A 57,671-nucleotide genomic window follows, 5' to 3' on the forward strand; every position below is an offset into this window, starting at 1 on the left:
TCGTAACAGTCGGCGAATTCGTTGACGTCATGATCAAAAATATTGATATGCGGAAAAAAAGAATTTCTCTAAGCATAAAGGACGCCGAGGGAGACCCCTGGATCGGTGTGGCGGAAAAGTATGCCGTGGGCCGGTCCGTGGAAGGCACTGTGGAGAAAAAGGAGAAGTTTGGCTATTTTGTCACCCTGGAGCCCGGGATTACAGGACTTTTTCCGAAATCAAAAATAAGGAAATCCGCTGATGCCTCACGGATCGAAAAGCTGAGGGAGGGGGATGCCATAACGGTCATTATTGAAGAGATACACCCGAGAGATCGGAAGATAACCCTCGGTGCCGGTGATGCGAAAGATGAGGGGAACTGGCAGGGGTACGCGAAGGACTCGGGTGCAACAACATCTATGGGGTCTCTGGGGGAGAAATTACAGCAGGCACTTAACGCTAAAAAAAAGGACGGGGGGCGTTAGTTATCGGCCGTTCACGTTTCCGTTTTTCTCTGTTGCCAGATCAATAGGGCCTGTTGTCAGAAACGGAGACGCGTCGATCTTCTTTGCATCTGTCATGGAAACAAGGCGCTGTAATGAACTGAGTATCATCATCTGCTCCCAATCCTGAAGATTGCTGAACTGCCTGATAAAAGACTCCTGCATCGGAGGCGGGGCATTTTTCAGTAATTCCTTGCATGCAGGAGTTGCCTGCACAAGCACGCGGCGTCTGTCAATATCGCTCCGGCGGCGGGTAATCAGATTTCGTTTGGCCAGACGTTCCAGGATGCCGGTGACGGTGGCCTGGCTGAGACTGATTGCTTTGGACAACTCACCGACCGATATTTCTCCGAGCCTGGACAACTCCTGTAAGATAATCAGTTGCGGGCCGGTCAGCCCGAACTGGCGTACAAGGTATCGCGAATGCAGATCTATTGATTGGATAATTCTTCGGAGAGCAATGAGTACCTCATCACAGACAGAGTGTTGAATATGATTCTTTTCGTTCACGAAATTTTTCCTTTATGTTTTATCAGATTGTCAGATTTTTATAGTTATCCGGACAAAAGTTTTTGTTTTTTATTCCTTTTCAGCATATCCAAAGTTCTGTATATCTCCTTATGATCCCCGTTCCTTGTTCCCATGCTTCGCGTGGGAATGACGGAGGGACGTCTGACATAGTGAAATCCTCCGTGGCCGGACGTGAACTATCCGATGTTGCGTTCTCACGCAAACCATGAAAATGAGAGCTGTGAGATTTTGGGAACGCGAGCTGTAAAGTTTTTGCGCTCTGCTGATTTTAATAAACTCAGAGTGCCCGGGCAAAAGTTTTCCGGTCTTTTATCGGCCCCGAACCCTGATATTTCTGAATTTAATTCTGAAAAATATATGGTATGGCGGGGTACTTAAAATATACAACATCTTTTGTCCATGTATTGAATATAACGTCACGATAATTTGCGGATAAATTAAATCCTGTTTTATGGCAAAGCATTATCAGAAACACACGGATATTTAAAAGCTATATAAATAAAATATTTGCTTTCAAAATAATGTCAAGCGGGAAACAATCCTATACAATCATATCTGTATATGTTACACAGGTTTTCAGAAAAATAAAATCAGTAAATCAAAATTTAATTTCTTTTACCGCGAAAATACATTTTGAAAACCCGGGTTTTTTATCTGAGAATAGTTTCATAACCGGGGGTTATTTTGAAACTGTCAGAGAAAGAATTACCGTGAAAATACATTTTGAAAACCCGGGTTTTTTATCTGAGAATAGCTTCATAACCGGAGGGAGGCGAAAAACCCGGGTTTTTATGAGCGGTTATTTTGAAACTGTCAGAGAAAGAATTTTGTGAAATCAGCAGGTATCGGACATTTATTGGAAATATTTTTTTAAAAAAACATCTGACATCCGACAGCCTCGTGAAAAATCAGATTTTTTCGGGGTCTCGTTCCCAGGCTTCGGATTGGGAACATATCTGTGTACAATGCTCTGCTTTTGTATCTTTTGTGAATTTCGCAACCTCCGGATTTTTCGTCATTCTTCGAAACCGGTAAAAAAAGTTGCACCTGGCCTTAATTATTCACAAACTTCTTTCTTTTTAATGCCATAAAAAAAGGAGTGCGCTTATGATTTTAAAAGGCAAACTTTATGTGGAATCACCGATTTACAGGGGAAATGCCCGTAAGACGCTTTTTACCAGAGACGGAGACGGATCCCATCGTCTGGTTTCTCTGGCCGGAGAGGTGTCAGGCACTGCCCAGGCGCTTATGGACGCGTTTATCGGTGAATCCAAAAATCGGAAAAATATCGGTCTGATCAATCAGCTCTGGGCGCGGTTATACGGGGTTCCCTTACCAAATAATCTGATCACCGGTGTGGACTGCAAGCTTCAAAAACAAAGCTATCCCCGAAACAATTTTTTTGATTTGCGCATGGGGATAAAACTGAATGAGGATCGCTGGGCAGCCGAAGCCAATGCCAATTATAAGATGGAAACCGTGCTGCGCAATTCTGTGTTTGACTTTACCTTGTCTCTGAAAGAGGCTGTGTTGCAAAAAAACGAGAACAAAACCCGCCTGTATTATGTGCTTGAGGAAATGAAAGCAGGGAGATTCTGGTTTGGCGCGGGGAAAAGCAAAGGCATGGGAAGGGTCCGCCTTGAAATGGAACTTCCGTTCTCAGTGTCTGATCAGCAGGCAGAATCATCATCCGGGGCCAATCATTTAAACATAGACATAACGTTTAATGCGGAAAATCCGCTTTTGGTGGGGTGGAACTGGGGAAAGATTGATCCTCACACGCCTTCCTTCTCATCCATCGAAGGCGCACTGATGATCAGTGCCATGAAGAATATACCGGAATCCATCCGCAAACGTCTGGAAATGGCCCTGGGAGGCCCGATTTTAAGCCCGGATGACTGGAAACAAAAATTTGCAGAACATCTTCCGAGAATTATTGCGATTTGTTTAAAGGAACAATCTTCCGCCGAAGTTGAGTTCTGGGTATTGCCGGCCTCGGGTGTCGCCAAACTGAGCAAGGGAAAGCACGCGCTCACAAAAAAACTGGTGAACAAAATAAAACCCCTGGCAGACAAACCGTTTCCCAGTCCGGAAGCTGCGGAAGAGGCGTTTAAGGAAGCTTTTGGGAAAAAGGCGAATATGGCAAAACGGGTGATGAAAGAGATTGAGCAGCAGCGTCAGATCAGTCAGAAACTGGATGATGCAACATGGCTCGGCATTGCCGCCAGTCTGGGACTGGATGAAAGCCTTAAAGAAAGTCTCTCTGAAAACACGCAGGATGAAGCCGCGCTGACAGAGATTCTGAAACCGGCCTGCCAGAAAATACTTCCCCGGCTTTATGACCAGGTGGATCAGCAAATCAAATTGCTCCAAAGCGATGCCTGGGTGGATGCCGAAATCATTACCCGTGAAGAACATCTGCTGATCAAGACCATGCTGGCCGGCGGCAAAATTAAAGAATACCAATGGAATGATCCGGGAATGCCCCCGGAAGGTATCCGGTCCGCGACCTGGCGGGAGTTTCTTAATTCACATGCGCGGATTCAGTTCCGTCATATGCTGAATACCCAGAATTTGAAGAAAAGCATCACCAATGATAAAAATCAGATTGAATTCCTGAAAACCTATCGGGATCAGACCCGTCAGGAGCTTTCCCAGCCCTGGCATATTGATTTTCGGCGGGGCGGCGCGTCCAACCGGGAAGTATCCCGTAAATACGGAAAGCCGTTTGATACGATTTTCATGCGGATGCTGTCATGGTCACCATCTTCCCGGGAACAGGGAACATGGGAAACTTATATTCCGGGCAGCACCATCAAAGGCGCTTTCAGAAAACGGGCGTCCATGGTACTCAGAACCTTGTGGGGGGAATCAAGAAAAACTGCTTATGTACTGGACCGGCTGTTTGGGGCACAGCGAAAGCGGGGGATGGTTTTCTTTTCGGACGCGTATCTTGCTGACCCTTATGAACCGGGACGTTCCTGGTGTTCCATGGACGGAATCAGGATGGACCCCAAAACAGGCCAGCCTGTTGAAACTTCCAAGCGGGATTATCTTTATGCTTACGGGGACCAGCTTACCTTCCAAATTCGGATGGATATCCAGGATATTGAAGAGAGTGATATCGAAATGATCTCTGTCCTGTTTCATCTGCTCCGGGATTTCCAAAACGGTGATATTCCCCTGGGGGGTGAAAAGACAAACGGTTTTGGCTGGACCGAAGTTGAAATATCCAAACTCACCTGGCTCACGGCCAAAGATTCAGCAGGTATCACGCAAAAACTGTTCGGCAAACACGCGTTGAATCAGAAAGGACTATGGCAGGCATTGGAGCTTGAGGGAGAATCCGCGGCAGATGCGTTGCAGCCGCTTCAGGCGCTTGTGCCGGAAGCAAAGACCGGCGCACCTCCGAAAGCCAAAGGCGGATTTATTTCCCATCGGGCTTTTGGCGGCTATTGCGGAACCTTGGTGGTGGAAGCGGAAACACTGACGCCTGTTAATATTCAGGAGAGCGGGGAGCCTTCGTTTACCACCATGCTTGAAGACGGCCCTGTGAACGGATGGGACTTTTTTTCCATGTCTCCTCCTGAGGCGGACCAGCGGAGTTCTGACAGGCTTTACGCGCTTCCCAGCCGAAGTATCCGGGGGATGCTGCGTCATATTTATACCATTGCCACGGATTCCCGGGGCGAAAGTGCGGATATCAGCCGCCTGAATCCCGCGGAAAGTCTGTTCGGCTGGGTGGGAAATGCTCCGAATCAGGCACTCATGGGACGTGTGTCGTTTGGTTTTGGCAAGTTCAGGGAACTGAAGCAGGAACCCGCGTGGTTTAAAGTGCCATATCCTTACGGTAACTGGCAATGTAGCGGGGGATCATGGAAAAAAATAGCTGGCAAACTTGCTTCAAAACAGCTCGTTGCCAATCACTGGCGGCTTTTTCCCCACGCGCCCCTTGCGCCTGTGGTCACGCGGGTTGACGGATTTAAACCCGATACCTTTCAGGCTCGCTATTTCAAAGCCATATTACCGGGTGAACGCGCGTGTTTTACCATTCGCTTTTGGAATCTTCTTGAAGAGGAATTGCAAAAGCTGCTGTGGTGCGTGGCTTTGGAGCCGAAACTTGCTCATAAAATGGGGAATAACCGATATCTTGGTTTTGGCAGTGTTCGGCTGAAAATCCTTGATGACAGTTTCCTCATTGACTGGAACAAACGGTATTCAGGCAAAAATAACTGGCAAATACCCATAAAGGTTGATAAACTGATTGATCCCAAAAAGATCATGCATTATAAAGAATTGCAAAATGCGCTAAACGCTTCAACTTTATAGTTTTTAAAAAAATGTCTGCGGCTCCGGAGTGCTAAACTTACAGTTTGGCAATCCTTTCAATTCCCGAAGAAATATCTGCGGCTCCGGAGTGGCAATGGGTGTAATTAAAAGTGTTAGGTTTCAAAATTATTGGATAGCCACCGTATGTAATTTCAGATAGTTATATCTCTGAATGGGCTTCACCTAACACTTTTAATTACACCCGGTGGCAATTTTTTTTAACCTCTATATAAGCACCCTGACATAAATTTTACAATAACTTTTTTTCGGATAAGAAACTAAGTTTTTTTTAGAAAACTTAGTTTCTTTGTTTCCATATCCGAATTTATATTTCTCAACTATTTCTATTTGTTGAAACACTGAACGCTGTGTGCAGGACAAAAAGTTGTGACGCGTGAAGAAACCCGGCTTTTCCCAGCGGAAAAACCCGGGTTTCTCTGCTGTCCGTCTTTTTTGTCCGGGACACAGAACTGAAATACAAACACACTCAATGCTAACTATATTTGACTGGCTGCGCCGGAGCCATTCCGGCTCGGAATTGCTGACTGTCCTGGAATATGCTGTATCAAAACCGGAGATTTTCCCTTGTGACGAAGAGATCAGCCCTCCGATTTCCGCTTGTAACAGGCCCTGTAAGCGATGCTGGATATATCCGAGGATGAAACTCGGAACTCAGAACGCTGAAAGCGAATATTGCAAAACATGCCATACCATTGTCACCAAGGCGAAAAAAGTAGGCAAAATCGCCCGCCAGGTCGTTGTTATCTGGGGCTTTGTCAGCCATATTCCGAATCAGATGCAAACAAAAGAGGGGTTCTATGCAAAAAATGCCATTGGTTCATATGTTCATGACTCCAACCATTTTCTGTTGCTGATCGCCCGTCGTGAACTGAAAACCTGGATTCAGGAACTCCTTATTTATCATGGGACTGATATAAGAGGACTCATCCAGATATTTCCCACAAGCGGCGGTGCAAACAACAGCGGCATGGGAGAAGTTCTGTGCAGAGCTGCTCATCAGGAAACCCGCTTTCCCATGGATATGCTGCGTGTCCGCTTCTTTTCCAATCCGTTTCAAATCTTTTCTCCTCAGACCCGTGACGAAGGCGGTCTGCTGACGTTTGAAGTGACCGAGTTTCTGAGACTGTTGGAGATGACGGAAATTTTTCGTTCACTTTTAAAGCCTGATGAACAGAAAGCCCTTCGTGAGTTGGTCAGTCTGAAAGACAGAAGAGAAGAACAGTTCTACTGGGGGCGATTCATGGGGTATCTGAGCCAGGAAGCCAAAGACATGCTGAATGCCTGGAAAATCAGGCAGTGGCCCAAAAATCGAATCAAACTGCTGTATGAACTTGCGGATTATGTTCTTTATCGTTAATGGGGCGAGGGGCGAGGGGCAAGAGGCGAGGGGCGAGGGGCAAGAGGCGAGGGGCGTGGAACAAGAGGCGAGGGGCGAGGGGCGAGGGGCAAGAGGCGAGGGGCGAGGGGCGAGGGGCAAGAGGCGAGGGGCGTGGAACTTGGGGTTATGTATGAGTTTGTGATTTATCTCACCCCTTGCCTCTTGCCCCTCACCTCTCGCCCCCCAAAGGATATAAAATGTTAGGATACAATCTTTCTTTAAATCGTTATCTGATGGTTTGCCGGGTGAACAGGTCCCTGGTCTGGTTTCCGAATTTTCCGTCTGTGGAGATGTCTCTGGTTCTGGGAACTGCTATTGCCAATCGTCTTCCCACGACTCAGGCGCGGCCGTGGATGAAATCTCTGGCATCATGGGAACCGTATCTGGAATCTTTTGGCGGTGATATTTCTTCTTTGGGTAAAAAAAAAGGCAGAAAGCGGAAATCCCGGAGGAAAAAAAATAATAAGCAGGCGCAACGCGCCCTTTCCGCTAAGATACCGGAGAAGTCATGGCCCATTGAAACGGTATTGTTTTTTTATCCGGGCAAGCGGAATTACGGGGAGGACGAACTGATCTTCTGGGAACTAAAACTCATGGGAGAAAGCGCGGATCATGGTTTGTTTCTGGAGGTGATTCTGCCTGCTCTGGAAGAACTGGGAAACAGGCGGGATTCCCGGTGGGAGTATCCCAACTGTCTGTGGGGCAAGTTCGACATTGATTCTGTTTATATGGCCCGGGGATATCTTTGGGAACCGTTGGTGAGACACGGGCGACTGGACCTGAGGTATAAGGCAACGCCCCGCCAATGGAGCGAGGGTCTGAATTTGGACATGAAACATCAGCAAAGTTCCGGAACACAGGTCTTTGATTCTCTGGACTGGGTCATGCCTTTTGATTTTGGAGGATCAGGCGAGGAAAACTGGCTGCCCACATTAAAACGGATATTAGAAGCTTTTATCGCCCGGGCAGCATTGCTGACCATGGGCACCAATTACGATCTCAGTGCGTTTTGGAAATCTCTGAGCGAAGAAGATCGGACATCTCTGGAGAACGCTGTCATCTGTGCTTCAGACAATCCTGTTCTGAAAAACAACTTCAGTTCTGTGCCGGAGCATTGGCCGGGACGCCGGACAGGAGAACAGATTTTTTCCGCTTCCATAGCGGATTTGATCATTCCGTATCTCGGACTGGCCTCAATATTTCATATTGGAAAGTATGCTCATTTCGGGTGCGGTACATTTTTCATTCATTAATTCACCGGAGTGTGGAAAGCATCTCAGAACGCATCCGGATCCGGCCTTACTTGTTTTCAGGGATGTCATTTCCCCCCGACCAGTGATATCATCTCTCTGGCAAACACCTTCATCTGTTCAGCTTGGATATTCAAATTCTCAGATGCGGAAGCTGAATTGTCGGCGTTTATTGTATTCTGCTGGGTTGTATTGTCCATATTGGCCACTGCCAGATTTACCTGCTCTGTTCCGCGGGCCTGTTCCTGGGAGGCTGTGGCAATTTCTTCCATAAGTCCCTTTACTTTTCGGGTAATCTCACTTACCTTGGTAAAAACGTTATCTGCCTGGGTGACGAGCAGCGTGTCATCCGCTACCCGCTTCACCGTACTCTCAATGAGCGATGATGTATTTTTTACAGCATCGGCTGAACGAATCGCCAAATTTCTCACCTCTTCAGCGACCACTGCAAATCCGGCTCCTGCATCGCCGGCCCTGGCTGCCTCCACAGATGCATTGAGAGCCAGAAGGTTGGTTTGAAAAGCGATTTCATCAATGGTTTTGACGATTCTGAATGTTTCTCTGCTTGATTCCGAGGTTTCTTCTATGGACATGCTCAGTTCTGCCATCAGCTTGCTGACCTGCTCAACAACCCGGTAGGCTTCCTGAACGAGGATATTTGCCTGTTTCGCGTTATCCGCATTTTGTCTGATCGTGGAAGACATCTCCTCCAGGGAGGCTGATGTTTCCTCAATGGATGTGGCCTGCTCAGATGTTCTGTTGGCTAAGGATTGGCTGGCAGAAAATACCAGTCCCGAAGCTGAGGCCACCTGTTCAGCACATTCATTCATCTGATTCGAGACTCTTTGCAGGACACGGATAATTCCCCGGGCAATGAAAAAAGCAATCAGCAAACCCGCCGCGATAAGCACAAGACCTGCAATAAATATAATTTTTAAAAATGTTTTTGTTTTATCAAGGACGTGTTTTTTTGTGAAAATAATTTCCACAAAACCGACATTACGATTGCTGGCATTATGCAGAGGAGAAAATATGATGAGTTCCTCTTTGCCGTCCTTTATGATCGTTTTGTCTGTTTTACCGTAGTCTCTGAAATGATCTGTTCCCGCGGGATTGCCTTTTACAAGTTTCAGTTCTGTATTGAAAACAGAGACAGATTTGATAAGATTACCTTTCGTACCTATCCTGAGCATATTGATCGTCTCTTCAACAGATGCTCCGTCGTCCAGTAGCATTGCTTCCATACCAATCGCGAGATTATCCGAGAGAAGCTGAACAATAAAATCAGACCCTGCTGTCTCTTTCATTATATTCGCGGTCAGTTTTTCGATGCTGGGCGGAAGAATGAGCATGATGAATACGAGCATCAGAAATCCGATGCCTCCCCCCAGCGTCATAAGCCTGAATTTGACAGACCACATATTTTTCGGTCTCCTTTCATTTATTGAGTGAGGAAACAAAGAAACTAAGTTTTTGAAAAAAATTAGTTTCTTTGTTTCCTATTTCTGGTTCGTGGAAATAATCACAGATATTCCTGTTTGGAAATTGGGCAATTAAGTACCTAACCATAAGTTTTCGATATTTGCCCGAGAAAGAAACCCGGCTTTTTTCCCGGAATGATCCGCCTCCGGTGAAGGAAAAAGCCGGGTTTCTCCGCCGTTCACAGAAAAAAAGATGTATAAAAAACTTTTGCTCGGGTACTTAACATATCAGAAGGAATACGACACCCTGGTCATAAATGTTCTTCCAGGCCGGGGCATATCGTTTTGAATAGCCGTACTCATATCCGGATATCTGTAATCTTCATTAAAAAGATTAAAACCGCTGACCTGTAATTCAATCCCTTTGATGAAATTCCTGAACGTCAATGAAGCGTTAAACAACGTACAGGAATCTGTCGCCTCCCGATTATCAATAAATACCAGTTTCTCACCATCCCACATCTTCTCCTCACTCCGCTTTCTTTTCCCTATGTAGTTCAAAGAGATGTTCGTTATCATGTATTCGGACAGATCATAGTTCAGACCGATATTTCCGTAAAATTCCGGTGTCCCACCGGGATAAAAATCTCCCTGTGTCTGCGTTGTTCCTTCAATGATCTCATGCCTTGTATTTTTCACATCCTGCCAGGTAAAATTACAATACGCGTATTTATATTTGTCAAATGCCATCTTAAAATCTGCTTCCACACCGATAGCTTCCATATTTCCTACATTTTCATAAACTCCCTCAGCATATTGAATAAGGTCATTGCTCTCCACGCTGAAAAAGGTCAGACTGCCTCTGATATTTTTGGCAAAGTCACACCCGATCTGTCCTTCCAGCGTGGTGATTTTTTCCGGTTCAGCGTCTTTGTTTCCCACGCCTCCGGGGTTGTTTTTGGTATATAATTCCAGAAATCCGGGCGCACGAAACGCTTTGCCGTAAAGCCCTTTGAGCCAGATTTTTTCTGTAGGAGCATAGACGAGTCCGAAACGAGGGGTGGTGCTGGAACCGACATCATCGTAATCATCATACCGTAAGCCAGCAGTAAAAGAGAGATTCTCCACGCCTTTCTCCAGAGAGAGAAGCGCTTTTATATCGAAGATTCCCTGTCCGTAAACCGCCACAACATTTCGCTCTGCGTCTTCGGCCCAGTTTGCAACATCCGATATGTCTGTCTTTCCCCCGGGAAAATATTTATAGGGAAAGTCAGAATAAGGAATGCCGTTAAGCTCAAGTGGTGAGCCGGTATCATTGTAATTTGCATAATGTCTTACCTGAAACATATCAGAGTACTCATAGGATGTTCCCGCGGTTAGCTGAATTCCCGGATATAGTTCATAATCGCCTGAAATCTCGCCGCCCCGGACAGACATGTCGCTATGTGGTCCAGCGTGAATTCCCTCACCCGGAGGAAACCCGGTGTGTATCTCCATCTCTGCGGTCTCTTCGGGAAAAACTTCAAAATAAGCCTCATAATGCGCATAATCATAGAATGCCCTGAAGAGCAAATGCCCTTTGTCAGCCAGGGTCATTCTGTAGCCAAGTTCGCCATAAGCATACAGACTGTCCAGTTCACCTTCATCCGTTAATGCGTTGGCAAGTCCGACAGGGTTTTCAAAATCAAGTTTCTGAAAAAAACCGGAGAAATAAAATTCATCATAACTGATATTTGTCTGAAAGGTATAATACTCTTTGCCGCTGGTCATTTCTCTTGACGCTGAAGGTGCAAATATGGGAGAGTCTGTTGCCGCGTCTGATTCAATGATGCCGTCATATCCGTCTGTGGTATGATAATCCGCGTAGAGATAGGCTTTAACATTATCTTTTTTATATGAAAATTCACCGTAAGGCTTTATGGTTTCAAAGGTTCCGCCTTGCACGGATATTTCAGAGGGATCGTCTCCGCCTTGTTTGGTAATCACATTGATTACGCCCAGAAAAGCCCCAGTGCCGTAAAGCGCGGAACCGGGGCCGCGGATGATTTCAATTTTTTTAATATTGTCAAGGGGTAAAGTATTGAAATGCAGATAGGCGCTCCCGTACTGAGCTTGCATACTATGCCCGTTTATCATCAGTTTGATTTTGTCGTTCATACTTGAGGAACCCATTCCGCGTATATTTACCTTATGGTCGGGATAAACGATTCTGTGGCTTATATCAAACCCGGGCACGGTTCTTAGCACATCAATGATATCTCTGGCCCCCATGTTTCTGATTTCCTCGCCGCTAATCACTGAAACAATTGACGGAGCTTCCTGTGCTGTCATTTTTGTTTTTGTTGCAACAGACACGTCCGTATCCAGTAATTCTTCAAGAGACATTTTTATCAGTTCCTCTGTTTTCAACTCTTGTTCCTCTGCAACCACTTGGAACGAGAGGATTAAGACAGCCAACACCGTCAAAACTGAAAGCTTTTTCAGAATTCCCAAACTTTTCACGATTTCTCCTTTCTTTAGTTGTTTTTATTTATGATAAGTACCTGAGCAAAAGTTTTTACAGATCCCTGACAAAGAAACCCGGCTTTTTCCGACATGGAAAAACGCCTCATCCGGGAGAAAAAGCCGGGTTTCTTTCCCCGTAAAGGCTGTCTCGGATTATAATCAAAAGTCGGAAAAATTTATGGTTAGGTACTTATAGCATGATTCTGATTTACACGCTCGTGTTTTGGCCTCGTTCCTATGCTTTTTTCTCATTTTCAGATTCCGACTTCACGAGACACAAGTCTCGGAGGCTGCCTTGCCGGAGAGGAATTTGAAAACAAGAGAAAAACAGGACGCGAAGCGTCCCCTCTGCATTCCCACGCAAAGCGTGGGAATGAGAGTGAAGGGGGCCGTGGCAAATACTGATCCTGATCCTTTTTATCTGTTATGACTGGCGGTTTGTAATGAAAGATTTCAGCACTTCCATGAAACTTTCAGCCAAATGCACGACCGTAGCCCGTTTATGAATGTTTTCGCTGTACCTCCAACTCATTTGCAGTCTGTCCTCGGCCACAAATCCGTCCACTTCCAGCAGATGAAAACGATTTCCCTGCTGACTGCGGGTAAATTCAAATAAGTACTGATCAAACTGCCCCATGTAATTAAAACTTATTTCTGCCTGAGGCATCGCCTCCAGTCTGCGGCGAATGGTTTCATCTCTGCTCATGTACCGAAGAAGGCTGTAGCCGATACCCCGTTGAGGAATGCTGCGCAACTGTTCTTTGACAGATTTCACGATGTTCCCGGGATGAGAATCCGTTTCCAGCTTCAATAGCACAGGAAATACAATAGTAAAACAGCCTGCAGTGCGAGACAGATCAGTATCCGGAAAAAGTTCCTCTCTGCCATGTGCTTCCAAATCAACCAGCAGGGCCAGTTCTCCGGAGTAACGATTCAGGGTTTGCAACAGAGCAGCCAGCAGCACATCATTGATTTGGGAATTGTAAATGCCCGGTATGTCATACAACAATGCGTGGGTATCTTCAACTCCCAGAGAATTCAGAACACAACCTGTTGAAAGCACAGTGTTAGCTGATTTGCCAGATGGATAGTCCACCGGTAAAGAAGGAATATGAGACCGGACATCCGACAGCCAGTAGTCCGACTCTGCGGCTAATGATTCTGACTTGACATACTCTGCCAAACGGTAAGCCCAGTCTTTGTAAGCTGTTGTCTTGAGCGGAAGCTGAATCGGTTCTCCGCGTCCGACCTGTCCGCAGGCAGTAAAGAAGTCCTCCAGTAAAATTCTGCACGACATGCTGTCGGCTGACAGATAATGCATAACTATCACCAAACGATCAGGTTTGTCCGAGCCAAAAAAGAGCAGACCTGCCTGGGTGACAGGGCCTTCTGAAAGGTTCAGTCCTTTTCTCAGCCTAGCGATTTCGGACTCAGCCGCGGTTTCCTGGTCCTCGGGTGAAAGACCCGATAAATCTGTCACCGTGAAAGGCACTGTTTCATCCGGCTCGGCATTGATTTGCTCCCAGTCCCGCCAATTATCAGACAATGATTTAAACCGTAAGCGCAGCGCGTCGTGATGTAACAGCAACTGGCGAATAATTTCCTCAAACTCATTCGGTTCCAGGTTTTGCGGTGCATCAATCAGAACAGACATATTAAAGTGGTGGCATTCGGGCATACTATGTTCAAACACATAATACTGAGCAGATGTCAGCGGCAACGGTCCCGTTATCACTTCCTGCTCCGCCCGGACCGAAGCGGCAGTTTCTGTCACCACCTCAGCCAGTTTGGAAACGGTCTGATGTTCAAATATCTGTCTGGGAGTAAGCTGGATTCCCACCTGACCCGCTATTGTCCGGATGGTCATGCTCAAAATAGAATCTCCTCCCAGTTCAAAAAAATTGTCGTGAATACCGACTCGATCCAGTTTCAAGACCTTGGCCCATATATCGGTCAGGAGTTTTTCCGTGGTGGTACAGGGAGGGACAAAACCTTCTTCGGGTCTTTTTCGGAGCAGATCAGGCCGCGGCAGCGTACGACGATCTGTTTTGCCGTTCGGGGTCAGCGGCAACGCGTCCATGGGTACGAAAGCCGCAGGAACCATGTAATCAGGCAGCTTCTGCCTGAGAAATTCTCGTAGTGCTTTGACAGAGGGAGCCGGTTCTTTTTTGAAAACAACATAAGCCGCCAACTGTCTGGCACCGGATTCATCTTCATGGATGATAACCACATTTTCCCGGATATCAGGATGTCCTGCCAACACACTTTCAATCTCTCCCAGTTCCACACGAAATCCCCGAAGCTTCACCTGATGGTCAATCCGTCCGAGATATTCAACATCCCCGTCCGAAAGATAACGCGCCAGATCCCCGGACTTGTAAAGACGCATTCCTGAAAATTCTCCGGTTTCTATTTTTATGAACCGCTCTTTTGTCAGCTCGGGACGATTGAGATAGCCCCGTGCCACGCCCGCGCCGCCAACATACATTTCACCGGGAATGCCGGCCGGCAGAGGCTGCATATTGCCTGTCAAGTATGTAAAGCCGAAGATCAGGAATTGGAGAACCGATCACAGATCCCGGGCTGGCCAAATCAGCTATGGTCAGGGGGCGATATGTGACATGAACGGTCGTTTCCGTGATACCGTACATATTGATTAGCTGAGGAGACTGATCTCCGTGTCGTTCAAACCACGGTTTCAGGCTCTTCAGCTCAAGCGCCTCCCCGCCGAAGATCACCAGGCGTAAGCTGATATCCCGGCCGGCGTCCGAAGCTTCATCTGCCCGAATAAGCTGACGAAATGCAGAGGGGGTCTGGTTGAGAACCGTTATCTGCTCTCTGCACAGCAATTCATGAAAGGCTTCGGGGGACCGGCTCACCCAGTAGGGAACCACCACAAGACGGCCTCCGTAAAGGAGCGCGCCCCATAGTTCCCAGACTGAAAAATCAAATGCGTAGGAGTGAAAAAGCGTCCACACATCATTTTCATTAAAGCGGAACCATGAATCTGTTGCCTGAAAGAGGCGCACCACATTGTAATGAGTTATCAGAACCCCTTTGGGCTTCCCGGTGGAACCGGAAGTGTAAATTACATAAGCGAGATTATCGGGTGTTGCTTCGGCAGCCGGATTGTCCTCATTTTCCCGGGAAATCGTTTTCCAGTCCGTATCCAGACAGATGATATGCCCTCCGTAATCAGGCAATCCGCTTATCAGTTTTTGCTGGGTCAGCAAAACCGATAACCGGGTATCTTCCAGCATAAAACCAAGACGTTCCTCAGGATAAGCCAGTTCCAAAGGCACATACGCGCCGCCTGCTTTGAGGATTCCTAAAATTCCCACAACCATGTCTGAAGATCGTTCCACACAGATGCCCACCAGACTGTCCGGCCCCACTCCCAGTTTTTGAAGATAATGAGCCAGCTGATTGGCCCTGGTATTCAGATCCTGGTAAGACATTCGGTTCTCCTCAGACACAAGTGCTATGGCATTCGGAGTCTTTTCTGCCCAGGCTTCGAACAATTGATGAAGACATTTGTCCCGGGGATACGCTGTCTGAGTATTATTCCATTCAGCAAGCCACTGATGCCGTTCCTCCGAAGTCAGCAAAGGTAATTCTCCGATTCGCTGATTCGGATTCTCGGCAATGCCTTCCAGCAGCATCTGAAAATGTCCGATCATTCGGGTGATCGCAGCCTTATTAAAAAGATCGGTTTTGTATTCTATACTGCCGATGATGCCTTGTTCCCGGTCATCCAGTGAAAAGGTTAAATCAAACTTCGCAGTGCCGGAATGGACATCCGTCAGGCTTATGTCCCATGCAGGATGATGTTCCGGCAGAGCAGGCTGAAGCACAAAGGCAACCTGAAAAAGGGGATTCTGACTTATTCCGCGCTCCGGCCGGAGCGCTGCCACCAGCTTATCAAAAGGCATGTCCTGATGCTCATAAGCCTCCAGTGTCACTTCCCGTATCCGCTTCAGCAGGTCTTGAAAACCGGGATTACCGGAAAGATCGGTACGCAGAACCAGCGCGTTGAGAAAATGCCCGATGACATCTTCAAGTTCTGACTGGCCGCGCCCTGATGTGAATGTGCCGATGACAATGTCTTCCTGCCCTGAATAGCGGTAAAGCAGTGTTTTAATGGCCGCGGACAGTGTCATGAACAGCGTGACCCCCTGCTGACGACTTAAGGTCCTGAGTGCCTCTGTCAGATTTTTGGACAGTGCAAAGCCTTGCCGATCCCCCTTGGATGTCACTGCTGACGCCTGGGGATGGTCTGTGGGAAGCTGAAATACAGGCATGTTTTCCAGCTTTTTTTTCCAGTACGCCAGATGGGGCGCAAGGACTTCGTCTTGCAGCCATTCCCGCTGCCATGCGGCAAAGTCGGGATATTGTATCCTCAGCTCAGGGAGGGGTGAGGGGTTTCCAGAAGAAAAAGCCCTGTAAAGTGTTTCCAATTCCGGAAAAAATATACGGTAAACCGATATTCCGTCCATTACAATATGATGTGCAACAAAGAACAAGCGATAATCGGTGTCTCCCAATTGCATGAGGATGGCTCGCAGAAGCGGCCCCCGGGTGAGATCAAAAGGGCGGTTCATTTCCTCTGCGGCCATCCGCAAACATTCAGATTCCCGTTCAGCTTCAGGGAGTTCACGAAGATCTGTCAGCGGCAGAGAAAAAGGAAAGGGACGATGAATTGCCTGAACAGGTTTCCCGTGGTCTGCTGTGGCAAAGGTGGTCTGCAAGGCTTCGTGACGCCGGATCATCTCCGTGAAACTCTGCTCCAATGCCGAAGTATCTATGTTTTCGCTAATGCGAATGCTGAAGGCATCGTTATAAATCGGCAGCTCAGGGTTCAGGCTGGTGATAAACCACAACTGCTGCTGGGGAAAGGAAAGAGGAAAAGTTTGGATATTGTTCTGATTCATCTGATCACCTTAAATTTTTGCTATTCTGATAACTAAAATATACATTTATTTTTTCCTTGAACATGGAATGATTCTAAGTACCCGATCAAAAGTTTTTTACATCTTTTTTTCTGCGAACAGCGGAGAAACCCGGCTTTTTCCTTCAGGGTCGGCGGATCATTCCGGGGAAAAAAGCCGGGTTTCTTCCCCCGGGCAAATATCGAAAACTTATGGTCAGGTACTTAATTGCCAGAATTCCGAGTTCGCGGAACAGCTCGTATGGGCGGCGGAGTTTTCACCTTCTGCCCTTTCTGAAGCGTTTCATCAACAAGCTTTGCCAATCTGGCTACCGTAGGCGATTCAAAAAGACAGGTCAGCGGCAGTTCCACTTTAAACCTGTCCCGCAAGCGGGAATGGATCTGAACAGCCATCAGAGAATGTTGTCCCAATTCAATGAAATTATCATGGATGCTGATCTGTTCCAGGTTCATGACTTCGGCAGAAACAGAGGCAATGATTTCTTCCGTAGGCGTGCGGGGCGCGATGAAATTGCCCTTTTCAGCCATCTGAAATGTATCCGGGACAGGAAGCGCACGGCGATCCACCTTGCCGTTCGGCGTCAGCGGCAAAGCATTCAGAAATACAAAACCGGAAGGTATCATATAATGAGGCAGCTTCTGATTCAAATACTCACGCAACTGCCCGCTGGCTGTGCGTTGCAGAAGCTTCAAGATATTTCGGCTTCGGAGGAGATATGTCATGCTTTGCTGAATAAGCGTCTCCTCGGCCGGCAACAGTTCAAATTCAACGCCAACGCGTCGTGCCTGACGCCATCTGATTTTTCCCCTGAGCCAGTATTCTTCGGATTTACCCGGCAGCACCAGCCCCAGGCGGACAGGTTTACCTTTAACAAAAGTATCCGGAACTCCTGTCAGGCAGACCCCGCCCGCTGAGATATCTTCTGTGCGTACTTTTATCCACTTCTGTTCAAATTCTGCTGTGCAAAGGGTTTGGTAAGGTATCCGATCCGGAGTCACTTCAGGCACGATATAGGCCACCAGTCGTTTGTCACCGGGCTTGTCATCCCGAACGATAACCGCAGCCTGATTTACATTAGAATGTAAAGATAAGACGCCTTCGATTTCTCCGAGTTCGATGCGGAAGCCGCGGACTTTTACCTGATGATCAATGCGGCCAAGAAAATCAATGGTGCCGTCAGGCAGGTACCGGGCCAAATCTCCGGTTTTGTAAAGACGGTCTTCCGGTGCATCGCCAAAAGGGTCGGAGATGAATTTCTCAGCAGTCAGTTCCGGACGGTTGAGATATCCCCGGGCAAGGGCGATGCCGCTGATGTGCAGTTCCCCGGGAACTCCGACCGGAACAGGTTGGAGACAGCTGTCCAGAATGTAGATCCGGGTATTGGCGATGGGACGGCCGATAGGCGGTTTCTGATCACCTTCAAGACATTCGGTTGCAACGGCGCAGACAGTGGCCTCACTCGGTCCGTAGGCATTGATGAAACAGCGGTCTTCTGACCATCTCGCTATCAGATCAGGGGGACAGGCTTCTCCGGCCACAATAATGTTCCGTAAATCCGGGAATGCCTCACCAGGTTGAAAGGCCAGGGCTGACGGAGGAAAGGTCACATGCGTGACAGACTGCTGATTCAGCAGACGCGTCAGCCCCGGACCGGGAAGCAGAGATTCTGATGTTCCCAGACAGAGCCTTGCTCCGGAACAAAGCGCCATGACAATTTCCCAGACAGACGCGTCAAAGCTGAAAGAAGAGAATTGAAGAACACAGCTATCCGATTGCAGGTTAAACATTTGAATCTGCGCGGAAGACAGATTACACAATCCGCGATGAATCAGCAAAACGCCTTTGGGTTTTCCGGTGGATCCCGAGGTGTAAATCACGTAAGCCAGGTTTTCCGGTGTTACTCGGGTGACCGGGTTTTCCATGTTTTCCTGGGAAATGACATCCCAGTCTTTGTCCAGACAGATCACATTTGCTGTGTGTTCAGAAAGATTCCCAAGCAATTTTTCCTGTGTCAGCAGTATCTGAATCCGGGCGTCTGACAGCATGAATGCCAAGCGATCCTGCGGATATGCCGGGTCCAACGGCACATAAGCACCGCCTGCCTTGAGTACACCCATAATCCCCGCGATCATCTCAAAAGACCGCTCTGCGCAAATGCCTACCAAAACTTCCGGTTCCACACCCAATGAACCCAGATAATGCGCGATTTGGTTGGCCCGGGCATTCAGTTCTCCGTAACTCAGATGTTTATCCTCAAACACCACAGCCACGGCATCCGGATTTTGTTCAGCGTGTGCTTCAAACAACTGATGGACACATTTGTCATCGGGATATTCTGTCCGGGTATCGTTCCATTCCACAAGTAACTGATGCCGCTCAGTTTCGGTCAGCAGAGGCAACTGGGAAATGGCCTGATTCGGATTTGCCGTCACCCCCTCCGATAAGGTCTCAAAATGTCCTGCTGCACGGATAACACTAGCAGCGTCAAACAGCTCGGTATCATATTTAAATGTTCCGCTGAGTCCCGATTCCGTGTCCTCCAGTATCAGCGCCAAATCAAACGCTCCTGAGAGGCTTTCGATGTCTTCAGAAATATCCCGCAAAGCAAATATTATCTGAGACAGGGAGGTCTGATCCTGTTGTAATATTTCTGCCAGTTTTTCAAAGGGCAGTTCCCTGTGATCATAGGCATTCTGTGTTACTTCCCTGACCCGGTTCAGCAATTCCCGAACATCCGGATTTCCCGAAAGATCAACACGCAGAGCCAGCGTATTATTGGGAACAGGCATGGCAACCACAATGTCCTCTTGTCCGGTGTAACGAGAAAGAAGCGTCAAAAAGACTGTCATCAGCATCACAGACAGGGAAACATCTGAATCCTCGCTTAACTTTTTCAGCCGCATTGCCAGGTCAGGATGAAGGTGAAAATGCTCGGCAGCGTATCGGAAGGTTCGAACCGGAGGACGGGGCCGGTCCGCGGGAAGTTCCAACAAAGCAGGGATGTTGGCCAACTGGGATTTCCAGTAATTGACATGTGGCTCCGGAAACTGCTCAAACGAAATATGCTCCTCTGTCAGACCCAGAAGTTCTGCAGCCACAAGCTTCATAATTTCATTGGTTCCGCCAAAGATCGGCATGAGCCGCACATCACGAAACCCCCTTGCTATGGGACATTTTTCCAACATGCCGAGATTAGCAAAAATATCCAGACACTGATCTGCCACCTGTTTGGCAATTTCAGTGGTTCGATACTTGGCCATGGATATTTCAGCGACCACATGCTTTCCTTCTGTGTAATCCGATATCACCTTATCCACAAAGGCTCTTGCCATTTTCACCTCGGTGGTCATTTCTACCAATGCAAACTGTACCGTCTGAGACGCTGAGATCGGCATTCCGGAGACAATGGTCTGTTTGCAGTAGGTCATGGTCGTTTCCACAAACCGCTCTGCAGCGGCCACGGCCATCATGGCACAGATGAGTCGCTCCTGCGGGAGCTTTTCCATGAGCATGGCAAATCCCGTCCCTTTTTGTCCCAGACGGTTCTTTGCGGGGATGCAGCAGTCAGAGAAAAATAGTTCTGCCGTGTCCTGGCTGTGCCATCCCATCTTTTTAAACGGCTTTCCTTTTTTGATCCCGGGAGTGTCAGTTTCCACAACATAAAGAGATATGGGGAAATTTCTGTTTTCCACAGAAGAATCCCGGGCAGCCAGGATCACGAGATCAGCATTGATCCCATTGGAAACAAAGGTCTTTGACCCGGTGATGATCACCTCGTCCCCCTGTTCTGTCGCGGTGGTTGTCATTCCGGCAATATCGCTGCCCGCGTCCGGTTCGGTGATAGCGATGGCAGTGATGATATCACCGGAAACACATCCGGGGAGGTATTTATTTCTGATCTCTTCAGACGCGTATTTCTCAATGTACGGGACCACAATATCGCTGTGGAGATTTGGAATCAGCCCGTACTGATTCGTTCTGGCCATCTCCTCGATGACGATCAGTGAATAAAAAAAATCACCTCCTGCCCCCCCGTATTTCGGAGAGAGGGAAGGACACAGAAATCCCCCCTGTCCCATCTTTTTCCAAACCTCTTTGGGGATAATCCCGTGTTTTTCCCACTCATCCGCATACGGAATCACCTCTTTTTCCAGAAAAATACGCAGTTGCTCCCGAAATTGGTTGTGTTCTTTTGTAATGTTATGAATTCCCAAAAGATTTTCCTTTTCTATGCGCTGTCAGGAAACAAGTGTTTCTGCAAACAATTTGAAAATATCTGTTATTTATGTTTTACAATTATAAGATAATTTATTTACTTTATGTTATAATTATCTGCTTATCAAGCAATTTTTTTTAAAAAAAATCTGAACATGGCACAAAAGCGGCATAATCACAGACCAATAATCTCAGGCGCGTGTAACTTCATCATTTCATTGGTTCTGCCGATGATTGACATGACCCGTGAATCATGCTGTTCTCTGACAAGGGGGACATTTCTTAAGCATACCGAAACTTCCCTTTTTTTCCTAAAACTCGATGATCAGGTTTTTTGACCCGGTTCGGACAAAAAGCCTGTCATTCCTGCTTTCGCAGGCTTCGGCGTGAACTCAGTCGAACGGAATGACAGAAAAAAGTTTGATCATCGAGTAAAAAAACACGCAGGACCTCCTGAAATCAGTTATGTTTTTCTGTGAATTGCAGAAGTTTCATCACCTTCCTTTTTTCCGTTTCTGACGGACAAAAACCGTCAGCAGATGGAAAATCCCCCGTTGAAGGGAATCGGTGGGATTCCGAAGCTGGTTCACGCGAGCCCCCCCGCCCCCTCAGGGGAAAATCTGTTCCGGATTTTCCAAATTTTCCATCTGCTGAATATTGTCAGGGAATTCGGAAAAAAGACATTGTTCCGATGACAATTTTTATTTGTCTTTGTACAGAAGGGAAACGGTAGCAGGCTGCCTCCGGATATTATTCCATATCCGAATGAAAAATATTGTGAATCAGGAACAACCTGATGTTATCCACGAAAATCCCTAAGAACGCCTGGAAAATATATCTCCGCCTGCCTCGGCTGGGATAATGCGTTCTTTCTGGCTTCCTAAGTACCTGATCCCAGACTTCTGAATATGTCAGCGTTTTCACTCAAAGGTTGTTGAAACTTTAAGTATGGCATGATTCCAGCTTATGTCCTCAGCTTTTGACGATGAGAGATTCAGGAGGATCTGAGGTTTTCTGCCGGAAATGCCGACCCCCAGTGAGACCCCTCTGATTACAAGTTCCGGTATTCCGGTAATACTTAACACCTTGTTTGCCCTTGTGTAACGGATGACTGTATCCAGCTTTGACGCATCACCAATATAAATTACAGAAGGTTTTTCAGATGGCAAGTCGGAACTTTCACTCACAATCGCCAATTTTGACCTTCCGATTTTTTCCCCTATTATTGTTTTCATTTCTGCAGCAAAATGGGGATCCTCTATCACATGAATGGAAATATCACCTCCGTTATTTAGTCCTTCGTTAAAAGAGAGAAGCTTCACAAAAATTGCCGCCTGAATTTGTTCCGGAGCTTTTTGAATATCAGCGGCAAATGCCGGGCACACTGACAGTAAGCATGTAATCGCTATAAAAAATTTATCCCATTTATTAAAAATTTTCTGCATAGCACTCCTCCTTTTTTTGTTTGCCAATGGAACCGTTAAAATCATAAACACCGGATCGAAAAATTTTTTTTTACTGATTATAACGGATTTAGGGGAGGCTGGTAACGCCCCATGGGAGCGGCATGTTTTAGACCTGCTGCAAATACAGCGGGCTTAACCGCCCCTCCCCTAATTCCGTCATAATCAGGTTATAATTAAAGATTATTAATTATAAATCAGCAAGTTACCAGAAATACATTAAATGTCAATAGCTAAATTTAATACTCATAAAAATCTGTTTCCTGAATATAACGGATTTAGGAGAAAGCCGGCAATGCTTCGCGGGGGCGGCATATTCGACCGATTGCTACAAATAAGTACCGGTGCGAAAGTTTTTTATATATCTTTTTTCTGCGAACGGCGGAGAAATCCGGGTTTTTCCTTCAGGGGCGGCGGATCATTCCGGGAAAAAACCCGGGTTTCTTCCCGGGCAAATATAAAAAACTTTTGTTCAGCTACTTATGTTCCTCCTGCGGTGCCCGGCGGAGGTCCGCGAACCTGCTGCTACAGATATGCCGCCCCTGCGGGGCTTTCCCGGCCTCCTGCTGACATTGACAGACACAATGAGTCTGAGAAAGAACCGGAGAGGCACGGGAATGTCGGAGAAATGGTTGAGAAGCGTATTTAGGAGTTAGAACCCGGCAGGACCGGAAGGCGCGTGTATAACCTGGAGGAGCGGTGTTCAGTCCGGGAAAGATGTCTGGCTGAAACAGCCGAAAGCAGAGAAGATGCTCCGGGGTTGTTTTAGAAGTTGCTTTGCGAAAAAGCATTTTTCGCACTCCGAATAATATAACTAACCGAGGCTGTTCCGAAAAAATCCGGAGTGCAAAAATTTTATTTTTGCATTTTTGCATCTTTGCATTTGCGAAAAAGCATTTTTCGCACTCCGGATAATATAACTAACCGAGGCTGTTCCGAAAAAATCCGGAGTGCAAAAATTTTATTTTTGCATCTTTGCATCTTTGCATTTGCGAAAAAGCATTTTTCGCACTCCGGATAATATACCGGAAAACCTGTTTATTTTTAAATCAACAGCATTGGGCATAAAAGAAGAGGAATTCCTGAGAATCCCCCTTTTTTTAAGAGGGATTCCCATAATGCCGGAGGAAAGCGCGAAACTCGTCAGAATCAGACATTTCAGATATATCTAAGCAGAAGTTTTATTCAGAAAAGCAAGCACTTGGGAGCAGGTATCAGGAGGGGCCACCAGGAGATGCTCATTGCTTTTTTGTCCTTCCAGGTATTCACCGATGACAAACTCGCTTCCGTCCATTTTATAGAATTTCCCCCCGGCAGCTTCAACAATGATCCATGCCGCCGCGAGGTCCTCGTAAGATTCGTTGGCAATCACAGCGGCCTCGGCACGGCCCATGGCAACATAACATATATGAGCGGCAGTACATCCCATATTACGAATCTTACCTGAAAATCCGGAATTATAATGCCGGTGAAATCGTGAATAGGTAAGGAGAAGGCTTTCATCATTAATATTTTCCTGAGGTGAGACATTTATTTTCTCATTTCCCCGAAATGCATCATGCCCTGCCCGGGCATTAAAAAGATCACCAGTGGAAGGCATATAAAACATTCCGAAAACAGGCCAGAAATTATCAAACAGAGCCAGGGAAATTCCCCATATGGGAATGCCCGCCTGAAAATTGGCAACGCCGTCTAACGGATCATAAATCCATAAATACCGCTTTCCTTCATGGGTGTAGTCTTTATCATCTTCCGGATCGTTCTGAAATATCTGGTGTTCAGGAAAATCAGCATGAAGCCGGGTCTTGAAAAATTCTGTCAGATCAACTTCGGCCTCCGTGATCAGTTCTTCATCAAATTTTACATGAGGCTTGCCTTTGCCATAATAAGAAATTGCTTTCTCACCTGAACGGCGCATTACTTCCATTCCAAACTCAGTCAGCTCTTCTATCCTATGACCATCTAAAGCCATTGTTCCCCCTTCTTACTTAGGGATTTCCCAAAAAATAAAATACCCGAAAATGTGGAAAAGTAGGGTGACCCACCCTACTTTTTTTGTATCAGGTATATTATTTATTTTGAGTTCCCTTATTAAAAAACAGTTATCATAGTCCTGCCGCCCTTCCGGCGCGTTGCACGGAAATAAGAGTATCAGAGAACTGCATTGTCTCACTTGAAATTATGAATTGAAGTTTTGGATTTTCAAAAAATTCCATTAGATTTTATGTAGAACATTAAGTGAAACAATGCACTGATTAAATTGATTAAAATCAATTTAAAACCGATTCTTTGAAAAAATCAGGCTTGCTAAAAAGTGAATCCTGATCATATTAAATTAATTTTACATGAAAAATTCTTGTTTAACAATAAAAATAATATTATAATAAAAAATTTTAATCTTGGAAAGAATCTATGGAAAAAAAAAATGAGCATATTGGTAATCAAAAAAGTAAGTTTCACACTGCTTTAAAAAAAACCTATGACAGATTGGTTAAAATCCGCGGTCAGCCTCGGGAGATTGCTTTGGGATTTGCTTTGGGAATTTTTATTGGGATGTCTCCCTCCATTGGCTTTCAAACTCCCATAGCTATTTTTTTTGCTTCACTTTTGAAGTGGAACAAAATTTCCGCGGCTGTAGGTGTCTGGATATCCAATCCCCTGACAGCACCTGTCATTTACGGCATCACTTATATTATCGGAGCGACTTTGCTTGGCATTAACAATACGAGCAAGCTGTCCGATGATTTTCAGCCGGCCGCTATTTTTGCGATGTTATCCAAAGGGCCTGAAATTATATGGGCCATGATCATCGGGGGAGTCATTATCGGTTTGCCCCTCGCTGTTATGGCTTATTATTTTTGCTATTCGGCTGTCCAAAAGTATCAGGAAGATATCAAAAGAAAATTGGCAAAGCAGAAAGCAAAATTAGCGAAGCAGAAACAAAAACTGGCGAAAAAAAGGGAAGAGCGAAAACAGAAGAAGAAAAAAAAGAAAAAAAAAGATAAAGTGACTTGACGAATATTTATCAATTTTGTATTTATAAAAGTTTATAAAACTTAAAAATCAGAAAGGAGCTACAAAGTTTGGCAAATCATAAATCTGCATTAAAACGCGCGCGACAGAACGAGGTCAGGCGCATTCGTAACAAGGCCTCAAAAACCAGAATAAAAAGTATTCTGAAAGATATTCAGACCGCTGTGGATGAGAAGTCTTCGGAAACTGCTACTGAACAACTCAATATTGCAAAGTCTGCAATTGACAGGGCCGCTAAGAAAGGGGTGATCCACAAAAGGTATGCTTCCCGAAAAATCTCCCGCCTTTCCAAGCTTGTAAACAGGATTGCCGCCTAAGTTAGAAAAAAAATGGAAAAAACCAGGTTTTTTTAAAAAACCTGGTTTTTTTCCCACCGAACCCTGAACAAATACTAAAAATCGCTTGTCAGATGATCATAAGCGGTCTCTGCTATTTTTTCTGATATCACTGAAATGGCCTGTTGCCTGTTATATTCTGTTGTCATCTTGTCAGGCATCACAATGTATGCTTCATGGGCCGAAATCTGTTTTGCTGACCAGATGACCTTGCCATCTGAACTGGTTAATTTCAAAGCAACTACAACCTTAATCTGCCGCTCAAGGGCGGTATGTGATTCCCTGCGGGAAACAGTTTCTAGATTTACAGACTTAATTTCTCCCGCAAGAATCGCCTCGGCACTGTCCCTTCCCGCTAAAACCAATTTCCCGCGTCTGGTGAATTCATCAATAAAATCATTTGCGAAAATTGTTTCCAGCCCGGTTTCAGCCGTTCGGTTTTCAAAGACGGTGATATAAACGCTCTTAATACCACCTGGAAAATTTCCTCCCCCTTCAAATTTGTAGCCGCAGGCTGAAAAAAATATACACAGAAAAAGAAGGAAACTTGAAACTTGAAACTTGGGTTTTGAAATTTGAAACTTGAAACTTGAAACTTGGGTTTTGAAATTTGCAATGTCAATAAAGTATTTCATTTCTCTGATTTCCAATTTGTAATCTATGGCTTATTACCAGCTGATGAAAAATTCACACTTGTTCTTGTTCCCACACCTCACGTCACTGGCCATTAAGTTAAAAATCATCCGGGGTGGCAAAAACCGTTTCCGGCGAGGGCGCAAAAAATAATTTTCGCACTCCGGAAAGCTTAACTTAATGGCGGCGACGCTTCGCGTGGAAATGTCGTTCGGGACGCTTCGCGTCCTGAACGATGGGCAGAATCAGAACGTGAAGTATCCGCACCGGGTTTCCAGTTTCCAGTTTCCAGTTTCCAGTTTCAAACCACGATATTGACCAGTTTTTTCTTAACAACGATTGTTTTTTTAATGGGTTTGCCGTTGATGAATTTTTGAACTTGTTCATTGGCAAGGGCTTTTTCTTTGAGCGCGTCGTCATCCGTGTCCGCGTTGGCAGTGAATCTGCCTCTGAGTTTGCCATTGACCTGAACCACGATTACAAGCTCATCTTTTACAAGGGCATCTTCCCTGTATGAGGGCCAAGATTCCAGGAGGACACTGCCGCTATGTCCCAGGATATTCCAGAGTTCATCAGCAAAATGAGGAACCATGGGGGATAAAAGCAGGGCAACAGATTCCATGGCAAATTTCATCACCCGGGGGGCGTGGGGTGTGTTTTTCTGCTGGTCAGCGTCATACATTGCGTTCACGAGTTCCATGACCGCGCTGATGGCTGTGTTAAAATGAAACCGGTCTTCAATGTCACTGGTCACTTTTTTGATGGTTTCATGAATTTTTTTGTACAAATCACGGATGTCACCTTCCAATTCGTCAGGATTACCGTTAAAAAGTACAGCGTCTTTTGTCAGCTCCGTCCAATCTGAAACAAGCCGCCAGACACGGTTCAAAAAGCGATGCCCCCCTTCAACCCCCTGCTCACTCCATTCCAGGTCTCTTTCCGGAGGTGCGGCAAACAGGCAAAAGAGTCTCGTGGTATCCGCGCCGTATTTTTCAAGCAGGGTCTTGGGGTCAATCACGTTGTTTTTGGATTTGGACATTTTTTCCACGCGTCCCACAACAACGGGTTTGCCGCATTTGGTGCATTGGCGGTTTTCACCGCTTCCTTTTGCTTCATAAGGATAAAGAAAACCGTGTTCAGGGCAGGAAAGGGTTTCTTTGCAGACCATCCCCTGGGTCAGCAGACGGGTAAACGGTTCTTTATATTTGACGAGTCCCAGGTCATTTAACACGCGGGTGTAGTACCGGGAATACAAAAGATGTAAGATCGCGTGTTCCACTCCGCCGATATACTGATCCACAGGCATCCAGTAATCCACAGCCGCCTTGTCAAAAATCCCGTCATGGTAATGGGGGCTGCAATATCGCTCATAATACCAGGAAGACTCCACAAATGTGTCCATGGTATCGGTCTCTCTTCTGGCATCAGGACTGCCGCATTTGGGGCACGTTGTTTTTGTAAAATAATCCAGCGTGGGCAGGGGAGATTTCCCGCCTTCCAGGAGATTGGCATCTTCCGGCAGTACAATGGGAAGGTCTTCCTCGGGAACCGGAACGATCCCGCATTCTTTGCAATGAATCATGGGAATGGGCGCGCCCCAGTATCGCTGTCTGGAAATTCCCCAGTCCCTCAGACGGAAATTGACTGTTTTTTTTCCAAGATTATTTTCATCAAGATACGCTGCAATTTCATCAAGGGCCTTTTTGTTGTCCATGCCGTCAAACTGGCCGGAATTGACCATAACTCCCTGATCGGTATAGGCTTCGGTCATGGCCGCGGGATCAAGTTCCTTATCAGAGGGCTTTACAACAATGATGATATCCAGTCCGTATTTCTTGGCAAAATCAAAATCACGCTGGTCATGGGCAGGCACGGACATGACCGCGCCGGTTCCGTATTCCATCAGCGCAAAATTGGCAGTGTAAATGGGCATCTTTCTGCGAGTCAGCGGATTGATGCAGTATGCGCCTGTGAAAACCCCTTCTTTTTCGTAGCTTTCCACGGCCCTGACAGACCGGTCCTGCAATGCCATACGATCCACAAATGCTGAAACTTCTGCTTCCTGCTCTGTTCCTTTTGAAAGCGTCAGCACAAGCGGATGTTCCGGAGCAAGACACATGAAGGTCGCGCCGAAAACCGTATCTTGCCGGGTGGTAAACACGGTTATTTTTTCATCGGAATTTTCAATGGGAAAATGAATTTCCGCTCCGAAACTCTTTCCGATCCAGTGTTTCTGCATGGTGACGACTTTTTCCGGCCATCCCGGGAGCTTGTCGCAATGAATCAGCAGGTCTTCGGCATAGTCGCTGATACGGAAAAACCACTGGGAAAGCTTTTTCTGACGCACCTGTTTCCCGCATCGCCAGCACATTCCCGCTTCCACCTGTTCGTTGGCAAGAACTGTCTGGCAGGTTTCGCACCAGTTTACAAAGGATTCTTTCCGGTATGTCATGCCTTTTTCGTACATTTTGAGAAAGAGCCACTGCTCCCATCTGTAATATTCGGGCGTGCAAGTGGCAAGTTCCCTGTCCCAGTCATAAGAAAACCCCATGCTTTTGAGCTGGGACCGCATGGTGTCAATATTTTCATAAGTCCATTTGGCCGGGTGGGAATTGTTGGCAATGGCCGCGTTTTCAGCCGGCATACCAAACGCGTCCCAGCCCATGGGATGGAGCACGTTGAATCCCCGCATTCTTTTATAGCGTGCCACAACATCTCCGATGGTGTAGTTCCGCACATGCCCCATGTGAATTTTTCCGGAGGGATAGGGAAACATTTCCAGCAGATAATATTTTTCCTTGTCAGGGTCTTCTTTCACTTTAAACAGTTTTGTCGTTTCCCAAATCTTTTGCCATTTGGATTCAATGGCTTTTGGGCTGTATTTTTCATCCATTATTGTTCAGTACCTTTTTTAAATTTTTTTGTATAGGAAATTATAAAATTTTGCTGTGTACAGGACAAAAAAAGATGAGTAGCAAAGAAACCCGGGTTTTTCCGACGGAGGAAGGTGTCTCGTCCTGGAAAAAAGCCGGGTTTCTTCCCGCACCGCGACTTTTTGTCCTGTACACAGAAAATTCTGACATCTGCTACCTGACCGCAATGATTCTGACGGGTCAGACTGCCGAAGCCCTCCGAGGTTTTAAAAACCTCGGAAGTCTGCCACATGGCCTGAATGGCTATCCGGCTTGTGATGTTTAAATTCTCTGTCAGTCCATAGGAGCCTTATCATAAAATCTGAAAGCAATAAACAGCAGATAAAAAAAATTCGGCAGTGTTCCAAATTTGGACAGAACCCTGTATTTATAAAACTGATTCAGTTGGTTATATATATTTCTTATCCGTTCCTGACAAGACTGTTTAATTTAAAAACAAAATCATTCAGTTGTCGGGCCTGAACATCCAACTTTGAAGCAGCCGAAATAAAGCTTTCAGCATCCGCATTATTTTTCTGTATTAATGTATTGATCTCCTCAGCTATGAAATGAATCTGTTCAATTTCCTGTACCTGCTCATCAGAAGACACACTTACTTTTTCTATAAGTTCGGCAAGTCTTGTATTACTTTCTATCACAATATTAAACGCTTCCGAAGTTTTTTTTATAAGTTCCGCTCCGTTGTCAATCTCAGTCACTGTGTCAACAATCAGATTTTGCGTATCTTTTGCTGCCTCGGTGGTACGCAATGCCAAATTTCTGACTTCTCCCGCGACAACGGCAAAGCCCGCACCAAGTTCACCGGCACGGGCAGCTTTGACAGCAGCATTTAGTGCCAGCAGATTCGTCTGAAAAGCAATTTCATCAATGGTTTTAATTATTTTGCCTGTATCTTCCCCTTTTGATTTGATCCGAGCCATTGCTCTGATGGCTTTTTTCATAGCTTTGTCAGCAGTCCTCAATGCATCTGAGGATTCATTTCTTGAAATTTTGGACAGCCTGGCACTTTCAGCATTCTCTTTTATTTTTGAGGACATTTCTTCCAACGAGCAAGATATTTTTCCAACAGACAAAGACTGGTCCCCGGACCTTTGTTTCAACAATTTGGTCTGAACAGAAATCTGTTCGGAAATCGAATCTGTTTCAGTGATTTCCTGGTTCAGATGATCAGATACGTTGCTGATGGGCTGCACGACTATTATTTTTGATACAAAAAACATTACAACAAGATAAATAACAATCATCACCAGACCGGCTATTATTATGTTCAGCGAAAAAACTTTTGATGTGAAGATTTCCCTGTCAGACTGGGTAAAAACAATATACCAGTCATGCAATATATCCGCCCCCCTGATATTTACCTTACGGGCGATATATGTTTTTTCAATCCCTTCAAATTGTGATTTAAATTCGGTTTTCCCTTTCAGGATATTTGAAAATACCAGGCTTTGCTTTTCCATTGTCTTATCATTTAAGATCAGTGTGGTGTCCGGATGGGAAATGGATATACCCCGATCATCAATAAAAAACATGTAACCAGTTTCACCGACCTTTATTTTTTTTACAAAAAGATCTGTAAAATAGCTCATCTGCGGGGAAACAACTGCCACGCCCACGATATTTCCGTTTTCATCTTTTACAGGCGCGGAGATTACAAAAATAGGATTCCCCCGTAATATGCTCGGATATACCTCACTTATAAAACAATCCTTATTTTCATAAATTTTTTTTATATAACTGCGCTGAGGACCGGCTTTGCCAACAGTTTTGCCTTTGACGGTATCTGTAAAAAACTGTCCGTCTCCGACTTTTATGACTGATCCGTCAACAGATATTTCAACTGTCTTATCCGGAGACATTTTTGACGCAAGCGGCAGATTTTCATAATAATCAAACTGCTTATGAAAGGAAAGCAGAACCTCATGCGCTTCTCTGACTTTTTCAGCATCTTCCGGATCCTTACATGCTTCGATAACATGAGTGTCATTTGCAATAATCTTTACAATTCTTATCTGATCCGTAACCCAGTTTTCCAACGCCGACGCGGTCTGCTGAGTGATCTGATAGCCAAGTCTTTTCATCGTGGAAAGCTGATTTTTATTTTCTATTTTATAAAGAATTAGACAGACGATAATTATAAAACAAATAAAAACAGGAAAATTCCATTTTATAAATCTAAAAGAAATATCTTTCATTTTTAAATATGCTGAATGGGTTCAACTCGTTTTTTGATTTGCGGCACTGGTTCCGTTCAATGGGATTTTCTGGAATACATACAGCCTTGGAGGGGCGCATTTTAACAAGCCCTTTCAAGGCTTTTACAAAATGTTTCCGAGGTGCTGATTGTCAGCTATTTATTGCCTCAAGGATCTCAGTGTTGAAGTGATACATAAGCCGGTCAAGCTCCCAGCCCTGAAGATTTGTCTTTCCTGCCAGTTCCAAATAAAACTTTTCGTGATCATCATATTTCGTAAACGAGACATCCAAGGCTTTGGAAATTTTTTTTATTCTCTCATCAACAGCGACAGATTCATGAAAGTCTTTATCATATATGTCCATCCAGATATTTCTGCCATATTTGTCACCGATGCCGTCAAAAGACTTCATGAATCTGATTTTTTCAGTGCGCCCTTTCTTGGAAAATGCAATTTTGTTCGCTTCCGCCACTCCCCCCCAGCTTTCGATACGATTCAGATTTGAAAACAGCCATTCCGCTTTCTTGCCGGGCATTCTGACTTTCGCATCTCTCAGTACCCTGTCAAAATGCTCCGGCCTTTCTGATTCGTTTACCTCATTTTTCACATAATCGTATGTGACACGCCTGTAGTTGCTTTCTGTGCCGATCAGAGCGTCCCTGCCTCTGCTGTTCCCCATTGTTGAGAAACTCTGAAGTAAAATAAACCACAGAAAATCATCTTTGTCAGCCAATTCTCTCCCGTTTTTCTTCAACTCTTCCAACTGAGTTTTCATTTTGTTTGGCAGATTATTTAAAAATGTTGCCAACCGGTCATATTTGCTTTGATTCATAATGATTCCTTTTGATGGCTGATAACTTTTTCGATCTAATGTTGCCAACCGGTCATATTTGCTTTGATTCATAATGATTCCTTTTGATGGCTGATAACTTTTTCGATCTAATGAATATATTTTTTTATAATTCGGTCAATGACGCCATCTTTTTTCAATTCTATGTCAAAAATCTGCGATCTGTGCAGTTAAATATAACGCTTTGAAATTTAAAAAAACTGTAGGGTGGGTGGAGCGAAGCGGAACCCACCGTTTACTGAATTTCGGTGGGTTCCGCTTCGCTCCATCCACCCTACAAAAATTGTAACCGCACAGGTCGAAAATCTGCCAGAATACGCTGATAATCGAATTCTGTTTTTTTATGGCATGGAATTTATGTGTCCGGTAAGTCAGCGGTTTTCTGATCTGCCGAAATTTCCAAGTCAGAATCGCTTAATTTCAGTCTCTGAATTCTGTATGCAAAAATTCGTGCCGGAAAAAATGACATGACATATTTTTATAAGCTTTTTTTTCAGATATTTCAAGTGTTTTTTATGAAAAATTCAGGGAATGATTACATGAAGAAAAACGAGGCGATGATCTTTGTTTCAGCTTTATGCTCTGAACCATGATTCATAAGATTAAACGATTAACAGGTTTAACATGCTGTAAATTAGGTTGATCCTTTCATTCTGAAAATCCGGGTTCGGCCAATAACCTGCTGAAATGGCCGAAACAAAAATTATGGTCAAAATAGCTGAACACTAAAATTCAAGCTATTCGAACTTATATCTTAACTATCTGATTTTAAATTAACATATTTATTTCGGATCAAACATGCTTTTAGAAATCATTTGACTTGTCATTAACAATTGCATATTCAGACAATAAGCTAATAAAATTGAATAATCATTTTTTGTAATGATTCAGATATTCAGGAGCTGAGAATCAGCAATCATGACCCGGAACGGCCTCGGATGACCACACAAATTTTCCGGCAACAGACTGATTTCATGCCGAATTTTTCTATGGAAGCATTTTCCGAAAAGTTCCCAAAGGATGATTAATTCTGATCCCTGACTCCTGAACAATCACCACTACCCGGCCACGATATTTTTGATGTGTCTCCCTGAATTCATGAGGTTTTGAAAACCTCCCGGGTTTTTAGAAAAGACGCATCAGAATCAGCGGGGTCAGGTACTATTTTTTTTACGAAGGGAAATAAAACAAGTATTTTATGACCAGCAAAATTCTTATCAATGCATTGGACCCTGAAGAATGCAGAATTGCAAAGGTAAAAGATGGTCAGCTGGAGGAGTTCCATACCGAAAGCGCTGCAAGGGAAATTACCCATGGAAACATATACAAGGGAATTATTACCCGTGTGGAGCCAGGCCTTCAGTCCGTATTTGTGGATTATGGGGCGGAACGGCATGGTTTTTTGCAAAAAAACGAAATCCACAGCGACTATTTCCAGGACAATGATTCTGGAGATCATTCCATCAACAACATTGTCAAGCGCGGACAGGAACTTATTGTTCAGGTCACAAAAGATCCCGTTATGAAAAAAGGCGCCGTGCTTACCACCTTTATATCTCTCCCCGGAAGATATATCGTCCTGATGCCCGGAAGCAAGAGCCGGGGCATTTCACGCAAAATAGAGGAGGAATCGGAGCGAACCCGCCTGAAAGACATTATAAACAGTCTTAAATTGCCCGATGGATTCGGCATTATCGTGCGTACCGCGGGAGGAAGCTGCACCAAGGCCCGCATTTTAAGAGACCTGAAATATCTTTTACGGCTATGGAAAAACATCAATAAAAAAGGAATAGATGAAAGCCCTCCTGCTCTTCTTTACAAGGAGCGGACCCTTGTTCTAAGGTCCATACGGGATTATTTTACCTCCGACATAGATGAGGTTCTTATAGATGACGAGGTGGTATATCATGAAGTGAAAGACTTTATTCATATCATATCCCCCAAGCACATGAGAATACTCAAATTTTACAAAGGGGAAAAGCCGATATTTACAAAATATCAGCTTGAAAATCAGATCGCGTCCATATTTGAAAATCGGGTGGCTTTGAAAACCGGCGGCTCTGTTGTCATCGAGCAGACCGAAGCCATGGTCACCATAGATGTCAACTCAGGTAAGGCCATCCATAAGAAATCCATTGAACAGACAGCGTTTCGGGCCAATATTGAAGCGGCCGAAGAGATTGCCCGCCAGTTGCGATTACGGGACCTGGGAGGACTTATCGTTATTGATTTCATTGACATGAAGGATACCAAGCATAAACTGGAAGTTGAAAAAACCATCAAAAATTATCTGAAAACAGACAAAGCCCGGACAAAGGTGGGGAAAATTTCCAAATTCGGTCTTATGGAAATGTCAAGACAGCGAATCCGTCCTTCCATTGAATTCGGCAGTTATGTGCCTTGTAAGTATTGTAAGGGAAAAGGGCTGATCCCCTCCACGGAAACTCTGGGACTCGGGTTTCTCCGCAGACTCCATCTTGAAACCCTGAAAAACCAAGTGTCCGCCATAAGAGGAATTGTACCGGTCGAAGTGGCTGACTATCTTTTAAATAAAAAGCGAAAGGAAATTCTTGATCTGGAACTGAGGCACGAAATCAGTATCAGGATCGAAGGGGACGGAACAATGCGCCCTATGGAAAGCAATATTGTTTCTGAAAAATAAAACATGCTGATATTCAGCATTTCTCTGTCAGGCAGGTATATTTTTAGCAGGACAAAACCTGTATGTGCTTTTTAACAACTTGTAAACACAAAAAAGTTACATTTGTCAGGCAAAAATATGCCAAACAGTATCCGAGGTTGACACCTTTTTAAGGTTGCTGTACCATTTAAAAAAAATTTTGGGGAGCAGGTCAGGGGCTTCAAAATCGTAACTCACAGCCTCCAACCTGTGACATTCAATAAAATGAACAGGAAGGAGGAAATTATTTATGGCCGAAGAACGTAAAACTAAAGGAATTCTGTCAGATAACATCTTCAAAATTATTATTACCTCCGCCATAATTATTACAGCGATTGTTGCAGGTTTGTGGTTCTGGTGGAAGCAACGGCCGGAACCTGTTACAAAAGACATACCTGAAAAAAAAACAGGCACTGTTTCCCGAAAAGTGGCTGAGAAAGCCCCGGAACCTTCAGAATCCCAGCCTGTCATAGATTACGACAAACTGGAAAACGACTCGGAATTCAAGGATATGATGGCAGATCGCAAGGAAGAATACGGGGTTGACAAGGGAGTTGACATGATTGTCAAGTCTGACGAGTCTGTTAAAATCGCGGATACAACAATTCCCATGCGGGAAATTCTGGATAAGATACGTCTGAAAGAAGGCGGGCTTATCGAAGATGATCTCACAGGCAAACCCAAATCTGAAAATGACAAAGGGCAGGAAGCCACAGGTTTTAAAAAAGCCTCTGACGCGCCATTGAAAATGAGCATCACACCTGATCAGAATGTAAAAGTATATGGCATACACGTGGTTCGGCCGGGAGACAACATCTGGAATATACATTTCGAGTTTCTGAAACATTATTTTGAAAAACGGGGCGTAACGGTTTCACCCCGTGCTGACGAACCCACCCTCGGACGCAGTTCAGGAGTCGGGAAACTTCTGAAATTTTCCGAAAAAATGGTTTATATATACAATCTGAAGGAACGCAAACTGGATGTTGACCTTCATCTGATTCATCCGTTGAGCAAAATTGTTGTTTTTAATCTGGGACAGGCTTTTTCCCTGCTGAATCAGATTGATTACAAAAATGTCAGTCGCATCCAGTTTGACGGGGAAACCATCTGGATCCCGGCAGAGCAATAAAAAAACAAAAGTGTCAGGTGTCAGGAAAAACGCTGAAATGCTGATGTTTCTTTGTATGCAGGCGATGCTGACTATTATAATAATCAGGCCGGTGCAGAGAACAATTCTTCTGGCAGAAAAAAGAAATAAGATGCTAACCAACTGATCAGAAATCATAAAATGATCTGCCAAATATCTTAATCCGGAAAAAATTCAAGAAATATTTGACGTGAGCTTTCATTTAAAGTATATCAGCAGCGTTTTTAACAAAGGCTTTTAAATTAAAAAAAGAAACAGAAATTTTTATTTTAAGCTGATCAAATTGTTATAACTCATATAAGAAACCGGGTTTTTTCAAAAAACCCGGTTTCTGTATAAGCTGTTATAATAATAAATTTTAAGGAGGTTTTATCTTGCTGAGTAGTATCGCATATGCAATGGGAGGACAGGGCGGGGCAGCCAGCGGAGCCCAGGGAGGATTCGGACCGTTTATTCCGCTGATCCTTATGTTCGTTATATTCTATTTTCTGCTTATCCGGCCCCAGCAGAAGAAACAGAAAGAACATCAGGAAATGCTCAGGAACCTTAAAAAAGGAGACCGAGTATTGACAAGCGGCGGTCTTTATGGCCGTATTACTTCCCTTGACGAATCTACGTTAACCGTGGAAATCGCAGACAAGGTCAAGGTCAAGGTCAGTCGCGGCTATGTTGCCGGCCTGGCTCAGGCCGCGCAGCCTCAGCCCGCAAAAAGTGGCAAAGCTGATTCGGAAGACTTACAGTCAAAATAATTTGTTATCTCCTAAATTGAGCGGTTTCTGATGGTAAAATCATATTATCTCTTTGAAATTATATCTGATTTATCAAGTTTGATCTTATCATTTGCTGAACAAAAAAAAAGCTTGTGAATTTTTTTGTAAAAAATCTCTCAATTCAGGTGTATGTTATTTGTTATGTAACGATGAAAACCATGTCTGAGTCATATTTCCATTTTTGGTCGGACCGAATTTTTTGAAATTTACAACGCTTCGGAAATTTTAGGAATCACTTATTCAGACATTCATTCTGTATGTTCTGATTCAGGTTTTTTTCTGGCATAAAATTTGTATTTCTGACACATGGCAGCTTTTTGGGTCTGATCTGACCGCATTTTCACCAAAAGCAGCCAATTTTTTTGAACGGACTCTCTTTATCAGGTGTCAGGTTTAAGTGCCGTGAAAAACTGTGAAATTTTCATACCTTGTTGTGATCGGAACATTATAATAGCCAATAACGAATGATGAATATCATTTTATAGAAAATAACCTCCCATATAAAACTTGAAATCATGATGCTGTTGTCAGAATGAGAAACAGGTTTATATGGGAGTTTAAATTTTATAACTGGTATAATTATAAGAGGAACAGATCATTGAAAAATCTTTCACAAAGACTGGTTATTGTCCTTGCGGTTGTTATCGCTGCAATCATTTATATTCTTCCCACGGCAAATCCGAAATTATGGCCCCACAAGAAAATAAATCTCGGGCTTGACCTTCAGGGCGGCATGCATCTTGTTCTTGAAGTGGATACGGAAAAGGCCGTGGAAAGCACCGTGGAAAATATCACCCAGGAAATACGCAGTGTTCTTAAAGAAGAGCATATGGGAAGAAATATTGTCATTGAGCGGGTTGAAAACACCCGGATATCAATCAAAATAAAAAATGGGGATAATATTGATGCCTTTGACAAGGTTTTTGACAGAGAATTCGCAGATCTGCGTATGCTTTCAAGAACTACGGAGAATGACGGCACTGTGAACCTTATGATGGATATTCCTGACAAGGAGACCGAACGGATTAAAAAATCAGCCTCGGAACAGGCCCTTGAAACCATAAGAAACCGAATTGACCAATTCGGTGTGAGTGAGCCTGACATCCGACGTCAGGGCGAAAGGCGAATACTGATACAGCTTCCCGGAGTCAAAGATACCCGGAGAGCCAAAGACCTTATCGGCAAAACCGCCTTGCTGGAGTTCAAACTGCTGGATGAAATAAATGATCCCGCGGAGGCTGAAAAAGGAAAGGTTCCCCGGGGAACCGAACTGCTTTATCAGGTCAAGGAAGACCGGGATACCCGGCGCGTCACAAAAATTCCTTTTCTTGTAAAAAAACGATCTCTTTTAACCGGTGCCTATCTTACGGACGCAAAAGTTGAAATAGACTCTCAGTATAATGAGCCTTATGTTTCCATTAAGTTTGATAAAAAAGGGGCGCGGATTTTTGGAAAAATCACCGAAGAAAATGTGAAAAAACGTCTTGCCATTGTACTGGATAAGAAAGTGTATTCTGCCCCGATGATTCAGGAAAAAATTCCCGGGGGCGAGGCCCGCATCACAGGAAGTTTTTCAGATCAGGAAGCCCGGGATCTTGCCATTGTTCTCCGTGCGGGCGCACTTCCGGCTCCGGTGAACATCCTTGAAGAAAGAACCGTGGGGCCTTCGCTCGGATCAGATTCTATCCGAAAAGGGCTGATGTCCATGTGCGTCGGCTTTGTCCTCGTGATTTTCTTTATGATTATTTATTATAAGCTTTCAGGCGTGATCGCGGACCTTGCGCTGTTCCTTAATATTCTGCTTATTGCCGCGGGTCTGGCCGGTTTCCAGGCGACCCTGACCCTTCCGGGTATTGCAGGCATCATTCTCACCATCGGAATGGCCGTGGACGCCAATGTGCTGATATTTGAACGTGTCCGGGAGGAAATGAACCTTGGCAAAACCCCCCACGCGGCAGTGAATGCGGGTTATGACAGAGCAACCCTCACCATTCTTGATGCCAACGTCACCACCCTTATTGCCGCGCTTGTTCTGTTTCAGTTCGGAACAGGCCCCATCAAAGGCTTTGCAGTCACCCTGAGCCTGGGTGTCATTGCCAGTCTGTTCACGGCTCTTATCATCACACGGCTTGTATTTGATTATTTATTGCTGAAACGAAAGATGAAAACATTAAGTATTTAAAACATTGTGATCTGTTATGCGTCGTCTGTCAGACCAATAAGCAGTTTTATCCATCAGAATTGAGAGGAGTCCATATAGATGCAATTTATAAAACCTGGCATAAACATAGATTTTATAGGTAAAAGAAAAATCGGCTTTTATCTGTCTGTCATAATGATTCTTATTACCATTGCTTCGCTTGTCATTCAAAAGGGGCCCAGATACGGAATTGACTTTGCAGGCGGAACAGTTGTGCAGGTAAAATTTTCTTCCCCTGCAAAGATCAAAGATATCAAATCTGCTCTGAAACGCATAGATATCGGAATATCGTCTGTTCAGTCCTTTGGTGAGGAAAAAGATTATGAATATCTGATTCGGACTGAGGAGGCTGTCACGGGCGAAGGCTTTTCCCAGAAGGTGGAAAAGGCTTTAAAAAATGCAACAGGAAACGGTGCCGAGATTCGCCGGATTGAAATGGTCGGCCCCAAAGTGGGCAAGGACCTGAGAGAAAAAGCATTGAAAGCCATGTTTTATGCGCTGCTTTTCATTACAGTTTATATATCCGGCCGTTTTGAATCAGAATGGGTAAAAAGCGGCATCATGGCAACAGGGCTTATTTTTTGTGTTTATTCTCTCTCAGGCTTTGATGTCAGCATTCCTTTCCTGATTACAGCGGCGCTTGTTATTACCCTCACCCTGTTCTGGTTTCTCAAGCTGAAATACGCCATGGGCGCAATTGTGGCGCTGATTCATGATGTCACGATTACTGTGGGAATATTTTCCATTCTTGATAAGGAATTTTCTCTGGCGATTGTTGCGGCGCTTCTCACCATCATCGGATATTCCTTAAACGATACCATCATTGTGTTTGACCGTATCCGTGAAAACCTGAAAAAATATCATAAAAATCCTTTGGAAATGACGCTGAATAAAAGTATCAATGAGACCCTTAACCGCACGCTGCTGACATCGCTGACAACCCTTATTGTGGTGGTCACGCTTTTCCTGCTGGGTGGCGGAATTATTCATGATTTTGCATTTGCAATGATTATTGGTGTTGCTGTGGGAACATACTCCTCAATATATGTCGCCAGCCCCATATTGCTTACTTGGCAGGCTTATGAAAGACGGAAACAATGATAACAGTGATTTGTGATTTGGAATTTGTGATTTGAAATTCTTGTGATTTGGAATTTGTGATTTGGAACTTGCAATTTGTGATTTGTGGCTTATCCTATTGCTAATAAAAGGACTGCTAATAAATCACAAATCACAAGTCACAAATCACAAAATGAACAAAGCTTTACCATGGTTTGCCCTGAAAAGTGTTCCGGGAATCGGAAATCATTTTTTCAAAAGGCTGTTGGATCGCTTTAAGTTTCCCGCGCATGTTTTTGATGCCTCTTATGAGGAACTCAGCGAAGTGGAAGGAATCACCCATCGTCTGATATCTGCCATTCAGGGACATAAAACGCCGGACTGGGTGAAAAGAGAACTTGATCTTGCAGAACAACAGGGCTATAAAATTGTCACCATGACGGATCCCGAGTATCCGCCCCTTTTGCTTCAACTACCTGATCCGCCGCCTTTTTTATATGTTTACGGAAACCTTGGCAATTCCGCAAAAAGCATTGCTGTTGTGGGATCCAGGAACGCCACGCATTATGGTGTTTCCACAACAATACATTTATGTTCGGAGCTGGCGTCGCTTAAAATCACAGTTGTCAGCGGCATGGCAATGGGAATTGATACCGCTGCCCATGACGGGGCGATCATGGGCAAAGGAAAAACCATCGCTGTCCTGGGAAGCGGTTTGGAGCAGATTTATCCCCGACAAAATCAGAAACTGTTTCATGCGATTGCAGAAAACGGGGCTGTTGTTTCCGAATTTCATCTGAGGGCGGGACCGAAACCGTATCACTTTCCCATAAGAAACAGAATTATCAGCGGAATTTCCATGGGCACCGTTGTGGTGGAAGCCCATCGAAAGAGCGGGGCCCTGATCACAGCACGTTTTGCAGCGGAACAGAACAGGGAAGTGTTTGCTGTGCCGGGAAATATTCATTCATTTAAAAGTATCGGCCCCCATAACCTGATAAAAGACGGGGCCAAACTGGTTTCAAATGTACAGGATATTATAGAAGAAGTTCCGCATCTCATAAAGTCCCACATTGCAAACAAGGATATCAGCCAGAATAAAATATTGGACAGGCTTCCGCCTCTCTCATCAGAAGAGGAACAGGTCTTTGAAGCCCTGGGACCGTATCCGATTCACATAGACGATCTTTCTCGGAAGCTTTCCATGGATTCAGGAAAACTTTCGAGTATATTGTTGCAGCTCGAACTCAGAGGAATTGTGCAACAGGATCCGGGAAAGCTTTTTTCAATAGAAATTAAGAATATGTTTTAGTCAGTTATCAGATGTCAGCGATGAACTGACACCTGACAACTGATACCTGACAACTGATAACTGACAAAAGGATGAGTAGTTGTGAGTAAACCGCTTGTTATTGTAGAATCACCGACAAAAATAAAAACCCTTCAGAAATATCTCGGCAAAGATTACAATGTGGCTGCCACGGTGGGCCACATCAAAGACCTTCCTGCAAAAGAAATGGGAATTGATATCGAAGATCATTTCAAGCCGAAATACAAGACGATTTCCGGCAAGCAGAAGATTATCACATCTTTGAAAAAAGCCGCAGGTGAAGCCACGGACATCTATCTTGCTCCTGACCCGGACAGGGAGGGAGAGGCGATTGCATGGCATGCGGCCGAAATTTTAAAGAAAAAAGAACGCAAATTTCACAGGGTGCTGTTTCATGAACTCACAAAGAAGGCCATTCACGAGGCAATGGCTTCCCCCCAGGAACTTCACCGGAACAAATACGAGGCCCAGCAGGCCCGGAGGATTCTGGACAGACTGGTGGGGTATCAGATTTCCCCGTTGCTGTGGCGCAAGGTGAAAAGAGGACTGAGCGCGGGCCGGGTGCAGTCGGTTGCGGTCCGAATTATCTGTGAAAGGGAGCGGGAGATACATGCGTTTGAGTCAGAGGAATACTGGTCTGTCACTGCGTATCTTGAGGGCGATGTTCCGCCTCCGTTTATGGCAAAGCTGACAAAAAAACAGGGAAAAAAGATTCATATTCCCAATGAAGCCGAAGTCATGAAGATTTTAAATGAGTTGTCCGCGGAAAAATTACTTGTGGAAAAAGTGATTAAAAAGACCACAAAACGAAATCCGCTTCCTCCGTTTATCACGAGCAAACTCCAGCAGGAAGCCATCCGAAAGCTCAGGTTTTCCGCCAAAAAAACCATGATTGTGGCCCAGCAGCTTTATGAGGGAATTGAGATTGAAGGGGGCGAGCCTGTGGGGCTGATCACCTACATGCGTACGGATTCCACCCGAATTGCCCAGGAAGCTGCCGAAGAAGCCCTTGGGCTGATCCGGGAGCGGTTTGGTGAGGAGTATGCCATTCAGAAGCCGAGATTTTTCAAAAATCGCAAAAAAGTTCAGGATGCCCATGAGGCCATACGTCCCACATCGGTTTTTAATACTCCTGAAAAACTCGCGTCCTATCTTTCCAAAGACCAGCTCAGTTTATACACCCTTATCTGGCAGCGGTTTGTCGCGTCCCAGATGAAACAGGCGCTGATTAACAATAATTCTGTAACTGTCAAGGCTGGTTCCTATTTGTTCAACGCAAGCGGTTCCACGATAAAATTTCCCGGTTTTATGGCACTTTATATGTCTTCGGATGAAGAAAATGAGGATAAGTCAAAAATTCTTCCCGAACTTTCCCAGGGCATGGAACTGAAGCTGAACAAATTTGACCCGAAACAGCATTTTACCATGCCAAGACCCAGGTTTTCGGAGGCCTCGTTGGTGAAGGAGCTTGAAGAAAACGGCATTGGCAGACCCAGCACCTATGCGACAATTTTATCCACCATAAGGGAAAAAGGATATGTGGAGTTTGTCAAAGGGTCTTTCAGGCCCACTGAACTGGGGTTTATTGTAAATGATCTGATCGTGGAAAGCTTTCCGGATGTGTTTAATGTTGATTTTACTGCCAAAATGGAGGATGATCTGGATCGTATCGAAGCCGCGGAGGTGGATTCTTTAAAGGTTCTGAACGGGTTTTACACGCCTTTTAAGAAAGAGCTGGATATGGCTTCGGAGACCATGCTGAGTATGAAAGGCGTCGGGTTTGCCACAGATATTGACTGCCCCGAATGCGGTAAAAAGCTTCATGTCAAGGTCGGTAAAAACGGACATTTTCTTGCGTGCAGCGGATATCCGGATTGTAAGTACAGCAACGATTATACCCGGGACGAAAAAGGGCGGATCCGGCCTGTTGAGATATCCCATGAAGAGGTCGGGGATAAGGTTTGTGAAAAATGCGGAAAGCCCATGGTGGTGAAACGTGGGAAATATGGCACGTTTCTTGCCTGTAGCGGCTACCCGGACTGTAAACATACGCAGTCCACAGACTCAAACAACGGGGGACAGGCAACAGGAATCAAGTGTCCGAATGAGGGCTGTGACGGGGAACTGGTTCAGCGAAGATCCAAACGGGGGAAAGTCTTTTATGGTTGCAGCCGTTATCCGGATTGCACTTTTGCCATATGGGACAAACCCGTGGATGAGGCATGTCCGGCCTGCGGCGCGAGCTTTCTGGTTGAAAAGTCTTCCAAAAAGGAAGGGACGTTTCTGGCCTGCCTGAATAAAGACTGCGGGTTTAAGAAAAGTGCATAACATCAGTTAAAAAGCGTATGTCAGACTTGCAAAGTCTTCGACCCTCTTTAACTGCTTGAAAATTTTTGTTCAGACCTTTTAAATATTAAGGGGGAATCCCACCATGTAACAACATTGGCCTCGGATGCCCCCTTTCTTCACACAGAAAATCAGAACCTAAGGCCCATACCTATCGTATAAATGAATCTGCCGTCGGAAAAAGCGTCATCCCACTCATCATAATCTGTTTCAAGCAGGATTTCATACTCCACCATCGTTGTAATAAAAGTTGTGTCGCTGATAAAATATTTCAAACCAACTTCGGGACAGGCAATAAAATCACTGTCTATCTCATCACCGTAGCGGTAACCGAAATTAACCCCGACGAATGCTGTTAACGGCTCCAAAATTCCTTTCAGTCCCAGATCATCCATGTAGCGGTCCGCTGCAATACGGCTTGAGCCAGCCCAGTCGGTCTCACCATCACCACTGTCAGAAAAGCTCAGGCCCTGGCGAAATGCAATCTCAATATTATCCTTGATGAAATAGCCCACACTGGCCTGCATGGAAATTACCGCATTATCAAAATCATTTTCGCTTTCACCGCTTCCGCTGAGGGTGAATGTCCGGTCTTTTGCTTGGAAACTTCCGGCATTGGCAGCCACCGGCAGGATCAGCAGTCCCACCATAATAACCATAATCAATTTTTTCATCTTTTTCTTTCCTCCTTCAGTTAAAAAATATAAAGTTAATATATAATGAGCAAAATTAACAGGTTTGCTCTTGATACCAGGCAGCGTGTTTTTTCAGATATTCAGCGTCATGTCCCTTATGTCTCCTGTGTAGGTATAACACTTATTTTTCACAATGATAATCGGATAATTCTTCGTTGCCATTTTGATATTTTCTTTATCCATATATATGCATAAAAGCAAACTATCATTTTCAGATAATATTTCAAGTCCGGACATGCCAGCATACTTTCAAAATGGATTCAAAGGGTTATATTTTTTATATTCAGGACCGGAACATCACCCTGAAAAGCTTGCTATGCAAATTTTATATTGGGATTGATTCATATTGTTTTACTGAAGTGCTTTTCCTGGCTCTGTCTATGGCATCTGCAACATCACTTACTTCCGCAGAAGTAATTGATTCTTCATAAAATAATTTCATTTTGGCAACATTTTGGGCATCAAAAAACCATAACAACGCTGTCAGCGGAGATATCCAGGGCGGGTTATACTCTGTTTTCGGATGAACAGACACCTTTCCATAAACACCTTCCATTGATGCCAGTATTGTGCTGATGATGATACTTCTTTTTATGGGTTCAGTCTGATGAAAAATATAATTCATTGCTGAAATAAATTCATTCCCTGGTTTTTCAGCTCTGTTTAATACTGATACCCCGATCAGGGCATTTTCTTTCATCAGATCAGATATTCTGTTTAATGCCTGAGCATGTGAAACTTCATTCGCCGCACCTTCCGTGCCAAATGCAGTACAAACATAAATCTTATCTGAAGCATCACACAAACTGGCAGATATTACGGAAATTGAATCCATGGAAGGTGTTCCCAGATCATATTCATCTCCTCTGAAAATACCATCCACGCCCCCGTCAACACAGAATACCGTATCAATATTGAATTTATTTATCAGATAATTATAACTGGTCAAAGTGGGGCGTACTCCCCCGTGTGCAATACACCATACTGATTTGTTAATCCCTTTGCTTTTATACCATTTTGATAAAAGCAGTTCCGGGAAATAATCTGAATTTGGGAGAACAGAAGTGCTGTCTGTTTCTAATAATCTTTTATTATGCCATGTCGCATTTTGAATTTCATTCAGATTTGTAAATGAATAATTTGCGATCAGCACTTCGCAGCCTTGTGACTCCAGTTCAAGAACTATTGGCAGCCCGCAAAGAAAATCATATCCGCCGCCAGCTCCCGCGACAAGAATTCTTTTTTTGTTGTCAATTGTAAAAGGTAAGATACTCAAATGTAATTTCCTTTTTTCGCTGTTTTGCCTAACGAACATGATCAGTGACGACCGGGGGCTGACAAGACGTTTCAGAAAAGATTCGCTCCCGCCACCTCGAGTAAAAAGGGGGTGTTACCCCATACACATCCGGATAAGTCTAAAAGTGTTGACCTTTCAATAAAATTAGCAGGTTATTTGTTTTAATATCAGGGGAATCCTGCCAAAATACAGGTGTAAATAAAATCTGTTTAAATTTCAGAGTGTTAATCTAAAAAGTCAACACTTATAGACTTATGCGTATATTCCAAGGATTCCTTTACCATCATCCCAAGCTTTTTTTATTTCATATTTTACCCAATTCCTGCCCGCCGTCTTTTCACCAATGAGAACAATAGCGACTGATTTTTCCTTTAATTGGTTATCAATCCATTTTTGAATAACCTTATTCCCCCCTCTTTTAATCTGTTCCCAATCATTATCTGAAGCAGGTCTGTTACCTTCAAATACACCCATATTTCTTACTTGCGATGCACGCCAGTTATCCAGTTTGTAGTGAAAACTATAAAATGCTCTTCTTTGCATAATAATTTTCCTTCTGTTTTAAGTTAACTGCCTAATGTTTGAGCTGTGGGGCCACGGCTCTTTATAAGCAAATTATCAGCCATTTTGTCCGCCTGATTTAACATCTTCGATAGTTGGTAAACTTTCTGTCTCAGCATTTCGGACCAATCTGCGGATGTGTTCAACTTCAGAAAAATAGTTATCAATTTGTTCGTGTTCGTCTTTGCCCAATGTATGTGGTCGGTCTAAAAGGCGCCTGTATAGATCATAAAATTCTGATTCGCCATGACGAAAGGCTTTCATTCCATCGGCTACTTTTAAACCTTTGTGAAAACTTAGCGCTAACGCAACATGACCAGAGACAAGAACTATTAGCAATTTGGAATACTCCGGAGTTGATGATGACTCCGGGCTTAATGAAGCAATGATAGGCACCGCCCAAGCTGAAAGAATTGTCCAAATAACACAGTAGTAATGGAATGAGGTATATGTTTCAGCCCGTTTTTTCCAAAAGCCTAATGTTCCTATTAATCGTGAATAATGGTCAGACAAACGTTGTTTGTTTTGCTCACTGAAATGAGGACAACTTTCAAATGATACTCCACCAGGATTTAATTTGACACCAGCAATAATATTCTTGATAGTTGGTATCAATGTAATCAACGCTATGGATAGATAACCCCAAAATATTGTTTTGTATATATCCATAATTCCCCTAATAGTTAACTTAGATTATGCTGAAAAACATCCGCATATGAAGCACATACACTTTTGGTTTTTCCAAGCATAGGAATTGCAATTTTGAGAAATGCTGCCCTCCGTCGGTCCCTTCTGAGAAATTTCACAACCGAAAAAAAATTTTTGTCCTATGCTGACAGTTTTTTACAAAAAGAACGTCCGTAAAACCCAAAGTTGAAAGACTGTATAATTCAATGTTCCCAGTTACCTGATAATTTTGGTTTATTATCCGGGCAGATAACATAAAACCCGCGTGCAATCAAGAGAATAATATCACCAGAGAATTTATTCAAAACGTTAAGAAACATAGCCAACGCCATTAAAATATTTATAAAATTAAAAGGAAAGTCGGTCTGTTAGTCATAAAATTCTATGTAACCTTCTGTGTTTAATAAAAATCAGGAGAAAAAAACTTGATAATCCGAATCTGAAAAATAATTCTTGAATTTTTTGTATCCTTATAATATTAGATATTATCTTCAGCGTCAGAGTTTTTTTGAATGAAAATTGCATTGCTTGTTTTTTAGTGATCTGAGTTATTGTAAAAGTGATTTTTTTTAATTTTGAAACAAAAACAAAAATCTTGTGAAATAAAATCAGCATCTAATTATGATATAATTTATATACATCCGACGACCATAAAAAAGGAGAGCAATATGCCCTGTCAGCCCCTTAGTGATCTTCACATATGGAAAAAGCTGAAGCAACATGCACAGCTTATTGATCAGCCTGAAAAACATTTAAGAAATCTTATCAGGGAAAAAGGGAGGCTGGAAAAATTTTCTTTAAAAGATGCTGGCATATTTTATGATTTTTCCCGCCAGAGAACAGATGAAAAAACTTTGGAACTGCTGCTCGAACTTGCTGAAACAAGAAAACTGAAACATCGGTTCAAAGCCATGGTCAGCGGGGAAAAGATCAACAATACAGAAAACAGGGCCGCCCTTCACACAGCATCGAGAGACTTTTCAAGTCATCCTGTTGTCTCGGATGGCAAAGATGTCATGCCTGAAATCAGAAGGGTGAGAAATGAGATCAGCGCATTTGCGGAAGATATTCACTCAGGAAAAATAACCGGATCAACTGGCAAACGATTTAAAGATGCGGTGGTCATCGGCATCGGCGGTTCATATCTTGGCACAGAATTTGTCTCCGAGGCGTTATATGCTTTTGCTGATAAAGATATTGAAATTCATTATCTTGCAAATGTTGACATTCATAATTTCGGAAAAATTGTATCCCGCACTGACCCTGAAACCACTTTGTGGATTGTTATTTCAAAAAGCTACACCACCGCGGAAACACTGGCAAACACAAAACAGGCTTATGCCTTTATGGAGGAAAAAGGCATTGATCCTGCAAAGCATGTTGTCACCGTCACCAGCAAGGGAAGTCCCGGAGATGATCCCTCAAACCCTGTGCTTGCCTCTTTTCATATGTTTGATTTTATCGGCGGCAGATACAGCGTCACCTCTGCCGTAGGCGGTGTGCCGCTCAGTCTTTTCCTGGGATATGACCGGTTTGAACGCTTTTTAAAAGGCGCGGAAGAAATGGACAATCATGCCAAAAATGCGCCCGCGAGTAAAAATCTTCCCCTCATTGCCGCCCTTATCAGTATCTGGAACAACAATTTTCTGGGGTATCCGGCACAGGCCATTATTCCTTATGCAAGTCCGCTTTGCAAACTAGCCCCCCATGTTCAGCAGCTTTACATGGAGAGCAATGGCAAATTCGTTACAAAGGACGGAGAGTTTTTGGATGAATCCGCGGGCCTTATTATTTTCGGAGAACCCGGCACAAATGCGCAGCATTCCTTTTTTCAGATGGCGCACCAGGGGCGCCCGTTTCCCATTGATTTTATCGGCGTGATCAATCCCCAGTACGAACAATTTCAGTCTGAGTCAAAGGGCGTGACAAATCATCAGGAGCTATGGGCAAATCTGATTTCACAGCCCATGGCCCTCGCTGTGGGAAAAGAAGATACAAACACGGCCAAAGCTTTTCCTGGGAATCGGCCTTCCTCAACCCTCCTCTTAAATGATTTGTCACCAGAGAACATTGGCCGTGTGCTTGCTTTTTATGAAGCAAGAACAGTCTTTGAAGCCTTTGTATGGGACATCAACCCCTTTGATCAGTTTGGCGTGGAACTTGGCAAGACACTTGCTTCCGATATCAGAAAAGAGATGGCAGTAAAAAATAATAACAAAGAACATCATTTTGATGAGATGAATCCGATTGCCAGATTTTATGCGGATACGCTGTTTTCAGGCAGCTTTTAATATATGAATGAAGTCGGTGAAGTTCTTAACCATTTTTTAACCAACCTTAAAGGAGGATTAAAATGAAACTGGTAAAGGGATTTTTCGCACTGATCACCATTATGGTTGTTATGAGTATGGCCGGAACGCCATGGGCCGGGGACATGGAACAGATTGATATCAACAAAGCTTCTGCAAAAGAGCTGACCCAGTTCCAGAAAGCAGGCCCGTCCATTGCCCAGAGAATTGTGGATTATCGGCAGGAAAAAGGAGCTTTTAAAAATCCTGAAGATATCACAAAGGTCAGGGGGATTGGTTCCAAATTTTTTGAGTTAAACAAAGATCGGATTGTCGCTGGACAATCCAAAGAGACCCCTGCTGAAATTAAAAAGGCAGTTCAAATCAAGAAAAAAGCTGTCGAGATTAAAAAGGAAGCAGTCGAAGCCAGGCAGGAAGCAGTTGAGATTAAAAAAGAAGCGGCTGAAATTAAGAAGGATGCAACCGAAGTTAAGGATAAGACATCTGAAATTAAACTTGGAAAAATTGATATCAACAATGCGTCTGCCGAAAAACTGACTCAGTTGCACAGGATAGGTCCCGCAATTGCTAAAAAAATAGTTGAATACCGGCAAAGCAACGGACCGTTCAGAACGCCCGGGGATATTGTAAAAGTAAGCGGCATTGGTCCCAAAACATTTGAATTAAACAAAGACCGGATTGTCACTGGACAGATAGAAGCCATAACTTCTTCGGTAAAAAAAGTTTCTGAAATAAAGACGGTATCCGAAGTCAGTAAAATATCTGAGGTAAAGACGGTATCCGAAACCGAGGGAGAATCCAAAGCCGAAAAGATATCCGCCGAAAAGCAAATTGAAGAAAAAAAACAGGGTAAGAGTGAGCATAAGGGTCAGCACAAGAAAAACTAAAAAAATTTGTCAGTGGATTTATAAAAACAAATCCGTCGGAGGAGTGCCAAACTTACAGTTTGGCATTCTTTCCAAGCTGTGTACAGGACAAAAAGTTGCGGTGCGGGAAGAAACCCGGCTTTTTTCTCCGAATGAGGCACCTTCCGCCCTCGGAAAAAGCCGGGTTTCTTTGCTGAGTTTGGCAGTTATTCTAAGCTGTGTACAGGATAAAAATTGCGGCGCAGGAAGAAACCCGGCTTTTTTCTCCGAATGAGACATCTTTCCCCGTTGGAAAAAGCCGGGTTTCTTTGCTTTGCTGCTCATCTTTTTTGTCCTGTACGCGGAGATCCATGTAACACTATACTTTAAAAGAAAAAAACAAATGCAGGAAATACAATTTAATCAGGGATTGCTGAATTTTTTAAAGCAATCTCCCACGCCGTTTCATGCGGTCACACAAATTTCAAACATACTGGAGAAGGCTGGATTTATCCGCCTGTCCGAATCTGATGCCTGGAACTTGCAAAAAAGGCATCGCTATTTCGTCACCCGAAACGATTCATCTGTTATTGCTTTTACATTGGGGTCATCGAATTTACCCGAGACAGGTATTCGCATGGCAGGTGCCCACACAGACAGCCCCTGCCTCAGAGTCAAGCCTCAACCGGAAATCGTCAACAAAACCTATTTGCAATTAGGCGTCGAAGTCTATGGCGGCGCATTGCTCAACCCCTGGTTTGACCGTGATCTGTCCCTGGCAGGGCGGGTGAGTTATTTATCCAAAGACAAGACTCTCAAAAACGCCATGATTGACTTTGAAGGTCCCATCGCAGTCATTCCGAGTCTGGCAATACATTTCGACAGAGAAGCTAACAAAAAACGGACCATTAACGAACAGACTGATCTTCCTCCGATTTTATTGCAGGTTTCCGATCAGGAAAAACCCAATTTCAGGGAAATCGTATTACAGCAATTAAGAAAACAATATCCGAATATTGACGCAGAATCCGTGCTGGAATATGAACTCAGCTTTTACGATACACAACCCCCGGGTTATGTGGGAATAAACCAGGACTTCATCGCCAGCGCCCGCCTGGATAATCTGCTGAGTTGCTACACGGGCCTGATGAGCCTGACACAAGCGGATAAAAATGCCTCGTGCCTTTTGGTTTGCAATGATCACGAAGAAGTTGGCAGTGTTTCAACATCCGGTGCCCAGGGGCCATTTTTAGAATCCGTGCTGAAACGCGTGTGCCCTTCCCCGGAAGACCTGGGCAGAACCATTGACCGCTCTGTGATGGTTTCAGCGGACAACGCTCACGGGGTGCATCCCAATTATGCCAATAAATTTGACGACAATCACGGCCCTATTTTAAATCAGGGACCTGTCATCAAAATCAATGCCAAACAACGCTATGCGTCCGACAGTCATACAGCAGGGCTATTCCGCTATCTTTGCCAAAAAACTCAGGTTCCGGTACAGACCTTTGTCATGCGGAGCGACATGGCCTGTGGAAGCACCATTGGCCCTATAACGGCCGCTAAAATCGGGATAAAGACTGTGGATGTGGGCGTACCCACATTTGCCATGCACTCTGTCCGTGAACTGGCAGGCGCAAAAGACGGATTTTATCTGTATAAAGTCTTAAAGCTTTTTCTGAGTTCGGAAACAACAAATTCCAAATGACAAATAACAATTTGATCTTGTTGCTCTCGTTCCCACGCTTTTGTTGCTCTCGTTCCCACGCTTTGCGTGGGAATGCAGAAGGGACGCTTCGCGTCCCGGAATCTGTCTGCCGCACACGACGCAAAGCGTCTGGAAGGCATTCCCACGCAAAGCGTGGGAACGAGGAAATTTGCCGTTCGCCCTCTGCTTTCCGACAGGACAAACACGAATTTCAGAATTAAAATACTTAACACCTAACACCTAACACTTAACACTTAACACTTAACACCTAACACTTAACACTTAACACCTAACACCTAACACCCAAAAAAAAAATGCCCTCAGTAACTTATCAGGATTACCCCAAAGAACCCGTAGTTTTGGACAACCTCTCCAAAAAATTCATGAAACAATCAAAATTTGTTCCTCTGGAATTAGAAAATAATACCCTCCGAATCGCCATATCCGAACCCGAGGACGTTTATACTATTGACGCCTTAAAATTCGCATACAGTCTCAATATCGAGGCATACAAAGGCAAGACAGAAGATATCATCGAAGCCATTGAAAGGCTATACGGAGCCGGAAGTCAGTCCATTGAAACCATCATAGAGGAAGCAGGCAAGGATATTTATGAAATAGCGGCTGAAGGAGAAACAGATGCGGATCATCTGCGAGACCTTGCCTCGGAGGCACCCATTATTCGCCTGGTCAACCGGCTGATTCTCAATGCCGTGGATCAGACCGCCAGTGATATTCATTTTGAGCCGTTTGAAAATGAATTCAAGGTGAGATACCGCATTGACGGAGTATTGCATGATGCGGAATCTCCGCCGGCCCGTCTTCAGGCCGCGGTCATTTCCAGAGTCAAGATCATGTCCAAACTGGATATTGCGGAACGGCGTCTTCCCCAGGACGGCAGAATCAAGCTCAGGATAGGAGACCGGGAGATTGACTTCCGGGTGTCCACTGTTCCCACACTTTTTGGCGAAAGCCTTGTCATGCGGATATTGGACAGAGAGACGCTTATTCTCGATTTTGAGAAATTAGGCTTTTCCCACGATGTTCTTTCCCAGTATGCGGAACTGACGTCACAGCCTTACGGAATGATACTCGTCACCGGTCCCACAGGAAGCGGAAAAACATCAACACTCTATACCACCCTTGCCAAAATTAATTCTTCTCAGAATAAGATTATCACCCTGGAAGACCCTGTGGAATATCAGATGCGGGGGATCAACCAAATTCAGGTCAATTCCAAGATCGGCCTGACATTTGCCAATGGGTTACGCTCCATTGTCCGCCAGGACCCTGACATTATACTGGTGGGAGAAATCCGAGACCGGGAAACAGCCGAGATTGCCATACAATCCGCTCTGACCGGACATCTGCTTTTCAGCACGTTGCACACCAATGACGCGACCGGTGCCATCACACGCCTTCTCGACATGGGCGTGGAGAATTTTCTTTTAAGCTCCACATTGCTGGGAATTCTCGCACAGCGACTTGTCCGGGTGATCTGCCCCCGTTGCAAAACAGAGATCAGACCGGATGAGAAGCTTTTAAGATCAATGAAATTAGGCCCCGGAGAAGTATCCAAAATCCGATTCTTCAGCGGCGAGGGGTGTGAGGAATGCAGATATACCGGTTTCAAAGGAAGAACAGCCATTTTTGAATATCTTTCCATAGATGAGGATATTCGGAGAGAAATCATTGAACACTCAACCGCTGAAAAAATCAAAAAAACAGCTCTTAAAAAAGGAATGATGACGCTGAGACAGGATGGGTGGCGAAAAGTTAAGGAAGGCGTTACCACAATCCCGGAAGTGCTGAGAGTTACGCTTGAGATTTAGACTTTTTTCTCATTCTCATTCTTACGCCTCACTCCGTGAAGTCGTTGCTATTGCCCTAATAATAATTTGAAATGATTATAAAAGTATGTTTAAATTTGGCTTTTAAAAAGGACTTTTCGGTAATGTTGAAGTCTTTTGATATAAAAAAGTAAAATGTTATCGTTTTTTTGAGCTTGTTGGCATTTCAGGGATTGTCAGAGATTGACCATTCTCTCGGAACAGCAAAAATGAAGAATAGATCAAAATGAAAATTCCAAGTTTCAGGTTTTACAAATTTCTTATTTGATCATATCAAAATTAAAGAAAGGGAACAATTATGGGAAGCATCACTGTTTTGGATCTTGACGGAGCCGATGATTATATCGAGGTTCCTTACGAGGTATTGCTGAACCCGTCTCAGTTCACTGTGGAGGCATGGGTCAAAGTCGAAGGCGGAAGCGGAGGATGGCGTTCGCTTGTGACTTCTCGTGACATATCTCCCACAAGGGGATATATAATTTATGCCAGTCCGTCAAACAACTGGCAATTCTGGGTGGGCTGCGGTCCCTCGTCATGGCAGAGCGTCATAGGTCCTGCTGTGACATCAGACTGGACCCATCTGGCAGGTGTCTGCGACGGTTCACAGATAATTTTTTATGTGAACGGACAGCACGTTGGATCAAAAAGTGTTTCAATGGAACCGAACACGGCCAGACCCCTGCGTATCGGATCTGGCAATACGGAAACAAGTCCGGCATACTTTTTTAATGGTAAAATCGGTGAAGTTCGTGTCTGGAACAGCGCCCGCAGCCAAGCCCAGATACAGGCAGCCATGAACAGCCGGATAAATGGAAAGGAAGAGGGTCTCGCAGGCTGCTGGAGACTGGATGAGGGGCAGGGGAACATCGCCAATGACCTGACCGCCAATGCCAATCATGCTGCTGTCAAAGGCGGTGCCATATGGAAAGTTGTCAGTGATCTCCAACTGGAGCAGGCACCTTCACCCATAATGGTCATAAAGCTCGACGGAACAGACGACTATGTAAAAGCAGAAGGGTTCCAATGGCCCGAGGGCGGACCCGTGACGATCGAGTTCTGGAACAAAACCGGGGCCGCCGATCTCAAATATTCCAGTGCCTTCAGTGTCGGCAACCAGGACAATCCGAATCGCTTTCAGGCCCATGCACCCTGGGACAACCGCATTCTCTACTGGGATTACGGGCATTGCGGGGGAACCGGAAGGGTGTCCGTGGACTACTCTCCCCACCTGGACAAATGGACCCATGTGGCCCTGGTGTCCGAGGGAAACGGCGGGAGCTTCATGGGGATATACCTCGACGGGGAGCTGGTCGCATCGAGCCAGAACTCGGACGGGCCGGACATTCCGCTTTCAGGACTCTGGATCGGATGCTGGACGAACAAATTCCATAAAGGCGGCATGGCCGAATTTCGTATTTGGAACAGGGTCCTTGCCCAGTCGGAAATTCAGGCGAACATGAGCCTCCCTCTGATAGGAAACGAGCTGAATCTTGCGGGCTACTGGCCCCTCCGCGATGGCTCGGGCATGGACTTCGGCCCAGGTGCCAGCAACGGTCAGATTTCCGGAAATCCCGGAACCGTGCCGTTTGACAAGGTTCGGGCTCTGACCGAGGAGGTGCCGGCTCTGACGGCGCTGAAGCTCGACGGGCAGGACGATTATGTGGATCTGGGAGGAATTGACTTTGCCCGGGGGATTACACTGTCGAGGCATGGTTTGCCACCGCCGGCAGTTACGAGGATGTTCTCGCTGGCACGGTCGCCGGCACCCACGGCGTCCTTCTCGAAATCAACAAGGCCGGGCAGGTGCGCTATCTTCACCGCTCACCCCCGGGAACCAACAACATCGAGATCCGTTCCGAAACCGCCTTCAATGACGGGGAGTGGCACCATGCGGCATGTGTCAGAAGCGGCGCGGACATATTCCTCTATGTTGACGGCGAGCCCGCAGGCCGGAACTCGGGCGCGAAGGACTTTGACAAGGCAATAGATATGGTTCTGGGCAGGCTGGGCGTCGCACGGAGCGAGAGATACTTCGGAGGCCCCCTGGCCGAAATCCGCATCTGGAGCAAAGCCCGCACCCAGTCGGAAATTCAGGCGGACATGACCCGGACCCTGACAGGGAGCGAGCCGAATCTCCTGAGCTACTGGCCCCTGACCGAGGGCTCGGCCGCGGATATCGGTCCCGGAGGCAGCCACGGCCAGATTCACGGAAATCCCGGAACCGTGCCGTTTGACAAAGTTCGGATTCAGACCGGGGAGATGCCGCTTCTGACGGCCCTGAAGCTCGACGGGCAGGACGATTATGTGGATCTGGGAGGAATTGACTTTGCCCGGGGGGATTACACCCTCGAGGCATGGTTTGCCACCGCCGGCAGTTACGAGGATGTTCTCGCTGGCACGGTCGCCGGCACCCACGGCGTCCTTCTCGAAATCAACAAAGCCGGACAGGTGCGCTATTTTCACCGCGCCCCTCCGGGAACCAACAACATCGAGATCCTTTCCGAAACCGCCTTCAATGACGGGGAGTGGCACCATGCGGCATGTGTCAGAAGCGGCGCGGACATATTCCTCTATGTTGACGGCGAGCCCGCAGGCCGGAACTCGGGCGCGAAGGACTTTGACAAGGCAATAGATATGGTTCTGGGCAGGCTGGGCGTCGCACGGAGCGAGAGATACTTCGGAGGCCCCCTGGCCGAAATCCGCATCTGGAGCAAAGCCCGCACCCAGTCGGAAATTCAGGCGGACATGACCCGGACCCTGACAGGGAGCGAGCCGAATCTCCTGAGCTACTGGCCCCTGACCGAGGGCTCGGCCGCGGATATCGGTCCCGGAGGCAGCCACGGCCAGATTCACGGAAATCCCGGAACCGTGCCGTTTGACAAAGTTCGGATTCAGACCGGGGAGATGCCGCTTCTGACGGCCCTGAAGCTCGACGGGCAGGACGATTATGTGGATCTGGGAGGAATTGACTTTGCCCGGGGGGATTACACTGTCGAGGCATGGTTTGCCACCGCCGGCAGTTACGAGGATGTTCTCGCTGGCACGGTCGCCGGCACCCACGGCGTCCTTCTCGAAATCAACAAAGCCGGACAGGTGCGCTATTTTCACCGCGCCCCTCCGGGAACCAACAACATCGAGATCCGTTCCGAAACCGCCTTCAATGACGGGGAGTGGCACCATGCGGCATGTGTCAGAAGCGGCGCGGACATATTCCTCTATGTTGACGGCGAGCCCGCAGGCCGGAACTCGGGCGCGAAGGACTTTGACAAGGCAATAGATATGGTTCTGGGCAGGCTGGGCGTCGCACGGAGCGAGAGATACTTCGGAGGCCCCCTGGCCGAAATCCGCATCTGGAGCAAAGCCCGCACCCAGTCGGAAATTCAGGCGGACATGACCCGGACCCTGACAGGGAGCGAGCCGAATCTCCTGAGCTACTGGCCCCTGACCGAGGGCTCGGCCGCGGATATCGGTCCCGGAGGCAGCCACGGCCAGATTCACGGAAATCCCGGAACCGTGCCGTTTGACAAAGTTCGGATTCAGACCGGGGAGATGCCGCTTCTGACGGCCCTGAAGCTCGACGGGCAGGACGATTATGTGGATCTGGGAGGAATTGACTTTGCCCGGGGGGATTACACTGTCGAGGCATGGTTTGCCACCGCCG

General features: G+C 45.3%; 35 protein-coding genes and 2 pseudogenes (2 of these 37 cut by a window edge). 21 read left to right on the forward strand and 16 right to left on the reverse strand.

The genetic code is table 11. The features are described 5' to 3' along the window. Nucleotides 1-464, forward strand: the 3' end of a protein-coding gene (locus dnm_RS15915) for a 30S ribosomal protein S1 (RefSeq protein ID WP_207677909.1). It extends 1,069 nt beyond the left edge of the window; only the last 464 of its 1,533 coding nucleotides appear in the window; the start codon falls outside the window, past its left edge; it ends in the stop codon at nt 462-464. Here dnm_RS15915 and dnm_RS15920 read toward each other — a convergent pair whose 3' ends face one another. Then, entirely contained in the window at nt 465-992 is a 528-nt protein-coding gene (locus dnm_RS15920; protein ID WP_246556000.1) for a MarR family winged helix-turn-helix transcriptional regulator, read from the reverse strand. Between the two features lie 1,128 nt (nt 993-2,120). Between dnm_RS15920 and cas7-11i the strand changes: the two genes are divergently transcribed. From cas7-11i to cas6, 3 genes are all read left to right on the forward strand, one after another. Then, entirely contained in the window at nt 2,121-5,342 is a 3,222-nt protein-coding gene (cas7-11i, locus tag dnm_RS15925; RefSeq protein WP_207677910.1) for a type III-I CRISPR-associated gRAMP effector Cas7-11i, read from the forward strand. Between the two features lie 490 nt (nt 5,343-5,832). Continuing rightward, nucleotides 5,833-6,720, forward strand: a complete 888-nt coding sequence (gene cas10i, locus dnm_RS15930) for a type III-I CRISPR-associated protein Cas10i (RefSeq protein WP_207677911.1) — start codon at nt 5,833-5,835, stop codon at nt 6,718-6,720. Nucleotides 6,721-6,938: 218 nt separating this feature from the next. Continuing rightward, the gene (gene cas6, locus dnm_RS15935; protein ID WP_207677912.1) at nt 6,939-7,994 is read left to right on the forward strand and encodes a type III-I CRISPR precrRNA processing endoribonuclease Cas6; all 1,056 of its coding nucleotides are present in this window, start codon (nt 6,939-6,941) and stop codon (nt 7,992-7,994) included. A 65-nt stretch (nt 7,995-8,059) separates the two neighbouring features. Here the strand turns inward: cas6 and dnm_RS15940 are convergent, their stop codons facing one another. From dnm_RS15940 to dnm_RS15970, 7 genes are all read right to left on the reverse strand, one after another. Then, nucleotides 8,060-9,412: a methyl-accepting chemotaxis protein gene (locus dnm_RS15940; protein WP_207677913.1), complete on the reverse strand. Its 1,353-nt coding sequence runs from the start codon at nt 9,410-9,412 to the stop codon at nt 8,060-8,062. Nucleotides 9,413-9,700: 288 nt separating this feature from the next. Then, the gene (locus dnm_RS15945) at nt 9,701-11,914 is read right to left on the reverse strand and encodes a TonB-dependent receptor plug domain-containing protein (protein WP_207677914.1); all 2,214 of its coding nucleotides are present in this window, start codon (nt 11,912-11,914) and stop codon (nt 9,701-9,703) included. Nucleotides 11,915-12,341: 427 nt separating this feature from the next. After that, entirely contained in the window at nt 12,342-14,438 is a 2,097-nt protein-coding gene (locus dnm_RS31310; protein WP_207677915.1) for a condensation domain-containing protein, read from the reverse strand. After that, nucleotides 14,407-16,848, reverse strand: coding sequence for a non-ribosomal peptide synthetase (locus dnm_RS15955; RefSeq protein WP_207677916.1), 2,442 nt, complete (start codon nt 16,846-16,848; stop codon nt 14,407-14,409). Before dnm_RS15955 ends, dnm_RS31310 begins: the two co-directional genes overlap by 32 nt. A 221-nt stretch (nt 16,849-17,069) precedes the next feature. Further along, nucleotides 17,070-21,080 carry a non-ribosomal peptide synthetase gene (locus dnm_RS15960; RefSeq protein WP_207677917.1) on the reverse strand — a complete coding sequence of 1,337 codons (4,011 nt, stop codon included), beginning with the start codon at nt 21,078-21,080 and terminating at the stop codon, nt 17,070-17,072. Between the two features lie 921 nt (nt 21,081-22,001). Next, on the reverse strand, nt 22,002-22,526 hold the full coding sequence (locus tag dnm_RS15965; protein WP_207677918.1) for a YfiR family protein: 525 nt from the start codon (nt 22,524-22,526) through the stop codon (nt 22,002-22,004). Between the two features lie 1,186 nt (nt 22,527-23,712). Continuing rightward, entirely contained in the window at nt 23,713-24,516 is an 804-nt protein-coding gene (locus tag dnm_RS15970) for an inositol monophosphatase family protein (RefSeq protein WP_207677919.1), read from the reverse strand. Nucleotides 24,517-24,956: 440 nt separating this feature from the next. On the opposite strand from dnm_RS15970, the gene dnm_RS15975 reads away from it, so the two are divergent. Then, complete coding sequence (locus dnm_RS15975) at nt 24,957-25,559, forward strand: DUF2062 domain-containing protein (protein WP_207677920.1); 603 nt, start codon at nt 24,957-24,959, stop codon at nt 25,557-25,559. Between the two features lie 68 nt (nt 25,560-25,627). After that, on the forward strand, nt 25,628-25,894 hold the full coding sequence (gene rpsT, locus dnm_RS15980) for a 30S ribosomal protein S20 (protein WP_207677921.1): 267 nt from the start codon (nt 25,628-25,630) through the stop codon (nt 25,892-25,894). A gap of 74 nt (nt 25,895-25,968) precedes the next feature. Here rpsT and lptE read toward each other — a convergent pair whose 3' ends face one another. After that, on the reverse strand, nt 25,969-26,547 hold the full coding sequence (lptE, locus tag dnm_RS15985; protein WP_207677922.1) for an LPS assembly lipoprotein LptE: 579 nt from the start codon (nt 26,545-26,547) through the stop codon (nt 25,969-25,971). 299 nt (nt 26,548-26,846) lie between these two features. Beyond that, the gene (gene leuS / locus dnm_RS15990; RefSeq protein ID WP_207677923.1) at nt 26,847-29,438 is read right to left on the reverse strand and encodes a leucine--tRNA ligase; all 2,592 of its coding nucleotides are present in this window, start codon (nt 29,436-29,438) and stop codon (nt 26,847-26,849) included. A gap of 74 nt (nt 29,439-29,512) precedes the next feature. On the opposite strand from leuS, the gene dnm_RS15995 reads away from it, so the two are divergent. Next, nucleotides 29,513-29,743 carry a hypothetical protein gene (locus dnm_RS15995; protein ID WP_207677924.1) on the forward strand — a complete coding sequence of 77 codons (231 nt, stop codon included), beginning with the start codon at nt 29,513-29,515 and terminating at the stop codon, nt 29,741-29,743. Nucleotides 29,744-29,879: 136 nt separating this feature from the next. Here dnm_RS15995 and dnm_RS16000 read toward each other — a convergent pair whose 3' ends face one another. Together dnm_RS16000 and dnm_RS16005 are read right to left on the reverse strand one after the other, a co-directional pair. Further along, nucleotides 29,880-31,559, reverse strand: coding sequence for a methyl-accepting chemotaxis protein (locus dnm_RS16000; protein WP_207677925.1), 1,680 nt, complete (start codon nt 31,557-31,559; stop codon nt 29,880-29,882). A 265-nt stretch (nt 31,560-31,824) separates the two neighbouring features. Then, the gene (locus tag dnm_RS16005) at nt 31,825-32,577 is read right to left on the reverse strand and encodes a hypothetical protein (protein WP_207677926.1); all 753 of its coding nucleotides are present in this window, start codon (nt 32,575-32,577) and stop codon (nt 31,825-31,827) included. Nucleotides 32,578-33,721: 1,144 nt separating this feature from the next. On the opposite strand from dnm_RS16005, the gene dnm_RS16010 reads away from it, so the two are divergent. From dnm_RS16010 to topA, 7 genes are all read left to right on the forward strand, one after another. Further along, nucleotides 33,722-35,185, forward strand: coding sequence for an Rne/Rng family ribonuclease (locus dnm_RS16010; protein ID WP_207677927.1), 1,464 nt, complete (start codon nt 33,722-33,724; stop codon nt 35,183-35,185). Nucleotides 35,186-35,453: 268 nt separating this feature from the next. After that, entirely contained in the window at nt 35,454-36,335 is an 882-nt protein-coding gene (locus dnm_RS16015) for a hypothetical protein (protein WP_207677928.1), read from the forward strand. Nucleotides 36,336-36,727: 392 nt separating this feature from the next. After that, the gene (yajC, locus tag dnm_RS16020; protein WP_337833581.1) at nt 36,728-37,102 is read left to right on the forward strand and encodes a preprotein translocase subunit YajC; all 375 of its coding nucleotides are present in this window, start codon (nt 36,728-36,730) and stop codon (nt 37,100-37,102) included. Between the two features lie 619 nt (nt 37,103-37,721). Beyond that, nucleotides 37,722-39,305, forward strand: coding sequence for a protein translocase subunit SecD (gene secD / locus dnm_RS16025; protein WP_207677929.1), 1,584 nt, complete (start codon nt 37,722-37,724; stop codon nt 39,303-39,305). Between the two features lie 78 nt (nt 39,306-39,383). After that, complete coding sequence (gene secF / locus dnm_RS16030) at nt 39,384-40,424, forward strand: protein translocase subunit SecF (protein WP_207677930.1); 1,041 nt, start codon at nt 39,384-39,386, stop codon at nt 40,422-40,424. Between the two features lie 151 nt (nt 40,425-40,575). Continuing rightward, entirely contained in the window at nt 40,576-41,694 is a 1,119-nt protein-coding gene (dprA, locus tag dnm_RS16035) for a DNA-processing protein DprA (RefSeq protein ID WP_207677931.1), read from the forward strand. An 81-nt stretch (nt 41,695-41,775) separates the two neighbouring features. Further along, complete coding sequence (gene topA / locus dnm_RS16040; protein WP_207677932.1) at nt 41,776-44,040, forward strand: type I DNA topoisomerase; 2,265 nt, start codon at nt 41,776-41,778, stop codon at nt 44,038-44,040. A 149-nt stretch (nt 44,041-44,189) separates the two neighbouring features. Here the strand turns inward: topA and dnm_RS16045 are convergent, their stop codons facing one another. The 4 genes from dnm_RS16045 to dnm_RS16060 form a co-directional block, all read right to left on the reverse strand. Then, nucleotides 44,190-44,732, reverse strand: coding sequence for a hypothetical protein (locus dnm_RS16045; RefSeq protein WP_207677933.1), 543 nt, complete (start codon nt 44,730-44,732; stop codon nt 44,190-44,192). Nucleotides 44,733-45,078: 346 nt separating this feature from the next. Further along, entirely contained in the window at nt 45,079-46,029 is a 951-nt protein-coding gene (locus dnm_RS16050; protein WP_207677934.1) for a DUF1152 domain-containing protein, read from the reverse strand. Between the two features lie 273 nt (nt 46,030-46,302). Further along, entirely contained in the window at nt 46,303-46,593 is a 291-nt protein-coding gene (locus tag dnm_RS16055) for a TIR domain-containing protein (RefSeq protein WP_207677935.1), read from the reverse strand. A gap of 75 nt (nt 46,594-46,668) precedes the next feature. Next, nucleotides 46,669-47,280, reverse strand: coding sequence for a hypothetical protein (locus dnm_RS16060; protein WP_207677936.1), 612 nt, complete (start codon nt 47,278-47,280; stop codon nt 46,669-46,671). 686 nt (nt 47,281-47,966) lie between these two features. On the opposite strand from dnm_RS16060, the gene pgi reads away from it, so the two are divergent. The 7 genes and pseudogenes from pgi to dnm_RS30935 form a co-directional block, all read left to right on the forward strand. Then, nucleotides 47,967-49,589, forward strand: a complete 1,623-nt coding sequence (gene pgi / locus dnm_RS16065; protein WP_207677937.1) for a glucose-6-phosphate isomerase — start codon at nt 47,967-47,969, stop codon at nt 49,587-49,589. A 62-nt stretch (nt 49,590-49,651) separates the two neighbouring features. Continuing rightward, a complete protein-coding gene (locus dnm_RS16070; protein ID WP_207677938.1) occupies nt 49,652-50,494 on the forward strand; it encodes a ComEA family DNA-binding protein in 843 nt (280 codons plus the stop codon). 361 nt (nt 50,495-50,855) lie between these two features. Further along, the gene (locus tag dnm_RS16075) at nt 50,856-52,160 is read left to right on the forward strand and encodes a M18 family aminopeptidase (RefSeq protein WP_207677939.1); all 1,305 of its coding nucleotides are present in this window, start codon (nt 50,856-50,858) and stop codon (nt 52,158-52,160) included. A gap of 72 nt (nt 52,161-52,232) precedes the next feature. Beyond that, nucleotides 52,233-52,397: a hypothetical protein gene (locus dnm_RS16080; RefSeq protein ID WP_207677940.1), complete on the forward strand. Its 165-nt coding sequence runs from the start codon at nt 52,233-52,235 to the stop codon at nt 52,395-52,397. A gap of 77 nt (nt 52,398-52,474) precedes the next feature. Next, nucleotides 52,475-53,992, forward strand: coding sequence for a type II secretion system ATPase GspE (gene gspE, locus dnm_RS16085; protein ID WP_207677941.1), 1,518 nt, complete (start codon nt 52,475-52,477; stop codon nt 53,990-53,992). A 316-nt stretch (nt 53,993-54,308) separates the two neighbouring features. After that, a pseudogene (locus dnm_RS30930) lies at nt 54,309-55,448 on the forward strand (LamG domain-containing protein); the annotation flags it as partial. 308 nt (nt 55,449-55,756) lie between these two features. Next, a pseudogene (locus dnm_RS30935) lies at nt 55,757-57,671 on the forward strand (LamG domain-containing protein); its annotated part runs 353 nt beyond the window's last position; the annotation flags it as partial.

It is taken from the genome of Desulfonema magnum (assembly GCF_017377395.1).
GTDB lineage: Bacteria > Desulfobacterota > Desulfobacteria > Desulfobacterales > 4be13 > Desulfonema_C > Desulfonema_C magnum.

What these genes read in the sequence shown, in the direction of transcription:
- dprA (WP_207677931.1), top strand. Translation starts at nt 40,576, where the DNA reads ATGAACAAAGCTTTACCATGGTTTGCCCTGAAAAGTGTTCCGGGAATC.
- dnm_RS16075 (WP_207677939.1), top strand. Translation starts at nt 50,856, where the DNA reads ATGCAGGAAATACAATTTAATCAGGGATTGCTGAATTTTTTAAAGCAA.
- cas7-11i (WP_207677910.1), top strand. Translation starts at nt 2,121, where the DNA reads ATGATTTTAAAAGGCAAACTTTATGTGGAATCACCGATTTACAGGGGA.
- dnm_RS15995 (WP_207677924.1), top strand. Translation starts at nt 29,513, where the DNA reads ATGAGTAGCAAAGAAACCCGGGTTTTTCCGACGGAGGAAGGTGTCTCG.
- secF (WP_207677930.1), top strand. Translation starts at nt 39,384, where the DNA reads ATGCAATTTATAAAACCTGGCATAAACATAGATTTTATAGGTAAAAGA.
- gspE (WP_207677941.1), top strand. Translation starts at nt 52,475, where the DNA reads ATGCCCTCAGTAACTTATCAGGATTACCCCAAAGAACCCGTAGTTTTG.
- dnm_RS15940 (WP_207677913.1), bottom strand. Translation starts at nt 9,412, where the DNA reads ATGTGGTCTGTCAAATTCAGGCTTATGACGCTGGGGGGAGGCATCGGA.
- pgi (WP_207677937.1), top strand. Translation starts at nt 47,967, where the DNA reads ATGCCCTGTCAGCCCCTTAGTGATCTTCACATATGGAAAAAGCTGAAG.
- dnm_RS16080 (WP_207677940.1), top strand. Translation starts at nt 52,233, where the DNA reads ATGCAGAAGGGACGCTTCGCGTCCCGGAATCTGTCTGCCGCACACGAC.
- dnm_RS16015 (WP_207677928.1), top strand. Translation starts at nt 35,454, where the DNA reads ATGGCCGAAGAACGTAAAACTAAAGGAATTCTGTCAGATAACATCTTC.
- lptE (WP_207677922.1), bottom strand. Translation starts at nt 26,547, where the DNA reads ATGAAATACTTTATTGACATTGCAAATTTCAAAACCCAAGTTTCAAGT.
- dnm_RS15975 (WP_207677920.1), top strand. Translation starts at nt 24,957, where the DNA reads ATGGAAAAAAAAAATGAGCATATTGGTAATCAAAAAAGTAAGTTTCAC.
- dnm_RS15970 (WP_207677919.1), bottom strand. Translation starts at nt 24,516, where the DNA reads ATGGCTTTAGATGGTCATAGGATAGAAGAGCTGACTGAGTTTGGAATG.
- dnm_RS15965 (WP_207677918.1), bottom strand. Translation starts at nt 22,526, where the DNA reads ATGCAGAAAATTTTTAATAAATGGGATAAATTTTTTATAGCGATTACA.
- dnm_RS16070 (WP_207677938.1), top strand. Translation starts at nt 49,652, where the DNA reads ATGAAACTGGTAAAGGGATTTTTCGCACTGATCACCATTATGGTTGTT.
- dnm_RS16000 (WP_207677925.1), bottom strand. Translation starts at nt 31,559, where the DNA reads ATGAAAAGACTTGGCTATCAGATCACTCAGCAGACCGCGTCGGCGTTG.
- dnm_RS16060 (WP_207677936.1), bottom strand. Translation starts at nt 47,280, where the DNA reads ATGGATATATACAAAACAATATTTTGGGGTTATCTATCCATAGCGTTG.
- dnm_RS31310 (WP_207677915.1), bottom strand. Translation starts at nt 14,438, where the DNA reads ATGCAGCCTCTGCCGGCCGGCATTCCCGGTGAAATGTATGTTGGCGGC.
- dnm_RS16010 (WP_207677927.1), top strand. Translation starts at nt 33,722, where the DNA reads ATGACCAGCAAAATTCTTATCAATGCATTGGACCCTGAAGAATGCAGA.
- dnm_RS16045 (WP_207677933.1), bottom strand. Translation starts at nt 44,732, where the DNA reads ATGAAAAAATTGATTATGGTTATTATGGTGGGACTGCTGATCCTGCCG.
- cas6 (WP_207677912.1), top strand. Translation starts at nt 6,939, where the DNA reads ATGTTAGGATACAATCTTTCTTTAAATCGTTATCTGATGGTTTGCCGG.
- leuS (WP_207677923.1), bottom strand. Translation starts at nt 29,438, where the DNA reads ATGGATGAAAAATACAGCCCAAAAGCCATTGAATCCAAATGGCAAAAG.
- dnm_RS16005 (WP_207677926.1), bottom strand. Translation starts at nt 32,577, where the DNA reads ATGAATCAAAGCAAATATGACCGGTTGGCAACATTAGATCGAAAAAGT.
- dnm_RS15955 (WP_207677916.1), bottom strand. Translation starts at nt 16,848, where the DNA reads ATGAATCAGAACAATATCCAAACTTTTCCTCTTTCCTTTCCCCAGCAG.
- cas10i (WP_207677911.1), top strand. Translation starts at nt 5,833, where the DNA reads ATGCTAACTATATTTGACTGGCTGCGCCGGAGCCATTCCGGCTCGGAA.
- dnm_RS16055 (WP_207677935.1), bottom strand. Translation starts at nt 46,593, where the DNA reads ATGCAAAGAAGAGCATTTTATAGTTTTCACTACAAACTGGATAACTGG.